Origin of the sequence: Nocardioides sp. GCM10027114, assembly GCF_042659625.1 — a bacterium.
In the GTDB taxonomy this organism is placed as follows: Bacteria; Actinomycetota; Actinomycetes; order Propionibacteriales; family Nocardioidaceae; genus Nocardioides.
In genome coordinates this window covers 112,481-162,125 of the sequence record NZ_JBHSSS010000026.1, presented here as the reverse complement: position 1 = coordinate 162,125, position 49,645 = coordinate 112,481, and the positions used below count along the sequence as shown (strand labels likewise).

At 72.8% G+C, this 49,645-nt stretch carries 48 protein-coding genes (1 of these 48 only partly in view); 37 read left to right on the top strand and 11 right to left on the bottom strand.

Annotated elements, in window-relative coordinates:
• Nucleotides 1-664: DUF222 domain-containing protein (locus tag ACFP2E_RS15155; protein ID WP_378522986.1), on the top strand; the 664-nt coding region annotated here is incomplete at its 5' end.
• Here the strand turns inward: ACFP2E_RS15155 and ACFP2E_RS15150 are convergent.
• Nucleotides 610-1,143, bottom strand: coding sequence for a hypothetical protein (locus ACFP2E_RS15150; RefSeq protein WP_378522987.1), 534 nt, complete (start codon nt 1,141-1,143; stop codon nt 610-612). The two genes, ACFP2E_RS15155 and ACFP2E_RS15150, sit on opposite strands and share 55 nt — an antisense overlap.
• On the opposite strand from ACFP2E_RS15150, the gene ACFP2E_RS15145 reads away from it, so the two are divergent.
• The 8 genes from ACFP2E_RS15145 to ACFP2E_RS15110 all read left to right on the top strand — a co-directional run bounded on the left by ACFP2E_RS15145 (nt 1,142) and on the right by ACFP2E_RS15110 (nt 9,725).
• Nucleotides 1,142-1,738 carry a hypothetical protein gene (locus tag ACFP2E_RS15145; RefSeq protein ID WP_378522988.1) on the top strand — a complete coding sequence of 199 codons (597 nt, stop codon included), beginning with the start codon at nt 1,142-1,144 and terminating at the stop codon, nt 1,736-1,738. The genes ACFP2E_RS15150 and ACFP2E_RS15145 overlap by 2 nt on opposite strands.
• A gap of 244 nt (nt 1,739-1,982) precedes the next feature.
• On the top strand, nt 1,983-5,366 hold the full coding sequence (ileS, locus tag ACFP2E_RS15140; protein ID WP_378522989.1) for an isoleucine--tRNA ligase: 3,384 nt from the start codon (nt 1,983-1,985) through the stop codon (nt 5,364-5,366).
• Entirely contained in the window at nt 5,359-6,069 is a 711-nt protein-coding gene (locus ACFP2E_RS15135) for a VOC family protein (RefSeq protein WP_378522990.1), read from the top strand. Before ileS ends, ACFP2E_RS15135 begins: the two co-directional genes overlap by 8 nt.
• A gap of 69 nt (nt 6,070-6,138) precedes the next feature.
• Nucleotides 6,139-7,215, top strand: a complete 1,077-nt coding sequence (gene dapE, locus ACFP2E_RS15130) for a succinyl-diaminopimelate desuccinylase (protein ID WP_378522991.1) — start codon at nt 6,139-6,141, stop codon at nt 7,213-7,215.
• Nucleotides 7,215-8,009 carry a TIGR00730 family Rossman fold protein gene (locus ACFP2E_RS15125; protein ID WP_378522992.1) on the top strand — a complete coding sequence of 265 codons (795 nt, stop codon included), beginning with the start codon at nt 7,215-7,217 and terminating at the stop codon, nt 8,007-8,009. The genes dapE and ACFP2E_RS15125 overlap by 1 nt, the downstream gene beginning before the upstream one ends.
• 49 nt (nt 8,010-8,058) lie before the next feature.
• Complete coding sequence (locus ACFP2E_RS15120; RefSeq protein WP_378522993.1) at nt 8,059-8,439, top strand: DivIVA domain-containing protein; 381 nt, start codon at nt 8,059-8,061, stop codon at nt 8,437-8,439.
• 15 nt (nt 8,440-8,454) lie between these two features.
• Nucleotides 8,455-8,880, top strand: coding sequence for a hypothetical protein (locus ACFP2E_RS15115; RefSeq protein WP_378522994.1), 426 nt, complete (start codon nt 8,455-8,457; stop codon nt 8,878-8,880).
• Nucleotides 8,881-8,900: 20 nt separating this feature from the next.
• Entirely contained in the window at nt 8,901-9,725 is an 825-nt protein-coding gene (locus ACFP2E_RS15110) for a M14 family zinc carboxypeptidase (RefSeq protein WP_378522995.1), read from the top strand.
• A gap of 36 nt (nt 9,726-9,761) precedes the next feature.
• On the opposite strand, the gene ACFP2E_RS15105 is transcribed toward ACFP2E_RS15110, so the two are convergent.
• Both ACFP2E_RS15105 and ACFP2E_RS15100 read right to left on the bottom strand, forming a co-directional pair.
• Complete coding sequence (locus tag ACFP2E_RS15105) at nt 9,762-10,580, bottom strand: enoyl-CoA hydratase/isomerase family protein (RefSeq protein WP_378522996.1); 819 nt, start codon at nt 10,578-10,580, stop codon at nt 9,762-9,764.
• Nucleotides 10,577-11,380 (bottom strand): PaaX family transcriptional regulator C-terminal domain-containing protein, encoded by an 804-nt coding sequence (locus ACFP2E_RS15100; RefSeq protein WP_378522997.1) that lies wholly within the window; start codon nt 11,378-11,380, stop codon nt 10,577-10,579. Before ACFP2E_RS15100 ends, ACFP2E_RS15105 begins: the two co-directional genes overlap by 4 nt.
• 237 nt (nt 11,381-11,617) lie before the next feature.
• Here ACFP2E_RS15100 and ACFP2E_RS15095 point away from each other — a divergent pair, with 237 nt between their 5' ends.
• The 3 genes from ACFP2E_RS15095 to ACFP2E_RS15085 are packed head-to-tail and all read left to right on the top strand — an operon-like array spanning nt 11,618 to nt 13,741.
• Nucleotides 11,618-11,785, top strand: a complete 168-nt coding sequence (locus ACFP2E_RS15095) for a DUF3117 domain-containing protein (protein WP_280610490.1) — start codon at nt 11,618-11,620, stop codon at nt 11,783-11,785.
• Nucleotide 11,786: 1 nt separating this feature from the next.
• Nucleotides 11,787-13,403 carry a leucyl aminopeptidase family protein gene (locus ACFP2E_RS15090; protein ID WP_378522999.1) on the top strand — a complete coding sequence of 539 codons (1,617 nt, stop codon included), beginning with the start codon at nt 11,787-11,789 and terminating at the stop codon, nt 13,401-13,403.
• Entirely contained in the window at nt 13,403-13,741 is a 339-nt protein-coding gene (locus tag ACFP2E_RS15085; protein ID WP_378523000.1) for a hypothetical protein, read from the top strand. Before ACFP2E_RS15090 ends, ACFP2E_RS15085 begins: the two co-directional genes overlap by 1 nt.
• Nucleotides 13,742-13,781: 40 nt before the next feature.
• On the opposite strand, the gene ACFP2E_RS15080 is transcribed toward ACFP2E_RS15085, so the two are convergent.
• On the bottom strand, nt 13,782-14,426 hold the full coding sequence (locus ACFP2E_RS15080) for an O-methyltransferase (RefSeq protein WP_378523001.1): 645 nt from the start codon (nt 14,424-14,426) through the stop codon (nt 13,782-13,784).
• 388 nt (nt 14,427-14,814) lie between these two features.
• Between ACFP2E_RS15080 and sigE the strand changes: the two genes are divergently transcribed.
• The 3 genes from sigE to ACFP2E_RS15065 all read left to right on the top strand — a co-directional run bounded on the left by sigE (nt 14,815) and on the right by ACFP2E_RS15065 (nt 17,819).
• On the top strand, nt 14,815-15,486 hold the full coding sequence (gene sigE, locus ACFP2E_RS15075) for an RNA polymerase sigma factor SigE (protein ID WP_378523002.1): 672 nt from the start codon (nt 14,815-14,817) through the stop codon (nt 15,484-15,486).
• Complete coding sequence (locus ACFP2E_RS15070) at nt 15,483-15,983, top strand: zf-HC2 domain-containing protein (protein WP_378523003.1); 501 nt, start codon at nt 15,483-15,485, stop codon at nt 15,981-15,983. The genes sigE and ACFP2E_RS15070 overlap by 4 nt, the downstream gene beginning before the upstream one ends.
• A gap of 111 nt (nt 15,984-16,094) precedes the next feature.
• Nucleotides 16,095-17,819, top strand: a complete 1,725-nt coding sequence (locus ACFP2E_RS15065) for a trypsin-like peptidase domain-containing protein (RefSeq protein WP_378523004.1) — start codon at nt 16,095-16,097, stop codon at nt 17,817-17,819.
• 7 nt (nt 17,820-17,826) lie between these two features.
• Here ACFP2E_RS15065 and ACFP2E_RS15060 read toward each other — a convergent pair whose 3' ends face one another.
• Nucleotides 17,827-18,078 carry a helix-turn-helix domain-containing protein gene (locus tag ACFP2E_RS15060; protein WP_378523005.1) on the bottom strand — a complete coding sequence of 84 codons (252 nt, stop codon included), beginning with the start codon at nt 18,076-18,078 and terminating at the stop codon, nt 17,827-17,829.
• A gap of 267 nt (nt 18,079-18,345) precedes the next feature.
• On the opposite strand from ACFP2E_RS15060, the gene ACFP2E_RS15055 reads away from it, so the two are divergent.
• Together ACFP2E_RS15055 and ACFP2E_RS15050 are read left to right on the top strand one after the other, a co-directional pair.
• The gene (locus tag ACFP2E_RS15055) at nt 18,346-18,918 is read left to right on the top strand and encodes a hypothetical protein (RefSeq protein ID WP_378523006.1); all 573 of its coding nucleotides are present in this window, start codon (nt 18,346-18,348) and stop codon (nt 18,916-18,918) included.
• 2 nt (nt 18,919-18,920) lie between these two features.
• Nucleotides 18,921-20,285, top strand: coding sequence for a CpaE family protein (locus tag ACFP2E_RS15050; RefSeq protein ID WP_378523007.1), 1,365 nt, complete (start codon nt 18,921-18,923; stop codon nt 20,283-20,285).
• Here the strand turns inward: ACFP2E_RS15050 and ACFP2E_RS15045 are convergent.
• Both ACFP2E_RS15045 and ACFP2E_RS15040 read right to left on the bottom strand, forming a co-directional pair.
• Nucleotides 20,248-21,573 (bottom strand): hypothetical protein, encoded by a 1,326-nt coding sequence (locus ACFP2E_RS15045; RefSeq protein WP_378523008.1) that lies wholly within the window; start codon nt 21,571-21,573, stop codon nt 20,248-20,250. The genes ACFP2E_RS15050 and ACFP2E_RS15045 overlap by 38 nt on opposite strands.
• A gap of 8 nt (nt 21,574-21,581) precedes the next feature.
• A complete protein-coding gene (locus tag ACFP2E_RS15040; protein WP_378523010.1) occupies nt 21,582-22,025 on the bottom strand; it encodes a hypothetical protein in 444 nt (147 codons plus the stop codon).
• 218 nt (nt 22,026-22,243) lie between these two features.
• Here ACFP2E_RS15040 and ACFP2E_RS15035 point away from each other — a divergent pair, with 218 nt between their 5' ends.
• From ACFP2E_RS15035 to pruA, 3 genes are all read left to right on the top strand, one after another.
• Nucleotides 22,244-23,815 (top strand): wax ester/triacylglycerol synthase family O-acyltransferase, encoded by a 1,572-nt coding sequence (locus ACFP2E_RS15035; RefSeq protein ID WP_378523011.1) that lies wholly within the window; start codon nt 22,244-22,246, stop codon nt 23,813-23,815.
• Entirely contained in the window at nt 23,812-24,153 is a 342-nt protein-coding gene (locus tag ACFP2E_RS15030; protein WP_378523012.1) for a DUF6912 family protein, read from the top strand. The genes ACFP2E_RS15035 and ACFP2E_RS15030 overlap by 4 nt, the downstream gene beginning before the upstream one ends.
• 108 nt (nt 24,154-24,261) lie before the next feature.
• On the top strand, nt 24,262-25,890 hold the full coding sequence (gene pruA, locus ACFP2E_RS15025) for an L-glutamate gamma-semialdehyde dehydrogenase (RefSeq protein WP_378523013.1): 1,629 nt from the start codon (nt 24,262-24,264) through the stop codon (nt 25,888-25,890).
• 361 nt (nt 25,891-26,251) lie between these two features.
• Here the strand turns inward: pruA and ACFP2E_RS15020 are convergent, their stop codons facing one another.
• Nucleotides 26,252-26,398 (bottom strand): hypothetical protein, encoded by a 147-nt coding sequence (locus tag ACFP2E_RS15020; RefSeq protein WP_378523014.1) that lies wholly within the window; start codon nt 26,396-26,398, stop codon nt 26,252-26,254.
• Between the two features lie 131 nt (nt 26,399-26,529).
• Here ACFP2E_RS15020 and ACFP2E_RS15015 point away from each other — a divergent pair, with 131 nt between their 5' ends.
• Nucleotides 26,530-26,811 (top strand): hypothetical protein, encoded by a 282-nt coding sequence (locus ACFP2E_RS15015; protein ID WP_378523015.1) that lies wholly within the window; start codon nt 26,530-26,532, stop codon nt 26,809-26,811.
• Here the strand turns inward: ACFP2E_RS15015 and ACFP2E_RS15010 are convergent.
• Entirely contained in the window at nt 26,796-27,278 is a 483-nt protein-coding gene (locus ACFP2E_RS15010) for a DUF2505 domain-containing protein (RefSeq protein WP_378523016.1), read from the bottom strand. The two genes, ACFP2E_RS15015 and ACFP2E_RS15010, sit on opposite strands and share 16 nt — an antisense overlap.
• Before the next feature lie 150 nt (nt 27,279-27,428).
• Between ACFP2E_RS15010 and ACFP2E_RS15005 the strand changes: the two genes are divergently transcribed.
• The 7 genes from ACFP2E_RS15005 (at nt 27,429) to ACFP2E_RS14975 (ending at nt 39,587) form a co-directional block, all read left to right on the top strand.
• A complete protein-coding gene (locus ACFP2E_RS15005; RefSeq protein ID WP_378523017.1) occupies nt 27,429-32,291 on the top strand; it encodes an NAD-glutamate dehydrogenase in 4,863 nt (1,620 codons plus the stop codon).
• Nucleotides 32,292-32,457: 166 nt separating this feature from the next.
• Nucleotides 32,458-33,855, top strand: coding sequence for an amidase (locus tag ACFP2E_RS15000; RefSeq protein WP_378523019.1), 1,398 nt, complete (start codon nt 32,458-32,460; stop codon nt 33,853-33,855).
• A 35-nt stretch (nt 33,856-33,890) separates the two neighbouring features.
• Nucleotides 33,891-34,790 (top strand): ABC transporter ATP-binding protein, encoded by a 900-nt coding sequence (locus tag ACFP2E_RS14995; protein ID WP_378523020.1) that lies wholly within the window; start codon nt 33,891-33,893, stop codon nt 34,788-34,790.
• Nucleotides 34,787-35,851, top strand: coding sequence for an ABC transporter permease (locus tag ACFP2E_RS14990; RefSeq protein WP_378523021.1), 1,065 nt, complete (start codon nt 34,787-34,789; stop codon nt 35,849-35,851). Before ACFP2E_RS14995 ends, ACFP2E_RS14990 begins: the two co-directional genes overlap by 4 nt.
• 2 nt (nt 35,852-35,853) lie before the next feature.
• Entirely contained in the window at nt 35,854-36,753 is a 900-nt protein-coding gene (locus ACFP2E_RS14985) for an SDR family NAD(P)-dependent oxidoreductase (protein ID WP_378539348.1), read from the top strand.
• Nucleotides 36,754-36,830: 77 nt separating this feature from the next.
• On the top strand, nt 36,831-38,228 hold the full coding sequence (locus ACFP2E_RS14980; RefSeq protein WP_378523023.1) for an MFS transporter: 1,398 nt from the start codon (nt 36,831-36,833) through the stop codon (nt 38,226-38,228).
• A 183-nt stretch (nt 38,229-38,411) separates the two neighbouring features.
• Nucleotides 38,412-39,587: a CaiB/BaiF CoA transferase family protein gene (locus ACFP2E_RS14975; protein WP_378523024.1), complete on the top strand. Its 1,176-nt coding sequence runs from the start codon at nt 38,412-38,414 to the stop codon at nt 39,585-39,587.
• 132 nt (nt 39,588-39,719) lie between these two features.
• Here ACFP2E_RS14975 and ACFP2E_RS14970 read toward each other — a convergent pair whose 3' ends face one another.
• On the bottom strand, nt 39,720-40,499 hold the full coding sequence (locus tag ACFP2E_RS14970) for a VOC family protein (protein WP_378523025.1): 780 nt from the start codon (nt 40,497-40,499) through the stop codon (nt 39,720-39,722).
• Nucleotides 40,500-40,598: 99 nt separating this feature from the next.
• Nucleotides 40,599-41,540, bottom strand: coding sequence for a Ku protein (locus ACFP2E_RS14965; RefSeq protein ID WP_378523026.1), 942 nt, complete (start codon nt 41,538-41,540; stop codon nt 40,599-40,601).
• A gap of 17 nt (nt 41,541-41,557) precedes the next feature.
• Here ACFP2E_RS14965 and ligD (ACFP2E_RS14960) point away from each other — a divergent pair, with 17 nt between their 5' ends.
• The 9 genes from ligD (ACFP2E_RS14960) to ACFP2E_RS14920 form a co-directional block, all read left to right on the top strand.
• A complete protein-coding gene (ligD, locus tag ACFP2E_RS14960) occupies nt 41,558-42,508 on the top strand; it encodes a non-homologous end-joining DNA ligase (RefSeq protein WP_378523027.1) in 951 nt (316 codons plus the stop codon).
• On the top strand, nt 42,505-43,233 hold the full coding sequence (locus ACFP2E_RS14955) for a L,D-transpeptidase family protein (protein ID WP_378523029.1): 729 nt from the start codon (nt 42,505-42,507) through the stop codon (nt 43,231-43,233). The genes ligD (ACFP2E_RS14960) and ACFP2E_RS14955 overlap by 4 nt, the downstream gene beginning before the upstream one ends.
• Nucleotides 43,234-43,240: 7 nt before the next feature.
• Complete coding sequence (ligD, locus tag ACFP2E_RS14950) at nt 43,241-44,146, top strand: non-homologous end-joining DNA ligase (RefSeq protein ID WP_378523030.1); 906 nt, start codon at nt 43,241-43,243, stop codon at nt 44,144-44,146.
• Complete coding sequence (locus ACFP2E_RS14945; protein ID WP_378523031.1) at nt 44,127-44,867, top strand: calcium-binding protein; 741 nt, start codon at nt 44,127-44,129, stop codon at nt 44,865-44,867. Before ligD (ACFP2E_RS14950) ends, ACFP2E_RS14945 begins: the two co-directional genes overlap by 20 nt.
• Before the next feature lie 174 nt (nt 44,868-45,041).
• A complete protein-coding gene (locus ACFP2E_RS14940; protein WP_378523032.1) occupies nt 45,042-45,584 on the top strand; it encodes a hypothetical protein in 543 nt (180 codons plus the stop codon).
• Between the two features lie 106 nt (nt 45,585-45,690).
• Nucleotides 45,691-46,287 carry a signal peptidase I gene (locus ACFP2E_RS14935; RefSeq protein ID WP_378523033.1) on the top strand — a complete coding sequence of 199 codons (597 nt, stop codon included), beginning with the start codon at nt 45,691-45,693 and terminating at the stop codon, nt 46,285-46,287.
• 4 nt (nt 46,288-46,291) lie between these two features.
• On the top strand, nt 46,292-48,688 hold the full coding sequence (locus tag ACFP2E_RS14930; RefSeq protein WP_378523034.1) for an Ig-like domain-containing protein: 2,397 nt from the start codon (nt 46,292-46,294) through the stop codon (nt 48,686-48,688).
• A 46-nt stretch (nt 48,689-48,734) separates the two neighbouring features.
• Nucleotides 48,735-49,433, top strand: a complete 699-nt coding sequence (locus ACFP2E_RS14925; protein ID WP_378523035.1) for a response regulator transcription factor — start codon at nt 48,735-48,737, stop codon at nt 49,431-49,433.
• Nucleotides 49,426-49,645 carry the 5' portion of a sensor histidine kinase gene (locus ACFP2E_RS14920; protein ID WP_378523036.1) on the top strand. The gene runs 1,046 nt beyond the window's last position, so only the first 220 of its 1,266 coding nucleotides appear in the window; the start codon lies at nt 49,426-49,428; the stop codon falls past the right edge of the window. Before ACFP2E_RS14925 ends, ACFP2E_RS14920 begins: the two co-directional genes overlap by 8 nt.

The window sequence follows — 49,645 nt, the reverse complement described above, 5'->3', positions numbered from 1 at the left end:
GACCGAGATCCATGCCCGCGTCAGCGACGCCGTGGCCAGCCGCCTGAAGACGTACCTGGACGCGTACTCCAGCCCACGCCAAGCAAGCGGAGCGGAGAGGGTTCCGCGGGACCGGCTGCTCGGGGAAGCGTTCGGGGCGCTGCTCGAGCACCTCGACCCCGCCCGGCTGCTCGGGGAAGCGTTCGGGGCGCTGCTCGAGCACCTCGACCCCGCCCGGCTGCCGCGGCACGGCGGCCGCGCCACCACGGTGGTGGTGACGATCGACCTCGACCAGCTCCGCACCCGGCTCGGTGCGGCCGGGCTCGGGACCGGCGACCTCGTGTCCGCGGCCGAGGCGATGCGGCTGGCCTGCACCGCGGACCTGGTGCCGATGGTGCTCGGCGGCAGGGGCGAGGTCCTCCACCAGGGCCGCGCGAAGCGGCTGTTCACCGACGCCCAGCGGCTCGCGATGGCGGTGCGGGACAAGACCTGTCGCGCGGCCGGCTGCACCATCCCCGCGACCTGGTCAGAGGCGCATCACAAGCATCCGTGGGCCGAGGGCGGCCGGACCGACCTCGAGGACGGCGTCAGTCTCTGCTCGTGGCACCACCACCGCGCCCACGACCCGGCCTACACGACCGAGTTCCACGCCTCCGGCGACGTGAGGTTCCACCGACGCAGATAGGAGTCATTGGCTCCGAGGTCGCTGGCCCGCCGCCGCCAACCCCGGTGTCTGCGGGCGAAGTGTCCAGGGGTCTCGACGGGCTCGACCGGCGGGTGGTGGCTGCCCTGCGTGAGTGCGGGGGTCTCGACGGGCTCGACCGGCGGGTGGTGGCTGCCCTGCGTGAGTGCGGGGGTCTCGACGGGCTCGACCGGCGGGTGGTGGCTGCCCTGCGCGGGTGCGGGGGTCTCGACGGGCTCGACCGGCGGGTGGTGGCTGCCCTGCGTGAGTGCGGGGGTCTCGACGGGCTCGACCGGCGGGTGGTGGCTGCCCTGCGCGGGTGCGGGGGTCTCGACGGGCTCGACCGGCGGGTGGTGGCTGCCCTGCGCGGGTGCGGGGGTCTCGACGGGCTCGACCGGCGGGTGGTTGCGGCGACGTGCGGTTACATCGACGCAGATAAGCCTTGGCAGCCGGCGCGCGCCGCCGCGTACGGTCAGCCGCATGTCGCAGCAGGGGGAGCTCGTCGTCGTCATCGGGCCGCCCGCGGTCGGGAAGTTGACCGTGGGTCGGGCGATCTGCGCGGCCTCGGACTTCCGGCTGTTCCACAACCACCACACCATCGAGCCGCTGGCCGACGTGTTCGGGTTCGGCACGCCGCCCTTCGACGCGCTCAAGGACGACCTGCGGATCCGGGTCATCAACGCCGCGGCCGAGCACGGCGTACGCCTCGTCTTCACCTTCGTGTGGCCCGTCGACGAGGTGGGGAGCGGCGAGGTGGTGCGCGAGTACGTCGCGCCGTACGTCGACCGGGGGCTGCCGGTCTCCTTCGTGGAGCTCTACACCGACCTCGAGACCCGACTGGTCCGCAACAAGCAGCCCGACCGGGTCGCGGCCAAGCCGTCGAAGTCCGACCTGGTGTGGTCGGACGCGCACGTGCGGGAGTCCGACGAGCGGTACCGCCTCAACACGGACCCGGACCGCCCCAGCCTCGCCGAGGAGGTCATCGCTCCCCACCGCCACCTGCGCCTCGACAACAGCCGGCTCACCCCCGACGAGGCGGCGGGCAGGATCCTCGCCTGGCTGGACCCGTGCAACTGATTCGCGGGGGACGGGCCGGCGGTCGTACCCTGTGCCCACAGGCGTCCGAGCCGTCATCAGCGGCGAGCCTCCGGAAGAACGGGAACCGCACGCCGGCGGTCTCCTCACTAGACCCGGACGGGTAGGCCCGTCACAGCCGTGAACGAAGTGGCCGGTACGCCGGCAAGCAGGGTGGTACCGCGGTCCCGACGATCGTCCCTGTGGTTTCGACAGGCTCAACCGACGAAGCTGCAGGAGAAGTGCCGTGACGTACCCGAAGGTCTCCACCGGAGCGCACCGCTCCGTGTCGTCGACGCCCAACTTCCCGGAGATCGAGGAGCGCGTCCTCGCGTACTGGAAGGACGACGACACCTTCCGCGCCTCGGTCGAGCAGCGCGACGCGGGCGAGAACGGCGAGAATGAGTACGTCTTCTACGACGGCCCGCCGTTCGCCAACGGCCTGCCGCACTACGGTCACCTGCTCACCGGCTACGTCAAGGACATCGTCCCGCGCTACCAGACCATGCGCGGCCGGCGCGTCGAGCGCCGCTTCGGCTGGGACACCCACGGCCTGCCCGCCGAGCTCGAGGCGATGAGCCAGCTCGGCCTCAAGACGACCGAGGAGATCCACGAGCTCGGCATCGAGAAGTTCAACGAGGCCTGCCGCGCCTCGGTGCTGAAGTACACCGACGAGTGGCGCGACTACGTCACCCGCCAGGCCCGCTGGGTCGACTTCGACCACGACTACAAGACGCTCAACCCGGAGTACATGGAGAGCGTCATCTGGGCCTTCAAGTCCCTCTACGACAAGGGCCTCGTCTACGAGGGCTTCCGCGTCCTGCCCTACTGCTGGAACGACGAGACGCCGCTCTCCAACCACGAGCTGCGGATGGACGACGACGTCTACCAGAACCGGCAGGACCCCGCGGTCACCGTCGGCTACGAGCTCGAGACCCGCGGCGACGACCCCGTCCTCGACGGTGCCCACGTCCTCGTCTGGACGACCACGCCGTGGACCCTGCCGTCGAACCTCGCGGTCATGGTCGGCACGGAGATCGAGTACGTCGTCGTCGAGGCGCCCGTGCCCGGCCGGCAGGGTCCGGACGGTGAGGGCGCCACCGCCCGCTACCTGCTCGCCGAGCCGCGCCTCGCGGCGTACTCCCGCGAGCTGGCCGGCCCCGACGGCGAGCCGGTCGTCCTCGGCCGCTACCGCGGCGCCGACCTGGTCGGCCGCCGCTACACGCCGCCCTTCTCCTACTTCGAGGGCCACGAGAACGCCTTCCGCCTCGTGCCCGCCGACGACGTCGTCACCACCACCGACGGCACCGGGCTGGTGCACACCGCCGGCGCCTTCGGTGAGGAGGACAAGGCCGTCACCGACCGCGAGAAGATCGAGGCGGTCATGCCGGTCGGCAAGGACGGCCGCTTCCACACCCCGGTCGACGACTACGCCGGGATGCTGGTCTTCGACGCCAACCAGCCGATCATCGAGCACCTCAAGGCCGCCACCCGTGGTGGAGAAGCAGCGGGGAGCGGCGAGACCGGCTCGGTCACGGCCGGCACGATCCTGCTGCGCCGCGAGAGCTACGACCACTCCTACCCACACTGCTGGCGCTGCCGCGAGCCCCTGATCTACAAGGGTGTCTCGTCGTGGTTCGTCGAGGTGACGGCGTTCAAGCAGCGGATGCTGGAGCTCAACGACCAGATCCGCTGGGTGCCGGAGCACATCAAGCACGGCCAGTTCGGCAAGTGGCTGGAGAACGCCCGCGACTGGTCGATCACCCGCAACCGGTTCTGGGGCAGCCCGGTCCCGGTCTGGAAGAGCGACGACCCGGCGTACCCCCGGATCGATGTCTACGGCTCCTTCGAGGAGATCGAGCGCGACTTCGGCCGGCTGCCGCGGGACAAGGACGGCAACCCCGACCTGCACCGGCCGTTCGTCGACGACCTGGTCCGCCCGAACCCGGACGACCCGCGGTCGCTCGAGGAGGGGAAGTCGATGATGCGCCGCGTCACCGACGTGCTCGACGTGTGGTTCGACTCCGGATCGATGAGCTTCGCCCAGGTGCACTACCCGTTCGAGAACGCCGAGTGGTTCGCCGGCGCGGAGGGCGCCCAGGGATCGACCGGACACTTCCCGGCCGACTTCATCGTCGAGTACATCGGCCAGACCCGCGGCTGGTTCTACACGCTGCACATCCTCGCGACCGCGCTGTTCGACAAGCCGGCGTTCTCGACGTGCGTCAGCCACGGCATCGTGCTCGGCTCCGACGGCAACAAGATGTCGAAGTCGCTGCGCAACTACCCGAGCGTCTACGAGGTCTTCGACCGCGACGGCGCCGACGCGATGCGCTGGTTCCTGATGTCGAGCCCGATCCTGCGCGGTGGCAACCTCATCGTCACCGAGCAGGGCATCCGCGACTCGGTGCGGCAGGTGCTGATCCCGCTGTGGAACAGCTGGTACTTCTTCTCGCTCTACGCCAACGCCGTCACCACCGGCAGCGACCTGAAGGGCCGCACCGGCCACGGCGAGGGGTACGAGGCGACCTGGCGCACCGACTCCACCGACCCGCTCGACCGCTACCTGCTGGCGAAGCTGCGCCAGTACGTCGCGGCGATGACCGACCAGCTCGACAACTACGAGGTCGCCAACGCCTGCGACTCGACGCGGACGTTCCTCGACGTGCTCACCAACTGGTACATCCGGCGCTCCCGCGAGCGGTTCTGGGCCACCGGCGGCGAGGCCGACACCGACGCGTTCGACACGCTCTACACGGCGCTGGAGACGGTCTGCCGGGTCGCGGCGCCGCTGCTGCCGCTGACCACGGAGGAGATCTGGCGCGGCCTCACCGGCGAGCGCTCGGTCCACCTGACCGACTGGCCGTCGGTCGACTCGCTGCCCGAGGACGACGCGCTGGTCGCCGCGATGGACCAGGTCCGCGACGTCTGCTCGGCGACCTCGGCGCTGCGCAAGGCCGCGAGCCTGCGAAACCGGCTGCCGCTGGCCTCGCTCACCGTGGTCGTCGACGATGCGGCCGCGCTGGCCGGCTTCGAGTCGATCGTGGCCGACGAGGTCAACGTCAAGCAGGTCCGCCTGCTCGACGCAGCGGCGCCGGAGGCGGCGTCGTACGGCGTGTCCCAGAAGCTGACGGTCAACGCCCGCGCCGCCGGGCCGCGGCTCGGCAAGGACGTGCAGGCCGCGATCAAGGGCTCGAAGTCGGGCGACTGGTCGGTGGCCGAGGACGGCACCGTCACCGCCGGCGGCCTGCAGCTGCAGGAGGGCGAGTACACCCTCGAGACCGTGGCCGGCTCCGACGACGACGGTGCCGCGATCGGGATGCTGCCGCGCGGCGGCTTCGTCGTGCTCGACACGGTGGTCACCGCGGAGCTGGCGGCCGAGGGCCTCGCCCGCGACCTGGTGCGCGCGGTCCAGCAGGCCCGTCGCGACGCGGGCCTCGAGGTCTCCGACCGGATCACGCTGACCATCGGCGGCTCCGAGGCGGTGGCCGAGGCTGCCCGCACGCACGAGGCGCTGATCACCGGCGAGACGCTGGCGACCTCGTTCACCGTCACCACCGAGGGCGCCGCCGGCGCCGGGGTCGTGGTCGGCGACGGCGAGACCGCCACGGTGAAGGTGGTCCGTGTCTGACGCCTCCGGGCCGCTGGCCCGCTGGCAGGACCTGGTGCTCGACGCCGAGGACCCGCAGGTCCTCGCGCCCTTCTGGGCGGCCGTGGTCGGGCTGCAGGCGGAGTCCACGGAGCACGGCGCCTGCCTGACCGGGCACGCGACCTACCAGCGGATCTGGGTCAACGGGGTGGACCGACCGAAGACGGTCAAGAACCGGCTCCACCTCGACGTGTACGCCGGGTCCATCGCGGAGCTCGAGGTGCTCGGTGCGACGGTGCTGGCGCGGGCGGAGGACACCGGCTTCGGCTGGACCCTCATGGCGGACCCGGAGGGCGGAGAGTTCTGCGCCTTCCTGCGCGACCCCGAGCGTCCTGTCGACGACGGCGGGCTGCCGGCGTACCGGCTGCACGGCATCGGGGTCGACTGTGTCGACCCGGCGGCACAGGCGGCCTGGTGGGGCGGTCTGCTCGGGGTGACCCCGACGACCTATGAGGGCCACGACGGCCTGTACACGCTGGAGCACGCCACCCCTGACCCGGTGCTGACGATCGACTTCGCCGCCGTGCCCGAGCCGAGGGTGGGACCCAACCGGGTCCACTGGGACGTCACCGGCGACGCGGAGGCGATCATCGCAGCCGGCGCCACCCCCCTGTGGGACATGCCGAGGTGGACCGTGCTCGCCGACCCGGAGGGCAACGAGTTCTGCGTGTTCCCGGAGCGCTGAGCGGGACCGGGTCTTTACGGGCTCGACCCGCCGTGGGTCACCGCGTCGGCCCCGCGCGCGGCTGGTTGGATGGGGCCCATGACTGCCCCGCTCGACCTCACCGCCGACGCCGTCACGCTCACCGCCCAGCTCGTCGACATCGAGTCGGTGAGCCGCAACGAGCAGGCCATCGCCGACGCCGTCGAGGCGGCGCTGCGGCCGTTGCCGCACCTCACGGTCGTCCGCCACGGCAACACGGTCGTGGCGCGCACCGAGCTCGGCCGCCCCGAGCGGGTGGTGATCGCCGGCCACCTCGACACCGTGCCGGTCAACGACAACCTGCCGTCGCGGCTCGAGGACGGCATCCTCCACGGCCTCGGCACCTGCGACATGAAGGGCGGCGACGCGGTCATCCTCCGGCTCGCGGCGACCGTGCCCGAGCCGAACCGCGACGCCACCTACGTGCTCTACGAGGCCGAGGAGATCGAGGCGGAGTTCAACGGCCTCAAGCTGCTCAGCGAGGCGCACCCCGAGCTGCTCGAGGCCGACTTCGCCATCCTCATGGAGCCCTCCAATGCCCATGTGGAGGCGGGCTGCCAGGGCACGATGCGGGTCGAGGTGCGCACCACCGGCGAGCGCGCCCACTCCGCCCGGTCCTGGCGCGGAGTCAACGCCATCCACGGCGCCGCCGAGGTGCTGGGCCGGCTCAACACCTACGAGGCGCGCCGACCGGTGATCGACGGGCTGGAGTACCACGAGGGCCTCAGTGCGGTCGCGATCAGCGGCGGCGTCGCGGGCAACGTCATCCCCGACGAGTGCGTCGTCGAGGTGAACTACCGGTTCGCGCCGGACCGCAGCGAGGCGGAGGCCGAGGCCTTCTGCCGCGAGTTCTTCGACGGGTACGACGTGCGCGTGACCGACACCGCCCCCGGCGCCCTGCCCGGGCTGGGCGTCCCCGCCGCGAAGGCGTTCGTCGAGGCGGTCGGCGGCGTGGTGAACCCCAAGTTCGGCTGGACCGACGTCGCCCGCTTCACCGGCCTCGGCGTGCCGGCGGTGAACTTCGGCCCCGGTGACCCGATGCTGGCCCACAAGCAGGACGAGCACGTGCCGGTGGAGCACATCGAGCGTTGCGAGACGCAGCTGCGCAGCTGGCTGGGAGGCGAGTGATGGCCGAGAACCAGCGGCCCCGTCACCTCGAGGGGGACCGGCAGAAGCACCGCGGCCCGGAGCTGATGCGCCGCAAGCAGATCGACACCACCACCACCGACCAGCGGCTCCTCGACTCGCGCGGTCCGAGCGACTGGGTCCACACCGACCCGTGGCGCGTGCTGCGCATCCAGTCCGAGTTCGTCGAGGGCTTCGGCTCCCTGGCCGAGCTCGGACCGGCCGTGGCTGTCTTCGGCTCCGCCCGCACCCCGCTCGACCACCCCCACTACGCCGAGGCCGAGGAGGTCGGCCGCAAGCTCGTCGAGGCCGGCTTCGCCGTCATCACGGGCGGCGGGCCGGGGACCATGGAGGCCGCCAACAAGGGTGCTTCCGAGGCGGGCGGCGTCAGCGTGGGCCTCGGCATCGAGCTGCCCTTCGAGACCGGCCTCAACGAGTGGGTCGACAAGGGCATCAACTTCCGCTACTTCTTCGTCCGCAAGACGATGTTCGTGAAGTACTCCCAGGGCTTCATCGCGCTGCCCGGCGGCATCGGCACCCTCGACGAGCTGTTCGAGGCGCTCACGCTCGTGCAGACCGGCAAGAAGACGTCGTTCCCGATCGTGCTGCTCGGTCGCGACTACTGGACGGGCCTGATCGACTGGCTGCGCGGCACCCTGCTCGAGCACGGCAAGATCTCGCCCGAGGACCTCGACCTGATCACCGTCACCGACGACATCGACGAGGCGATCTCGCTCATGGTGGCGGCCCGGGCCGGGCGCGGCCCCAGCGCCGAGCACCCGCACCAGCCGGAGTGAGCCCGAAGTGAGCCCGAAGTGAGCCCGAAGTGAGTGGAGCAGCGCAGTGATGACCTGGTTCCTCGCGATCCTCGTGGTGCTCGCCCTCGGCGGCATCGCCGTGGTCGCCGCCGGCCGCGGGACCCCCATGGCCGAGGTGTACGACGACCGCCCCGAGTCCGGGCTCCCGCCGGAGCGCCCGCTGCGACCCGACGACCTGCGGCGGGTGCGGTTCCCGCTGGCCTTCCGCGGCTACCGGATGGCCGAGGTCGACGCGCTGCTCGACCGGCTCGCCGTGCAGCTCGAGGGCGAGCTCGAGGGCCAGCAGGAGGCCATCGGCTGGCCGGAGCAGCCGCAGGCCGCCGCCGGCGCCGAACCGGTCGCCGAGGACGAGCACGACATTGAACAGCCCTCGACACCGGGGCGTCGTGGAAACGACGCGAGCGACTAGGGCAGACTTCCCAGCGTGTCGCTCGAGGTGATCGTCTACGTCCTGACCGCGCTGGCGGCCGTGGTCGTCGTGCTGACCCGGGTGCGGCTCGGTGGCGAGCACGGCGGCGGTGGTGCGCTGCAGGTCGGTCCGACCCTGATGAACGTGCACTCCGTGGCCGGCGTGCTGGCGCTCGTGCTGTGGCTGGTCTTCCTGGTCGCCGGCGACGACACGTTCCTCGGCGGCGAGGCGATGGGGATCGTCGCCCTCGCGTTCTGGTGGGTCACCGTCGTGGCCGGGCTGTTGATACTGGTCCGCTGGATGCCGAGCCGTGGCCGCCACGCGACGACGGTGAAGAGCGACACCTGGTCCGAGGGGCCGGGCCTCTCGGTCCTCGCCCACGTCGGCCTGCTGGTCGGCGTCGCGGTGTTCACCTTCGCCTACCTCACCTCGACGGTCTGAGGCCGCCGGTGCGCGGGGGCGTGCGGGGGAGGACTCGGGCCGCGCTTGTCGCGGCGCTGACGGGGCTGCTGGCAACGACCGCGACGGTCGCCGGCACGGCACCGACGACAGCAGCCACGACCGCCACGACGGCAGGGGTCGCCGCGGCGCACACCGCGGCCGAGGACCATGACAGTGCGGTCATCCGCAAGCGCGTCCTCGGTCGGTCCGTGCAGGGCCGCAAGATCATGGCCTACCGGCTCGGGGAGCCCGGGGAGACCAAGGTCGTGCTGATCTCGACGATGCACGGCAACGAGCCGCACACCCGCCAGATCCTCCGCGCCCTCGTCGACGGCAAGCCGGTGCACGGCATCGACCTGTGGGTGGTGCCGACGTACAACCCCGACGGGCTTGCCGCCGGGACCCGCAAGAACGCCCGCGGCGTCGACCTCAACCGCAACTACCCGCACAACTGGCGGGACCTCGACGGCAACTACGAGTCGGGGCCGCGGCCCGCGTCGGAGCCCGAGACGCGGGCGATGATGCGCTTCCTGCGCGACGTGAAGCCGCGCCGGATCCTGTCGTTCCACCAGCCGCTGCACGGCGTCGACACCGACACCAAGGACCGGAAGTTCGCGCAGAAGGTCGCCCGCAAGCTCGACCTGCCGCGCAAGACGTTCGACTGCGGCGGGGTCTGCCACGGCACGATGACCAGCTGGTACAACGCGACCTTCAAGGGCTCCGCCCTCACCGTCGAGTACGGCGCGTCCCCGCCGCGGCGGCGGATGCGGGTCACCGCACCGCGACAGGTGCTGTCGATCTGGGGCGCGTGGCGCGGCGACCCCCAGGCTGAGCCCGTCGACTGAGCGGAGCCGGTGGGCTGAGGCCCAGTCAGCAGCGGGTCAGCGACCCTCGAAGGTCGGCTTCTGCTTGGCCAGGAAGGCGTCGACCGCGGCCCGGTGGTCCTCCGTGGAGCCGGTGAGGGTCATCATCCGGCTCTCCAGCTCGAGGGACTCCTCGAGCCCGTGACCGGCGGCGAAGGCCACCGACCGGCGGATGGCGCCGAGGGCCACGGTCGGCCCGGCCGCCAGCCGGGCGGCCAGCTCCTGGACGGTCGCGGTCAGCTCCTCGGCCGGCACGACGCGGGTGGCCAGACCGAGCTCGAGCGCGTCGGCGGCCGAGACGGTGGAGGGGAAGTAGAGCAGCTCGATCGCCCTGGCCCGGCCGACGAGCCGCTGCAGGTGGTAGCTCGCACCGGTGTCGCAGGAGAGCGCGATATTGGCGAAGGCGAGGTTGTAGCCGGCCTGCTCGCTGAGGATCCGCAGGTCGCAGGCGAAGGCGAGGCTGGCCCCGGCACCCGCCGCGACGCCGTTGACGGCCGCGATGACCGGCTTGGGCATGGTGGCGATCGCCGTGACGATCGGGTTGTAGTGCTCGTCGACGGTGCGGAAGAGCTCGTCGCTCGACCCGCTGTTGAGGATCTCGACGTGCTCCTTGAGGTCCTGGCCGACGCAGAACGCCCGGCCGGTCCCGGTGAGCACCACGCAGCGGGCAGCGGGGTCCTCGGCGACGGCGTGCACCGTGTCGCGCAGCGCTTCCTTGGTGGCGACGTCGAGACTGTTCATCGCCTCGGGCCTGTCCAGCGTGATCGTGGCGACGCCGTCGGTGATGTCGAGGCGCACGGGTCCGGTGGTCCGGCCGGCAGTCGGGGAGCTCGTCATGAGGGGGAGTCTGCCGCAACGGGCCCGGCGTCCAGACAGCCGGCGACGAACCGGTCCGCGGCGGGCTTGAGCCGGGCCGCCTCCTCCGAGAAGCGGCGGGCGGCCTCGAAGCCCGGCCAGTCGGCGGGGAGCAGCCGGTCCGGCAGCCCGGGGTCGGCGAACAGGAACTTGCGCCACTCGTGCACGAGCTGGAAGCGCGCAGCGAACGCCGCCTCGTCCGGGTCGGCGTGGCCCACCGGGTCGAGGGCCACCAGCCGGTCGACGGTGTCGAGCCAGCGGCGGTAGGCCTCGCCCAGCGACCTCAGGTCCCACGCGCCCGTCGGCTCGGGGTCGATCCGGTCCGCCCGGGCGGTGCGCAGCGTCGTGCCGGGGTGGTCCAGCACCGCCTCGAGCTCGCTGCGGGGGTGGGGGCTGATCCACACGCCGTCGGCGATCTCGGCGTACCCGAGGAAGGCGAGATCGGCGCGGATCCGGGTCCGCAACGAGCGCTCGGACGGCAGCGTGACGAGGGCAAGGTGCCAGAAGCCGTCCCAGGTCCGCTCACTGCGGCGGTAGATGCGGTCGGCCGCCTCGTCGAGCCGGCGGATGGCCCGGCGGGTGGCGCGGTAGCCGCGCCCCTCGGGCAGGGCGACCGGCTCGAGCCAGTCCTGCATCACCATGCGCGAGATGGCGGTGCGCACGGCCGGCGCGGCGATCCCGACCGGGTCGAGGAGCCGCACCAGGGCGGCCACCGGGGCCTGGTTGTCGCGGCTGCGGAGGTGGTCACCGTACAGGTCGAACAGGGCGGACCTTGCGCGCATGTCCCGGAGTCTGCCAGCCGCGGGGGCGTGGTGCCCGCTATCCGCGGACGGTGGCGCGGCACCGTCCGGGGCAGGATCGGAGGCCACCGGTGGGGACCTGTGGTCCGGGTCACCGGGTCATGGGGGATAATGGACGTCGGCACGACGCGGGCGGGTCGCGGGGACCCGCCCGTACGAACGGGTGGACCATCGAGCGACGGCCGCCCTATGACACTGCAACAGGGAAGAGGTGCGCCGATGGCGGCGATGAAGCCCCGGACGGGTGACGGTCCTCTGGAGGTCACCAAGGAAGGTCGCGGCATCGTGATGCGCGTGCCCCTCGAGGGTGGCGGTCGGCTGGTCGTCGAGCTCAACGCCGAGGAGGCCGGAGCCCTCGGCGCCGCGCTGAAGGACGTCGTCGGCTGACGTGGCCGCCCCTGACCTGACTTCACTGCCCACCCAGGTCTCGCCGCCGGAGTTCGCGCTCAGCGCCCTGCGCCCCCACGCCCTGCGCGGCGTGGAGGTCGTCGCGGTGCCCGTGCTGCCGAACGACGGCGACCGGTCCGACGGGGACGACGCCGCCGGCGGCGGCGTGCTGCTCGGCCCGGGTGGTGCGGAGCTGGCCGAGGAGCTCGACGTCGACCTGCTGGCCGTCCTCGAGGACGTCAAGGCCAGTGGGAAGACCGGCGAGGTGACCAGCCTCCCGGTGCCCACGGGGAGTCCGACCAACCCCGACCTGCGGCTCGTGCTGCTCGTCGGCGTCGGCGGGCGCAGTACCACCGACCTGCGCCGGGCGGGTGCCGCCCTGGCGCGGGCCGTGCGTGGTCGCGCCAGCGTGGCGACCTCGGTCCCGGCGGTCGGGGGCGAGGACGTGCTGGGTGCCTTCGTCGTCGGCGCGATGCTCGCCGGGTTCACGTTCGAGCTGCGCTCCGCGCCGCCGGAGAACCCGCCCGTCGGGCGTGTGGTGCTCGCCGCCCAGCCCGACTCGCCGACCCTGGTCGACGCGCTCGAGCGGGCGGTCGCCGTGGGCGGCGCCGGCTGGCGCGCCCGCACCCTCGCGACGGTCCCCTCCAACATCAAGAACCCCGCGTGGCTGGCCGACCAGGCCGTCGCCGTCGCGGACGAGGTCGGCCTCGACGCCACTGTCTGGGACGCCGACCGCCTCCGTGCCGCGGGCTTCGGCGGCATCGTCGGCGTGGGGCAGGCCTCCGCCACCCCGCCCTGCCTGATCCGCCTCGACTACAAGCCCTCGCGCAGTGCCAAGGGGGCTGCCAAGGGGACCACCAAGGGCGGCCGCAAGGCACCGCGGGTGGTGCTGGTCGGCAAGGGGATCACCTTCGACACCGGCGGGCTGTCGATCAAGCCCGCCGAGGCGATGACCAACATGAAGCGCGACATGACCGGCGGTGCCGTGGTGATCGCGGTGATGGGCGCCTTGGCTGCCGTGGACTGTCCGGTCCGGGTGACCGGGCTGGTCGCCGCCGCGGAGAACGCCGTCAGCGGCAACGCGCTGCGACCCGGTGACGTGGTGCGCCACTACGGCGGCCGGACCAGCGAGGTCACCAACACCGACGCCGAGGGGCGCCTGGTGATGGCCGACGCGCTCGCCTATGCCACCGAGGAGCTCGACCCGGCGGTCATCGTCGACGTCGCGACCCTGACCGGGGCGATGAAGGTCGCGCTGGGCCAGCAGGTCGGCGGCTACTTCGCCAACGACGAGGAGCTCGCACGGGTGCTGCGCGAGGCGGGCGGGACCTCCGGCGAGCCGCTGTGGCGGTTCCCGCTGGCGGCCGACTACGAGGAGCTGCTCGAGTCGAAGGTCGCCGACGCCGACAACGCGCCGGGCGGCCCGGGCGCGATCACGGCGGCGCTGTTCCTCCAGCACTTCGTGGGGTCCACCCCGTGGGCCCACCTCGACATCGCATCCGTGGGCGACGCGCCCGCCGACCGCGACGAGTGGACGACCGGCCCGACCGGTTTCGGGGCGAGGCTGCTGCTCGAGTGGCTCGGCGGCGACGACCCGCTGGCCGGGATCGGTGCCTGATGAGGGGTCTGACCGTCCGCTGGTCGCTCGCCGACGCGCCCGAGAGCGTGGCGGACGAGCTGACGGCGTACGTCGCCGAGTCCTCGCACGACCGGTTCACCGGCATGGGGGGACTGTCCTACAAGACCTGGCGGATGCGTGCCGGTGACTGGTTCGAGGGCAGCTACGTCTTCGCCTCCGACGAGGCGCGGGCCGAGTTCCAGGAGCGGTTCACCGCGACCGCCGCGGAGTCGCCGGTCTCGCACATCGTCGGCAGCGGGCCGGTGCTCATCGAGCCGTGCGACGTCGTCGCGATCGCGGAGGGCGCCGGCGGCTTCCGGGCGTCGGCCCGCGGCTGATCCCGGTCGCCGCTCCTCGCGAGGGTGGTGCCCGCCCCGGCTACTCGCCGGCCTCGGGCGCCCACACCTTCTTGGCCACCAGCAGGCCGTCGCCCACCGGCAGCAGGACCGAGACGAGGCTCTCGCTCTCGGCGACGCGACGGTTGAGGTCGCGGATGGCGACCGTCTCCTCGTCGCGCTGGGCCGGGTCGGCGACCCGGTCGTGCCACAGGGCGTTGTCGAACGCGACGACCCCGCCGGGGCGCAGCAGCCGCAGCGCCTCCTCGAGGTAGGCGCTGTACTCGGCTTTGTCCCCGTCGCAGAAGACCAGGTCGTAGTGCCCGTCGGTCAGCCGCGGCAGCACGTCGAGCGCCGCCCCGGAGATGGTGCGTGCCCGCTGCGAGGGGATCCCTGCGTCGGCGAAGGTCTGCCGGGCGAGCCGCTGGTGCTCGGCCTCGATGTCGACGGTCGTGAGGACGCCGTCGGAGCGCATGCCACGCAGCAGCCACAGCCCCGAGACGCCGGTGCCGGTGCCGATCTCCACGACCGCCCGGGCCTCGAGCACGGAGGCGAGGAACCGAAGCGCGGCGCCGCCGCCCGGGCCGATCGGCACCACGCCGACCTCGTCGCCGCGGGCCCGCGCCGCCGAGAGGACGTCGTCCTCGGGCACGTGCTCCTCGGCGTAGGACCAGCTGGCCGGCTTCATCGGCCCGGGGATGGAACCCGTTGCTGAGGGAGTGATGGCGGCCTCCTGGGTGGGCGCCGGCGGAGCCGGTCGGAGTGTCGGGCGGCTCGACCATATCGCGGCCGTCGTGCCGATCGTGGCGGGCAACGCCGTGAGGCGTGGGGAGGGGAGCCGTGAGGCGTGGGGAGGGGAGCCGTGAGGCGTGGGGAGGGAGGCCGGGTGGCGCGACACCGCCGGGAACACCGGCCCGCGGCCGGTCGTTGAGGCTGTCGAGAGGGAATGGTCCCGGGCCGGCCGGAACGGTCAGGTCACAGGGGCGTCACAGGAATCTCTCAGCCGTTGTTCCTAGCGTGTGGAGGGCCGGACACTGATCGCAACGGGGGCGCGCAGGCGCCACGAGGAGGTCCAGGTGGACCAGACCGCACCCAGCGGCCCGGGAACGGGCCCGGGGGAGACCGCGGGCGTCCCCACGTGGGACGAGGTCGTCGAGCGTCACTCCGACCGCGTCTACCGGCTCGCCTACCGGCTCACGGGCAACCCGCACGACGCCGAGGACCTCACGCACGACGTCTTCGTGCGCGTCTTCCGCAGCCTGGACAGCTACACCCCCGGCACGTTCGAGGGCTGGCTGCACCGGATCACCACCAACCTGTTCCTCGACCAGGCCCGCCGCAAGCAGCGGATCCGCTTCGACGCGCTCTCCGACGAGCGGGCGGCGCAGCTGACCAGCAGCTCGCCGGCGCCGGAGACGGCGTACGCCGACCAGCGCTTCGACGACGACGTCGAGGCGGCGCTCGCCACCCTGCCCCCCGACTTCCGGGCCGCCGTGGTCCTCTGCGACGTCGAGGGGCTCAGCTACGAGGAGATCGCCGAGATCCTCGACGCCAAGCTCGGCACGGTCCGCTCACGCATCCACCGCGGCCGCGCCATGCTCCGCAAGGCCCTGGCGCACCGCGCGCCGCAGGCCGGCCGGGTGCGCTACTCCGGCCCCCGCGCGACCAGCAGGCCGACCGTTCCCGGCCACACCATTCCCGGCCAAACCATTCCGGGCCACACCATTCCCGGGGGGACCGGCTCGTGATCGGACACCTCGGGTCGCGGGTCAGTGCCCTGCTCGACGGCCAGCTGCCGCCGGCGGAGGCGGAGCGGGCGTGGGAGCACGTCCACGCCTGCCACGCCTGCCGTGACCTCGTCGAGCGCGAGGGCTGGGTGAAGACCCGGCTCGCCGGGCTGGCCGGCGGTGCCGCACCCTCCCACCTCAAGGGCGCGCTGCTCGGCGCGGCCGACACCCACACGCCGGCGCCGGCCGAGCAGGGGAGCCTGCTGCGGCCGCCCCCCTTTCCGACGCACGGCTCCGGCGGACGACGCCCCGGGGTGGCGGGCGCGCTCGCGCTGGGGAGCGGGGCCCTCGGCGCCGCCGTGATGGGCGCCGTCGTGCTGACCTCGCTTCCCGCCGAGGCCCCCGACCGCCGGCCGCCGACGACCAGCCTGGTCCGGCAGACCGAACCGCCGGTGCTCCGGATCGGTGGTGTCACACCACTGCCCTCCGCGGAGCCCCGGCCCGGCGACCGCCGCTGACCGTGCCCCGCCTGAGAGAGGTTTGCGCCTGAGAGGTTGCGCCGGTGGGGTGGCCCGTCACCTGTCCGCCCGGCTGGTCGGGGCTTGGCCCGCTGGGCGAGGATGGGCCCCGTGAGCCACCACGACACCGACCCGGAGCACGCGGGCCGCGCCGACAGCCCGGGCCGCGCCGACAGCCCACGCCATGCTGGGCCGGGTGACGTCCCGTCCGAGAAGCCCGTTCCGTCGCAGGAGCCCGCCCCGGACGTCCCGCCGTCGGCGGAGGTGGCTGCTGCCCCGGGCGAGCAGGACGCGGGGCTGGACGTGGTGTCCGGTGACTCCGCTGCGGACGATGACGCTGCCGCGACCGGTGACCCCACAGCCCCGGGTTCGTGGCTGCCCCCGGTCGCCCAGCCGCACCCGGGCTGGTCCGCCGGCTGGGCCGACCGCCGCTGGGGCCGGCACGCCGCCGACGAGGCGGCCCAGGCCGGTCAGGCGGCGCCCGCGGCGCCGCTGGGCCCGGCCGTCGACAGTGTCGGCCAGCACACCCGGCACCGGCCCGGCAGGCCGGTCTACGGCCAGCCCCCCTACGGCCAGCCCCAGCACGGCCAGCCCCCGTACGGCCAATCCCGGTACGGCCAGCCCCCGTACGGCCAATCCCCGTACGGCCAGCCCCAGCACGGCCAGCCCCCGTACGGCCAGCCCGCCGGCCCGGCGGCATACGCCGGTTTCGGCATGCCGCGCCCGACCGAGCCGCGGGCCCGCGTCTCCGGCTGGATCTGGCCCCTGGTGGCCGGCCTCGCGCTGGTGCTCGGCCTCTTCGGCGGCGCCGTCGGCGCCCTGCTCGTCGACCGGGTGGGCACGACCGGTGGCGGACTCGTCGACGGTGGCCTGAGCGGTGTGGACACCGTGACCCGGCCCCCGCTGCCGGCCGACAACGGCTCGATCGCCGCGGTCGCCGAGGAGCTGCTGCCGAGCACGGTGCAGATCCTCGCCGAGGTGGAGGGCGAGGCCGGTGGCGCGACCGGGTCGGGCTTCGTCCTCGACCGGCAGGGCCACGTCATCACGAACAACCACGTCGTCGAGGCCGCCGCCGAGGACGACGGCCGGATCGAGATCGTCGACCAGGAGGGCAACCGCTACCGGGCCACCGTGGTCGGCCGCAGCCCCGTCTACGACCTCGCGGTGCTCTACTCGCGCGACGTCCGCGACCTGCGGCCCGCCGCACTGGGCGCCTCGCAGGTGCTGCGCGTGGGGGAGGGGGTCGTCGCGATCGGCTCCCCGCTCGGCCTCAGCTCGACGGTCACGGCGGGCATCGTCAGCGCCCTCGACCGGCCGGTCACGACGGGCGACTCCGGCAACACCTCGTCCTACATCAACGCCGTGCAGACCGACGCCGCGATCAACCCCGGCAACTCCGGCGGGCCGCTCGTCGACCTGCAGGGCCGGGTCGTCGGCGTCAACAGCGCCATCGCCACCACCGGCGGCTTCGGCGGCCGGGCCGGCAACATCGGGGTCGGATTCGCGATCCCGATCGAGCAGGTCCGGGTCACCGCCGACCAGATCCTGCGCACCGGCGAGGCGCGCTACCCCGTCATCGGCGCGACCGTCCGCACCGTCCAGGGCACCGGCGAGGGTGCCCGGGTCGAGGAGGTCATGGACGGCACGCCCGCTGACGAGGGCGGCCTGCGTGCCGACGACGTCATCGTCGCGATCGACGGGGAGCGGGTGACCGACGGCATCGCGCTCATCGTGGCGATCCGCACCCACCAGCCCGGCGAGACGATCGAGCTCACCGTGCAGCGGGGCGACAACGAGCGGACGATCAGCGTCCGCCTCGGCGCCGAGGTCGGCTGAGCGACCGTCAGCCGTCGACCCGCTGCTGCCGCTCGTCGCTCTCGACGAAGGGGTGCTGGTCGACGAAGGTGCGGGTCTCGGCGTACATCCGCTGGATGAACTCCTCGAGCTGGGTGGCCTCCACCCGCCACTGCCCGCGGCCGCCGATCTTGATCGCCGGCAGCTCGCCGCGCCGCACCAGCGCGTAGACCTGCGCGCTGGAGGTGTTGAGCACCTCGGCCACGTCGGCGAGGGTCAGGAAGCGCGGCGTGCCGGACATGGCCCCATGGTCGCACCCCCGCCCGGTCGGCGGCGGTGCGGCCCGCCGGGCTGTGGACGAACCCCTCCCGCTCGCGGCGCCGCGGCTGCATGATGGCCCCGTGAGTGTCAACGGGGGACTCTCGACCCAGCCAGTCCTGCATCCAGCCGTCCGGTCGACCGACCTGCCGAGCGGCTCACCGAGCCGCCGCCCGCGGTCCGGGCCAGCCGGCCGGGCTGGCGCGACCCGCGGCTGTGGGTCGGCGTCGCCATCGTCGCCGCGTCGGTCGTGGCCGGCGCCCGGGTCGTGGGCGCCGCTGACGACTCCGTCTCCGTCTGGGCGGTCGCCGACGACGTCGGTGCGGGTGAGCTGCTCACGGCCGAGGACCTCGTGGCCGAGCGGGTGCGGTTCGCCGACCCCGACCAGCTCGCGCTCTACCTGCCGGTCTCCGACGCCCTGCCGGCCGACACCCGGCTCAGCCGTGGTCTGGCAGAGGGGGAGCTGGTGCCGCGTTCGGCGCTGGCCTCCGCGGCCGACCTCGACGGCGTGCAGCTGCCCATCGCGGTCGAGCCGGGCCGGGTCCCACCCTCGGTGGCGCCCGGGTCCGTCGTCGACGTCTACCTGACTCCCGGCGACGCCGACCGCGGTACTGCCGGTCGCGGCGGGGCCGGCGGGCTCGACGCCGGCAGGCCGGTGCTGAGCGCCGCCACGGTGCTCGAGGTGCCGCCGCTCGACGACGGCTTCGCCGCCGCGGGCACCCGTCAGCTCGTGCTCGACGTGCCGGAGGAGGACGCCGCCCGCTACTTCCGCGCGGTCGGCGGCCTCACGGCGCCCGTGCTGACCGTCGTACGCCGGGGCTGAGCGTGGACGCCAGCGCTGTCGTCGTGCTCGTGGCCGCCGCCGGCGCGGGCTGGGAGTCCCGCGCCCTGGCGCTGCTCGGCGAGCGTCCCGGAGTGGTCGTGCTGAAGCGGTGCGTCGACGTGGAGGACCTGATGGCCGCCGCCACCGCAGGCCAGGCTGACGTCGCGGTGGTGGCCGTCGACGCGCCCGGCCTCGACGCTGCCGCGGTCGACCACCTCCGCGCCCACGGCGTGCGGCCGGTCGCGGTCGTTCCGGGTGGGCCGGGCCTCGACGCGGGAGCGCTGCGGGCCACCCGGGTCGGCGTCCGCGCCGTCGTCGAGGAGGACCGGCTCGACGACCTGCCCGCCGTCGTCGCCGCGGGCGGGGAGCCGGATGCGACGGCGGTGCGCGGACCCGTCCCTCGCGACGGCGAGCCCGGCGGCGGCCCGACCCACCTGACGGACGACGGCGCCGCCGCCGACGATCGGCCGCCGGCGCGGGTGGTGGCCGTCTGGGGCCCGGGCGGCGCTCCCGGCCGGACCACGGTCGCCGTCGGCATCGCCGCCGAGCTGGCGCGCCGCGGCCTGCGGACCCTGCTCGTCGACGCCGACCCCTACGGCGGTGCGGTCGCCCCGCAGCTCGGCATCCTCGACGAGGTCTCGGGGGTGCTCAGCGCCGCCCGGCGCGCAGCGGCCGGCGAGCTCGCCGACCGGTTCGGCGGCGTGCCGCGGTCGCTGGGCCAGCACCTCGCGGTCGTCACCGGCCTGCCTCGCGCAGACCGGTGGCCCGAGGTCCGGCCGGGCGTCCTGGAGCACCTGCTCGACGTGGGTCGCAGCCACCCGCGGCTGGGCGGTCAGGTCGTCGTCGACACGGGCTTCAACCTCGAGCACGACCCGGCCGCCGACCTCGGCGCCCGCCCCGGGCGCAACCACATGACCCGCGCGGCGATCGAGGCCGCCGACGAGGTGGTGGTCGTGGGCAGCGCCGACCCGGTCGGACTGTCGCGTCTCGCGCGCGGGCTGGTCGAGCTGCGCGAGCTGACGTCGGCGGCGCCGGTGCGGGTGGTGGTCAACCGGATGCGGCCGACCATCGGCTGGGCGGAGAAGGACATCGCCGGCATGGTCGAGGGCTTCACCCGGCTCACCGGGCTCCACTTCCTGCCCGACGACCGGGCCGCCGTCGACCGGGCGCTGGTGGCCGGGCGCACCGTGCTCGAGGTCGGGGACTCGGCGCTGGGCCGGGGGCTCGCGACCCTGGTCGACGCCCTCCAGCCAGCCGCCCCGCCGCCGGCACCGACAGGTGCGGCGGGTGCTGCAGGCGCTGCGGGTCCTGCGGGTGCCAGGGGTCGGCTCAGGCGGCGAACAGCAGGTACAGCCCGCCCACGGTGAACGCGATCATCGCGAGCAGCAGCGGCAGCTGGCCGACCAGCTGGTGACGCCGCGGCAGCACCTGGATCGCCCGCTCGTGCGCCGCGATGACGCCCAGCACGTGGCCGACCACGACGCCGAGCACCTTGGTGTTGGCGAGGAACGTCGGGTGGAACGACAGCCAGTAGTTCACCGTCATGTCGGCGGTGCCGAGGACGTCGGCCCCCGTGCCCAGCGGGTCGCTGGCCAGCACCAGCGTCTGCTGGCCGAACTCCACGAGGTAGGTCAGGTAGTGGGCGACGATGTAGCCCACGATGATCGGCACGATCGAGTGGGCGAACCGGTTCGGGAGGTCCCGCCGCCGGATCCCGGGGTCGACGCCCGTCGCGACCGTGCCGGCCACGAAGACCAGGCCCACGCCGACGCAGAACGCCAGCAGCGCCAGGTTGTCGAGCAGGAACGTCGAGACCGACGAGCCCTGGGTGTACTGCACCCAGAAGCTGGAGTCGCCGAACGAGTCGAACGCGGTGCTGCCGAACAGCACCGCCATCACGGCCACCAGGCCGGGCCCCGCCTCGACCGTGTCGAGGTTGGCGAGCGGGCTCCGGACCACGAGCCGGCCCTCGCTGCGGCCCCAGACCGACAGCTTCGAGACGAGCGTGGAGTAGACCTCGAACGGGTCGCCGTGCTCGTAGAAGCGGCTGCCGAACAGCGCGCCGCCGAGCAGCATCACGGCGAGGTACGCCGCGCACCACAGCCGGACCGGGCCGAGCTCGGTGGCGTGGGGGTAGACGAGCTCCAGCCAGACGAAGGCGAACAGCCCGACGGCGGCCGGCCAGTAGCCGAGCCGCTCGGGGTACTCCATCAGGCCGCGGTCGGGGTCGCTGCCGGTGAGCCGCGCGAAGACGGTGTTGATCGTGCGGACCGGGCTGATCGCCTTCCAGACCGGGCCGAGCAGCAGCGAGAGCGGGACGAGGCCGACCCACCACCAGACGTAGACCATCCCGAAGAACGGGTTGGTCAGCAGGTCCGGGCCGAAGATCGCCGCGACCGCGGCGTAGGCGAAGAGGACCATGCCCACGACGCGCAGCCCGACCCGCCAGGCCGTCGAGTCGACGACCGTGCCGACGGTGGGGGCCGGGCGGCCGCCGGTGGGGTCGTCGTACCGCGGGGTGCGCCAGGCGACGGCCAGCACGGTGAAGGAGACGGTGAGCGCCGCGACCGCGCCGGCGATCGCGAGCTCGGGCGAGATGGGCAGGTCCTTGGCGCCGCCGATCCCGTGGGCCAGCGACAGGCGATCGGTTCCCACGTCGGCGGTTACCGGACCTCGAGCTGGACGACGACCAGGCCGAGGTCGTGGTCCTCCACCTCGACGACACCGGGCTCGTCGATCGTGAGCCGGAGGTTGGTGGTGCCGTTGCCGTAGGCGAGAGTCTGCTCGGGGAAGGAGTGGACGTGGAGCTCGCCGGGCTGGTCCGCCTTGACCACGAACTCGATCTCCTCGCCCGCGGCGACCTCGACCCGCTCGCCGCTCGGGCTGATCGTGCCGTCCGAGACGGTGACGTCGATGGAGGTCATCTCGTCCTCCGGCTCGTCCGTCTCCTTCTTCGCGGGCTCCGACGACTCCTCGGTGGGGGAGTCCTCGACGGTCGCACTCGGAGTGCCGGTGGGGTCGTCTGCCCCCACGGTCTCGTCCCCGCCGCACGAGGCCGTGAGGCCCAGGGCGAGGAGGAGCGACAGGACGGTGGTGGCTCGGCGCATGGCGGCGCGACCCCTTTCGCTGCTTGCTGCTGGTACGGGCGTCCCTGCGGACGTCAGCCTCTGCCAGAATCCCACGCAGGGGCAAGGCGGGCGCCACCCGCCCCGCCCTCGGGGGCGCTACCCGTGACTGCGACCACGGTCCGCACGGCGACCCCGCGCACGACGGACGACTGACGACCGAGACTGACGGCGGCACGACGTGAGAGGTGGACGCGACGATGGGGAAGCGGCTCCGGCCACGGGACCTGTGGTTCCTGGGGGAGGAGAGTCCGTCCACCCCGATGCACAACGCGACCGTCGAGGTCTTCGAGCCCGGTGAGGGCGGCTTCGACCACCAGGACCTCGTCGCGCTGATCGAGGACCGCATCGCGTTCGTGCCGCGCTACCGCCAGCGGGTGCAGACCGTGCCCGGCCGGCTGGCCAACCCGGTGTGGGTCGACGACCCCCACTTCGACCTCGGCTTCCACGTCCGCCGCTCCGCGGTGCCGCGCCCGGGCAACCTCGAGCAGCTCCGCGAGCTGGTCGCCCGGATCATCTCCCGGCCGCTCGACCGCAGTCGCCCGCTCTGGGAGGTCTACTTCATCGAGGGCCTGGCCGACGGCCGGGTCGCGGTGCTGTCGAAGTCGCACCAGGCGCTCGTCGACGGCGTCGACACCGTCGACCTGGGACAGGTGCTCCTCGACATGGACGCCGACCGGTCGCCGCTCGGCGGCGACGAGTGGCATCCGCCGCGGGTGCCCACCGCGGCCGGGCTGCTGCTCGACGCGGTCCGCGACTCCGTCCGACGGCCCACCACAGTCGCGGACACCGCGCGCAGCAAGGTGGCCGCCGCGGTCCGGGCCGCCGACGCCACCGCGAGCCGGGCCGGCTCGCTCGCGAACGCTCTCGCCAACCGGCGTCCGCCGCGCGAGTCGCCGATCGCCGGCCAGCTGTCCCAGCAGCGGCGCTTCGTGGCCGTGAGCACCGACCTCGCCGACTACCGCCGCATCCGCGACGAGCACGGCGGCACCGTCAACGACGTCATCCTCGCCACCGTGGCCGGCGCCCTGCGCGGCTGGCTGCTCTCGCGTGGCGAGTCGCTCGGCGGGCTGCGCCAGATCAAGGCGGTCGTTCCGGTCTCGGTCATCGACGAGGAGCTCGAGGCGACCTCGCTCGGCACCCAGATCGCCGCCCACAACGTCCGGCTGCCCATCGGGGAGCCGAGCCCCGTCGTCCGGCTGCACCAGGTCTCCTACTCCTTCCAGGCACACAAGGAGACCGGCCGTGCCGTGGCCGCCAACCGGCTGGCCGGGATCGCCGGCTTCGCCCCGGCGACCTTCCACGCGATCGGCTCGCGGGTCGCGTCGGACGAGCTGCGCCGAGGCATGCAGCTCGCGGTCACCAACGTCCCCGGCCCGCAGTCGCCGCTCTACGCCGACGGCGCCCGGATGGTCGAGACCTACCCGGTCCACCCGCTCCACCCGGGGAACGCGCTGGCGATCGGCGTGACGTCGTACGACGGCCGGGTCTTCTACGGCATCACCGCCGACCGCGACCTCGTGCCGGACGCCGACGTGCTGGGGCAGTGCCTGACCGAGGCGCTCGACGAGCTCGTCGACTCCGCCAGCGCGACCCGTCCCCGCGCGCCCCGCGGTCGTCGGGGCGCGCCCGCGCGGAAGTCCCCGAGGAAGCCGGCGGGCAAGAAGTCCACCGGCGCGAAGAAGACGGGTGCGAAGACGACGGACGCCACGCGGCCTGCGAAGAAGACCGCGAAGAAGTCCGCTCCGAAGAAGCCGGGGGAGGAGACGTGAGCCTGCGGCTGTACCTCCCGACCACCCTCCCGGCGCTCGCCGGCCACCTGTCCGGCGGGCACGTGCCGGTGCCCGACGACGCGGTGCTCGCCCCCGACGACACCGAGGAGGGCGAGTACGCCGCCCTCATGCAGGCCGCCGAGGCGTCGCGGCAGCTGCTCGACGGTCCCGGCCGCCGGGTCGTCGTGGTGACCGAGGTCGCTGGCGAGTCCGCGGTCCCCGACACCGTGGCGCTGCGCGACGTGCTCGCGGTCCACGTCGACGACCGGGACGACGCCGACGAGGACGACGACCTGGGGTGGTACGCCACCCAGGAGCTCGGCGACCTGCTGCCCTGACCGCGAGCTGCCACCAGTTCCCCGCGCAGCACCGCCGAGCTGTCCTCAGCTGTCCCGGGAGCCTCACCGACTCGTGGGTAGCCCCCGCCGGTGGTTACCCTCGGCCGCATGGACGCGATCACCTTCCCGCCGGCTCCGGTCAACGAGCCGAACCTGACGTACGCGCCCGGGACCCCGGAGCGCGAGACCCTCACCGCCGAGCTCGACCGGCTCGCGGCTGAGCAGCACGACCTGCAGGCCTACATCGGTGGCGAGTGGCGCACCGGCGGCGGCCAGGAGATCAAGGTCGTCCAGCCCCACAAGCACTCCCACGTGCTGGGCACGATGAAGAACTCCAGCCAGACCGACGCCAAGCACGCGATCGAGGCGGCTCAGGAGGCGGCGCCGGCCTGGCGCGCGATGCCGTTCGACGAGCGGTGCGCCGTGATCCTCAAGGCCGCGGACCTGCTCGCCGGCCCGTGGCGGCAGAAGCTCAACGCCGCGACGATGCTGGGTCAGTCGAAGACGGCGTTCCAGGCCGAGATCGACTCCGCCTGCGAGCTCATCGACTTCTGGCGGTTCAACGTCCACTACGCCAAGCAGATCCTCACCGACCAGCCGATCGCGAACAGCCCGGGGATCTGGAACCGCACCGACCACCGCCCGCTCGAGGGCTTCGTCTACGCGATCACGCCGTTCAACTTCACCGCCATCGCCGGCAACCTGCCCACGGCGCCGGCGCTGATGGGCAACACCGTGATCTGGAAGCCGTCGCCGACGCAGCAGCTCGCCGCTCACCTCACGATGCAGCTGCTCGAGGAGGCCGGCATGCCGCCGGGCGTCATCAACATGCTGCCGGGTGACGGTCTCGAGGTGTCCGAGGTGGCGCTCGCGCACCCCGACCTCGCGGGCATCCACTTCACCGGCTCGACCCCGACCTTCCAGCACCTGTGGCGCGAGGTCGGCAACAACATCCAGAACTACCGCTCCTACCCGCGCATCGTGGGTGAGACCGGCGGCAAGGACTTCATCGTCGCCCACCCGTCGGCCGACGACGACGTTCTGGTCACCGCGATGATCCGCGGCGCCTTCGAGTTCCAGGGCCAGAAGTGCTCCGCCGCGTCGCGCGCCTACGTCGCCCGCTCGACCTGGAACCGCATCAAGGACCGGCTCGTCGCCGAGACCGAGGGCATCAAGATGGGCGAGGTCACCGACTTCTCCAACTTCATGGGTGCCGTCATCGACAACCGGGCGTTCGCCAAGCACCAGGCCGCGATCACCCGCGCCCACGAGCACTCCGGGATCGAGGTCATCGCCGGCGGCACGGTCGACGACTCCGAGGGCTACTTCGTGCGGCCCACCATCGTGGAGATCGCCGACCCCACCGACGAGATGTTCGCGACCGAGTACTTCGGCCCGATCCTCGCCGTCCACGTCTACGAGGACGGCGACTTCGAGAAGGTCGTCCACCAGATGGAGTCGTTCGCGCCCTACGCGCTGACCGGCGCGATCATCGCGCAGGACCGGGGCGTCATCGCCTGGGCCCGCAAGACGCTGCGGTTCGCGGCCGGCAACTTCTACATCAACGACAAGCCCACGGGCGCCGTGGTCGGCCAGCAGCCGTTCGGCGGCGGCCGCGCCTCCGGCACCAACGACAAGGCCGGCGCGCCGGTCAACCTGCTGCGCTGGACCTCGCCGCGGTCCATCAAGGAGACCTTCGTCCCGCCGAAGGACTACCGCTACCCGTACATGGGCTGACCCGCCCGAAACTGATCGCTGACCCGCCCGAAGGTTTCGGGCGGGTCAGCGTCGTCTCGTGCCCTGCCCCGAGGAGGGGACGGGGCTACGGTGGAGAGGTGCGTCGCGTGGTCGGATCCCTCGTGGGGGCCTACCTGCTCGCTGCCCTGGTGACGAAGGGCCTGGAGGTCGCGGGCGTCACCCGCTGCGGGTGCTCGGACGACTGCTGGTGCCGTCGGCCGGGACTGTCGGCGTTCAGGTGGGTCTTCCCGTTCCGGCACGGTGCAGCGTCCAGCCCGACTGTCGAAGGGCGCTGACCCGCCCCGAAACAGAGCGCTGACCCGCCCGAAAGTCTCGGGCGGGTCAGCGCCGGGTTCTCTGGTCAGGCGGGGAGGCACTGGCTCCCGGACTGGGCCTCGCCGTTGATGCTGACGTTCCAGGTCGCGCAGACGGTGGGGTTCGCCTGGGCCGGCGTGGCGAGCAGCGTGGCGGCCGCGGTGAGGGTGACGACGGTGAGCAGACGCTTCATGTGAAGGACCTTTCCGAGAGCGCGCGGGGGTCCTTGGTGCCCCCGCATCGCCTCCGCAACGAGGAGCCGTGGCGCTCGTCACGTCGTGCCCGGTGCAGGTCCAGACCACCACCCCCGGGGACAATGGAGGGGTGGTCCTCCTTCCCCAGCACATGGGTGCGCTGCACCCGGTCGAGCAGCTGCTGACCTGGCTCCTCGCGTTCGGCCCGTTCGTGGTGCTGGGGATCGTGGTCCTGGTTCGCAGGCGTCACGAGGCCCGCGACGAGGCCGCCCGCGACGAGGCCGCCCGCGACGAGGCCGCCCGCGACGAGGCCGCCCGCGACCAGGCCGCCCGCGACCAGGCCGCCCGCGACCAGGCCGCCCGCGACGAGGCCGCCCGCGACGAGGCGCGGGACGGTCAGCGCGACAGGTAGCGGCGGCCGACCTCGTTCTCCGCGCGCAGCGCCTTGAGGAGCAGGTCGGAGACCAGCCCTTCGATCTTGCCGCCGACGAGCGGGATGTTGACCTTGATGGTGAGGTCCACGGTCTCGGTGGTGACACCACCGGACTCCGCCAGCCGCGCGGTCCCGGACATGTCGCCCGGCTTGCCCGGGATGGTCACGGTGATGTCGGCCTCGGCGGCGGTGCTCCAGCTCTCCTGCTGGACGATGTTGATCTCGTCGCCGACGAACTTGCGGGCGAACGACGGGATGCCGTCGGCGGCCTGCACCTGGTCGATGGTGACCTCCATGCCGCTGTCGGTGGGGTCGATGCTCACCAGCGCCCGCAGCACGCCCTGGTACTCGCAGACCTCCTCGCGGAAGGCGGGGTCGGCCAGCATCTGCGCGACCTCCGTCATCGGGGCGTCGTAGGTGAGCTCGTGGACCAGTCGCTTCGCCATGTCGTGAGCCTCTCAGGTCGTCGGCCGCCAGGCCTTCGGGGGACGTCCCGGCGGGTGCCGGCGGGTCATCATCCCGAACGCTGCAGCCGCCCCGACGGCACGCCGCCACCCGTGTTGTGCCCGTCACAGGCCGGGTCCTAGGGTCGGGGTGTGTCGACGACGTTGGACAGGGAGAAGTCGGACCTGCTGGAGAAGGCCATCGACGTGGCCAAGGGCAGGAAGGGGACCGGCGGGCCTCCGCATGACAGCGTCGGCACCCTGCTGAAGGCCTACTACCGGCACGTCGCGCCGGAGGACGTCACCGACCGCAGCGACATCGACCTCTACGGGACGCTGGCCTCCCACTACAAGCTCGCCGGCAACCGCCCGCAGGGCACCGCCAACGTGCGGGTCCTCACGCCCAACATCAGCGAGCACGGCTGGTCGGCGTCGGGCCACTCGGTCGTCGAGGTCGTCACCGACGACATGCCGTTCCTGGTCGACTCGCTGACGATGGAGCTCACCCGGCAGCTCCGCGACGTGCACATCGTGGTGCACCCGCAGTTCGACGTACGCCGCGACATCACCGGCGAGCTGCAGGACGTGATGCCGGTCGCCGACGGCTCGGTCGAGCCGGCCGAGGACACGCTGCGCGAGTCCTGGATGCACATCGAGATCTCCCGCGTCGGCGACGACGAGGAGGCCGCGGAGATCGAGGAGTCGCTGCAGCGGGTGCTGCGCGACGTCCGCGAGTCCGTCGAGGACTGGGAGAAGATGCAGGCCCAGGCGCTGGCCATCGTCGACGAGCTGGAGTCGGCCGACCTCCCGGTCCCCGACTACGAGGTCGAGCAGGGCCGCGACCTGCTGCGCTGGCTGGCCACCGACCACTTCACCTTCCTCGGCTACCGCGAGTACCGCCTCGAGACCGAGGGCGACGACGAGCTGCTGCGGGCCATCCCCGGCACCGGCCTCGGCATCCTGCGGGCCGACCAGGACATGTCGCCGTCGTTCGGCAAGCTGCCGGCGGCGGTGAAGGCCAAGGCGCGCGAGAAGACGCTGCTGGTGCTGGCGAAGGCGAACTCGCGGGCGACCGTGCACCGCCCGGCGTACCTCGACTACGTCGGCGTCAAGACGTTCGACGAGAACGGCGAGGTCGTGGGGGAGCGGCGCTTCCTCGGGCTCTTCTCCAGCGCCGCCTACACCGAGTCGGTGGCCCGGATCCCGCTGCTGCGGGAGAAGTCCGCCGAGGTGCTCCGCCGCAGCGGGTTCGACCACCGCAGCCACGCCGGCAAGGCGCTGATGGACACCCTCGAGACCTACCCGCGCGACGAGCTGTTCCACACGCCGGTGGACGTGCTCGCGACCACCGCCGAGGCGGTCATGCACGCGCGGGAGCGCCGCCAGGTCCGGATGTTCCTGCGCCGCGACACCTACGAGCGCTACGTCTCCGTCCTGGTCTACCTGCCGCGCGACCGCTACAACACCACCGTCCGGGAGCGGTTCTCCGCGATCCTCAAGGAGCACCTCCACGGCGAGTCGGTGGAGTTCAGCGCCCGGGTCGGTGAGTCCGCGACCGCCAACGTCCACTTCGTGGTGCACCCGCCGAAGGGCGAGCCGCTCGCCGACGTCGACACCGCCGACCTCGAGCGCCGGCTGGCCGACGCGTCGCGGTCGTGGCGCGACGACTTCACCTCCGCGGTGATGAGCGAGTACGGCGAGGAGCAGGGTGCGCGGCTGGCCCGGCGCTACATCGACTCCTGGCCGGAGGCCTACAAGGAGGACTTCCAGCCGGCGACCGGCTCGTTCGACCTCGGCCGGCTCGAGTCGCTCGGCGACGGCGGCATCGACCTGTCGCTCTACGAGCAGATGGACGCCGGCCGCGGCGAGGCCCGGCTCAAGGTGTTCCGGATCGGCTCGCCGCTCTCGCTGTCCGAGATCCTGCCGATGCTGTCGTCGATGGGGGTCGAGGTCGTCGACGAGCGGCCCTACGAGCTCGAGGGGCTCGGCCGTCCGACGTTCATCTACGAGTTCGGGCTGCGCTACGCCCACGAGGTGCCGGCGCTCGGCCGCGACCTGTTCCAGGACGCGCTGCGTGCGGTCTGGGACGGCTTCAACGAGATCGACGGCTTCAACGCGCTCGTCCTCGCCGCCGGCCTGACCTGGCGGCAGGCGACCGTCCTGCGCGCCTACGCGAAGTACATGCGGCAGGGGAACTCGCCGTTCGCCCTCGACTACATCGAGGACGCGCTACGCAACAACGTCGAGATCACCCGGATGCTGGTGCAGCTCTTCGAGGCCCGCTTCGAGCCGGGCCGCAACGGGCTCGGCGCCCAGGAGGAGGCCCGCACCGCGCGGGTGGAGCAGGTCGAGCACCGGCTCGAGCAGGCGCTCGACGAGGTCGCCAGCCTCGACCAGGACCGCATCCTGCGCTCCTACCTCACCCACATCCGCGCCACGCTGCGCACCAACTACTTCCAGCCGGCCGGGGACGGGGGGCACCACCCCTACATCTCGTTCAAGCTCGAGCCGTCGGCGATCCCGGACCTGCCTGAGCCGCGGCCGCGCTTCGAGATCTTCGTCTACTCGCCGCGTGTCGAGGGCGTCCACCTGCGCTTCGGCCAGGTGGCCCGGGGCGGCCTGCGCTGGTCCGACCGCCGCGACGACTTCCGCACCGAGGTGCTCGGCCTGGTCAAGGCGCAGATGGTGAAGAACACCGTGATCGTGCCGGTCGGCGCCAAGGGCGGGTTCTTCTGCAAGCAGCTGCCCGACCCGAGCGACCGCGACGCGTGGATGGCCGAGGGCGTCGCCTGCTACAAGACGTTCATCTCCGGCCTGCTCGACATCACCGACAACCTCGTCGAGGGCAAGACCGTCCCGCCGGAGAAGGTGGTGCGCCACGACGGCGACGACGCCTACCTCGTGGTGGCCGCCGACAAGGGCACGGCGACGTTCTCCGACATCGCCAACGGCGTGGCCAAGGACTACGGCTTCTGGCTCGGCGACGCGTTCGCCAGCGGCGGCTCGGTCGGCTACGACCACAAGGCAATGGGCATCACCGCCCGCGGCGCCTGGGTCTCCGTCCAGCGCCACTTCCGCGAGCGGGGCATCGACTGCCAGACCGAGGACTTCACCGCGGTCGGCATCGGCGACATGTCGGGCGACGTGTTCGGCAACGGCATGCTCTGCTCCGAGCACATCCGGCTCGTGGCCGCCTTCGACCACCGCGACATCTTCCTCGACCCCGACCCCGACGCGGCGACGTCGTACGCCGAGCGCAAGCGGCTGTTCGAGATGGCGCGGTCGAGCTGGCAGGACTACGACACCTCGCTCATCTCGGAGGGCGGCGGCGTCTACTCACGCTCGCTGAAGTCGATCCCGCTCAACGACGCGGTCCGCCGGGCGCTGGGAATCGACGCCGAGGTCAAGGCGATGACGCCGGCGGAGCTGATGAAGGCGATCCTCCAGGCGCCCGTCGACCTGCTGTGGAACGGCGGCATCGGCACCTACGTCAAGGCGTCGAGCGAGTCCAACGCCGACGCCGGCGACAAGGCCAACGACCCGATCCGCATCGACGGCCGCGAGCTGCGCGCCAAGTGCGTCGGCGAGGGCGGCAACCTCGGCCTCACCCAGCTCGGCCGCATCGAGTACGCCGCCAACGGCGGCCGGATCAACACCGACTTCATCGACAACTCGGCCGGGGTCGACACGTCCGACCACGAGGTCAACATCAAGATCCTGCTCGACCGGGTGGTCGCCGACGGCGACCTCACCGAGAAGCAGCGCAACAAGCTCCTCGCCGACATGACCGATGAGGTGGCCGAGCTGGTGCTGCGCGACAACTACGAGCAGAACCTCGCGCTCGCCAACGCCAGCGCCTTCGCGCCGTCACTGCTCCACGTCCACGAGGACTGGATCAAGCAGCTCGAGAAGCGGGGCGTGGTCAATCGCGAGCTCGAGGCGCTGCCGTCGAGCAAGGAGGTGCGCGCCAGGCTCGACCGCGGCGAGGGGCTCACCACGCCGGAGCTGTCGGTGCTGATGTCGTGGACCAAGATCGTCCTCGCCGACGAGCTGCTCGACTCCGACCTGCCCGACGACCCGTACCTCCACCACGACCTGATGGTCTACTTCCCGACGCCGGTGAAGGAGGGCTTCGAAGGGCAGATCGCCGAGCACCCGCTGCGCCGCGAGATCATCGTGACCCAGGTGGTCAACGACCTGGTCAACGGCGCCGGCATCACCTTCTGGCCGCGGCTGTCCGGCGAGACCAGCTCCTCGGCCGCCGAGCTCACCCGCGCCAACTTCGTGGCCCGGGAGATCTTCGGGTCGCTGGAGCTGCGCGACGAGCTGAAGTCCTGGGACAACAAGCTCGACGCCGCCGTCCAGACCCGGATGCGCACCGAGATGCGCACCCTCGTCGAGCGCGCCTCGCGCTGGCTCGTGAACAACCGGCGGCCCCCGCTCGACTCGCAGGGCACCGTCGAGTTCTTCCGCGAGCCGGTGCAGGAGGTCATGGCGCAGCTGCCCGACCTGATGACCGGCCGCGAGCTGCAGGCCTTCCACGAGCGCCGCGACAAGTACGTCGACCAGGGCGTCCCCGAGGAGCTCGCGACCCGCGTGGCCGGCCTCGAGCCGGCGTACTCCCTGCTGGGGATCGTGGAGATCGCCGGCCGCGAGGAGGTCGACCCGGCCGAGGTCGCCCGGATCCACTTCGCGCTCGGCGAGCGGCTCGGACTGCCGCTGCTGGCGTCGCGGATCCAGGCGCTGCCGCGGGCCGACCGCTGGCAGACGATGGCCCGCGGCGCGGTGCGCGACGACCTCAACACCGTGCACGGCCAGCTGACCGCGCAGGTCATGGTCGCGACCTCGGCCGACGACTCGGTGCCCGCGCGGATCGCCGCCTGGGAGGACTCCGACAGCGTCCTCGTCAGCCGCGCCGCCGGCACCCTCGAGGAGATCTGCGCCGACGAGACCGCCGACCTCGCCCGGATGTCCGTCGGGCTCCGGGTGGTGCGCGGGCTGCTTTCCAGCGGCTGAGGCGCGGGGCCGTGGCGATCCCCGGATATCCGGGGATCGCCTCGCTCCTCGGCCAGTGGAGTGCCCGAGAAGTGACCACAGTGGCCGAGCGGTGGGGCCCGTGTGGCGGCTGTGGCGACCCAGACGCCGCACGGGGTCGCGTCGTACGCCGCTACGCTGCCGGGCCATGACCGACCTGCGCGCCGCCGGAGTGGCCGAGACCGCCCGACTGACCACCAGCGGGGAGGTCACGGCGCGCGCCGTGGTCGACGCCGCGCTCGACCGGATCGCGGCCACCGACCCGCCCCTCAACGCCTTCTCCAGGGTGCTCGCCGACCGCGCCCGCGCCGAGGCCGACGAGCGCGACCGGGCACTGGCGGCGGGGGAGCAGCCCGGCCCGCTGCACGGCGTACCGGTCGCCGTCAAGGAGGAGATCGACGTCGCCGGCACGGTGACGACCTTCGGCGGCGAGGCCAACGAGACACCGGTCGCCGCCGACGCCGAGGTCGTACGCCGCCTCCGCGACGCCGGCGCGGTCATCATCGGCAAGACGACGATGCCGGAGTTCGGCTCCTTCCCCTACACGGAGTCGGTCTCGCGCGGCGTCACCCGTAACCCGTGGGACCCGAGCCGCAGCCCCGGCGGCTCCAGCGGTGGCACTGCCGTCGCGGTTTCCGCCGGCATGGTGCCCGCCGGCATGGGCGGCGACGGCGGCGGCTCGATCCGCATCCCCAGCGCCTGCTGCGGGCTGTTCGGCCTCAAGCCGCAGCGCGGTCGCGTCACCACCGCGCCGCACCCGCACCTGTGGTGGGCGCTCGGCGTCGCAGGGCCGCTCACCCGCAGCGTGCTCGACAGCGCCCTCGTGTACGACGTCGTCCGCGGCCACACCGATGTCGACCGGTGGCGGGCCGGGGAGGCCGGCTCGTTCGTCGAGGCCGCCCGCCGCGAGCCCGGCCGGCTCCGTATCGGCTGGTCGGCCAAGCCGGTGACGCTCGGCGTCCGGCCCGACCCGATCAACGTCCAGGTCCTCCAGGACACCGTCCGGCTGCTGTCGGATCTCGGCCACGACGTCCGCGAGGTCGACCCACGCTACCCGGACCCGACCCTGGCGTTCGTGCCGCAGTTCTTCGCCGGCGTCCGCACCGAGGCCGACGCGGTGGAGCACTACGACCGGCTGGAGCGGCGAACCCGCCAGACCTACCGGATGGGCACCTGGGTGACGCCGAAGGTCGTCGACTGGGCGATGGCGCAGGGTGAGAAGGTCGCCGAGAAGGCCAACCGCGTCTTCGACGACGTCGACGTGCTGCTCACGCCGACCATGGCCAACCGGCCGCCGGCGGTGGGCGTCCTCGGCGGCCGCGGCACGGTCATGTCGTCGCTGGTGTCGATGCCGGCGATCAGCTACGTCGCGCTGTGGAACGTCGCGGGCAACCCCGCGGCGTCGGTCCCGTGCGGCACCGGCCCCGACGGCCTGCCGACGGCGGTCCAGCTGGTCGGGCGGCCCGACGCCGAGCCCACGCTGCTGAGCCTGTCGGCGCAGATCGAGCAGGCGCGGCCCTGGCCGCTGCTGGCTCCCGAGGGCTGAGCCGGCCCCCCGGCAAGGCCGATAGCCTGCCTGACATGGCGGCGATCGAGGTCGAGGGCCTCACCATGGTCTACGGAGACCTGCGCGCGGTGGACGCCGTGACCTTCAGCGTCGCGGAGGGTGAGTTCTTCGGCGTGCTCGGACCCAACGGCGCCGGGAAGACCACGCTGCTCGAGATGATCGAGGGGCTCCGCAAGCCGGTCGCGGGGACGGCGACCGTCCTGGGCCAGCGCGCCTGGCCCCGGAACCAGCGACTGCTGCCGCGCATCGGCGTCCAGCTGCAGGCCTCGTCGTTCTTCGAGCGGCTCACCGCCCGCGAGCAGATCCACACCTTCGCCGCCCTGTACGGCGTCCCGCTGGCGACGGCCGACGAGTGGCTGGAGCGGGTCGGTCTGGTCGACAAGGCCGGCACGCGAGTCGAGGACCTGTCCGGGGGCCAGAGCCAGCGCCTCTCGATCGCCTGCGCGCTGGTGCACGAGCCGGAGGTGGTGTTCCTCGACGAGCCGACCGCGTCGCTCGACCCGCAGGCGCGCCGCAACCTCTGGGACCTGCTCTCCGGGCTCAACGACTCCGGTCGCACCGTCGTCCTCACCACCCACTACATGGACGAGGCCGAGGCCCTCTGCGACCGGGTCGCGATCATGGACCACGGCCGGGTGCTCCGGCTCGACTCGCCCGCCGCGCTCGTGCGCGGGCTGGCCGCGCCGGCCCGCATCGTGGTCGCCCCCGGCCAGCTCGGTGCGGACGAGGGCCGGTCGCTGGCGGGCGTGAGCTCGGTGAGCGAGAGCGCCGACGGCCTCGTGCTCACCACCCACGAGCCCGCCGTGGTCGTCGCCCGGCTTGCCGAGCTCGACCACCTCGACGGCGTGCGGGTCCACACCGCCACCCTCGAGGACGTCTTCCTCGACCTGACCGGACGGGAGTACCGCGCATGAGCACGCCCTTCGGCGCGCTGTCGCTGGCGATCCTGCGCGGGTTCCTCCGCGACAAGAGCTCGGTCTTCTTCGCGGTGATCTTCCCGCTGATGTTCCTGGTGCTCTTCGGCGGCATCTTCGCGGACCGCACGCAGTCGCAGGTGGACCTGATCGCCGTCGGCGACGTCGCGCTGCTCGACGAGATGCCGCCCCAGGCGCGTGAGGCGTTCGACCAGACCTTCGCGGTGACCACGTCCGACGACCTCGACGACGCGCTGCGGCAGGTGCGCGACGGCGACGCCGACGTCGCGATCCGGATGGCCGGCGACACGCTGGTCGCCCATTACACCCAGACGGACCAGGTCCGGGCCGCCGTCACCCAGGGCGCCTTGCGCGCCTTCGTCGACGGCACCAACGTCGCGCTGAGCGGCGAGCCGCCGCGCTTCGAGCTCGTCACCGAGCGCGTCGAGGACGAGTCGCTGGAGACCATCCAGTTCGTCACCCCAGGGCTGCTCGGGTGGGCGGTCGCCATGAGCGCGGCCTTCGGCGCCGCGGCCACCCTGCAGGGCTGGCGGCAGAGCAAGCTGCTGCGCCGGCTGCAGCTCGCACCCGTGTCCACCCGCACCGTCGTGGGCGCGCGGGTGACGGTGACGATCGCCATCGCGCTCGTGCAGATGGCGATCTTCGTCGGCCTGGGCGCGGGCGCCTTCGGACTCACGCTCGCCGGGTCGTGGTGGATGGCGGTGCCGCTGCTGGTGGTCGGGACGCTCTGCTTCATGGCGCTCGGGCTGCTGGCGGGAGCGATCACCACCACCACCGAGGGGGCGGTCAACGCCGCCAACTTCATGGTGCTGCCGATGGCGTTCCTCAGCGGGTCGTTCTTCCCGCTCGACGGGGCGCCGGGGTGGCTGCAGACGGTCTCGCTGGCGCTGCCGCTGCGCCACCTCAACGACGGGATGCTCGACGTCATGGTGCGCGGCCAGGGCGCCGCGGCGGCGCTGTGGCCGATGGCGATCCTGGCCGCCTTCGCGGTCGCGGTGACGCTCGTGGCCGCCCGTCTCTTCCGGTGGGAGACGAGCTGACCGTGGGCCTGCTGCTCCAGACGCCCCGCGCTCGCCTGGCCAGGTTGCGCCGCCGTCTGAGCCGCGGCCGGCCCAGTCCGCTCGCCGGCCGGCGGGTGCTGGTCACCGGCGCCTCCTCCGGCATCGGCGAGGCCACCGCGTACGCCGTCGCCGGCGCGGGCGCGCACGTGCTGCTCGTCGCCCGGCGGGCCGACGAGCTCGACCGGGTGCGCCGCGCGGTCGCCGACGGCGGCGGCCGCGCCGCGGCGTACCCCTGCGACCTGGCCGACGGCGACGCCGTCGACACACTGGTCGCGCGACTGCTGGCCGAGCACGGCGGCGTCGACTACCTCGTCAACAACGCCGGCCGCTCGATCCGCCGGTCGCTGGCGCTGACGCACGACCGGTTCCACGACTTCGAGCGGACCATGGCGGTCAACTACTTCGCCCCCGTCCGGCTGACGATGGGGCTGCTGCCGGCGATGCGGGCGCAACGGTTCGGGCACGTCGTCAACGTCGTGACGTGGGGCGTGCAGATGAAGGCGCCCAAGTTCGCGGCGTACATCGCCTCCAAGACCGCCCTCGACACCTGGTCTCGGATCGCGGGCCGGGAGGCGTACGACGACAACGTCACCTTCACCAACATGCGCTTCGCGCTGGTGCGCACCGCCATGGTGGTGCCGACCGGCAACGTCGAGGACCGGCGACAGCTCACGCCCGAGCAGGCGGCGCAGAAGGTGCTCCGCGCCCTCGAGGACCGGCCGGTCACCGTCGACACCCTCGCCGGCCGGGCAGGGGAGGTGCTCAACCTGCTGGCGCCCCGGCTCAGCGACGCGCTGATGAACCGCTTGCACCGGGCCTCGCCGGACTCCGCCAGGGCCCGCAACGCAGGCGCCTCTGCGAGATCCTCGGACAGGACCTGACCGGAACCGCTCGACCGTGGGCTGACTCACGCGAAACTCGCACGACACCGCACGTCCGGGGCGGAAGAATCCGGCCGGTGCTCGCCCTCCTCCTGCGCCAGGTCCGGCCACCGTCGCCGCTGGCCGGCCGCCTCTCGGTCCAGTCCCTGCTGTTCGCCCTCGGCGACGGCACCTTCATGACCGGGTCGGCGGTGTTCTTCACCCAGATCGTCGGGCTCTCGGCGGCCGAGGTGGGCCTGGGCCTGACCGTCGCCGGCATCGCCGCCTTCCTCGTGGCCGTGCCGATGGGCAAGCTGGTCGACCGGTTCGGACCGAAGCGGATGTGGGCGGTCAGCGCGGTCGGGCAGGCCGCGATGTTCTCCGTCTGGCCCTTCATCGACGACTTCCGGGGCTACCTGCTGATGGCGGTGGCCATGGAGGTCGTGGGCGCGCTCGGCGGAGCGGCGCACGGCGCCTACACGATCGACGTGCTGCCCCCGGACGAGCGGGTGCAGTCCCGCGCCTACATGTACTCCGCGCTCAACGTGGGCTTCACCCTCGGCGCGCTGCTGGGCGGCATCGCGCTGGCGTTCGAGTCGAACGACGTGCTCCACGCGCTGCCCTGGTTCACCGCGCTGGTGTTCCTCGTCAACGCCGTGGCCATCGGCCGGCTGCCGCGCGCCCCGCACGACGACCGGACCGCCGAGGAGCGCAAGGTGAAGGTGCCGGGGCCGGGTCCGCTGCGCAACCCGGGCTGGCTGCTCACCTCGTTCCTCAGCGGCGTGCTGTGGACCAACCAGGTGCTGCTCCACCTCGTCATCCCGCTGTGGCTCGTCCAGGAGACCGACGCCCCCAGGGTGTTGGTCGCGATCCTGTTCGCGACCAACACGGTGATGTGCATCTTCCTGCCGATGGCCGCGGCCCGCGGCGTCCGGGACGTGACCACGGCGCTGCGGGCGCTGCGGGTGTCCTCGGTGTTCTTCGTGGTCTCCTGCCTGATCACCCTCGCCACCCACGACACCGTCGGCTGGCTGACGATCGCGCTGGTGTGGCTCGGCCATGTCACGGTGACCGGCGCCGAGCTGTACCTGTCGGCGGCGAGCTGGTCCTTCGAGGCGGAGCTGATGGACCCCCGCCAGCGCGGCGCCTACCAGGGTGCGGCCGAGCTGAGCGGAACGCTCGGCCGGGTCTGGGCGCCGGCCGTCTACACGTTCCTGGCGATGAGCTGGGGGGCCGGCGGCTGGCTCGTGATCGCGGGCATCATCGTGGTCGCCACGATCGCGGCGCACCCGTCCACGCGCATGGCGCAGCGGTTCCTCGACCGGCACGTGCCCGCGGACGTGCTGGCCGCGGCCCGCGCCGCCACCCCCGACCCCGAGGAGGGGCTGGCCGTCGGTCCGCCGTCGCTGATCGACGACGAGCAGCCGGTCGTCGGTGCGGCCCTGCCTCCCGGGGCGGTGCCGGAGCCGTCGGAGACGGCGGTCCGACCCGGCTGACAGGTCGGCCGGGGGCCGGACGTGGGGCCGGAGGAGGGGCCCGGCGACGTGGCCGTCGTCACGTCCGACAGGATGGCTCCGGGGGCCCGCCCGGACGCGCGGCGGGACTGACCGCAGAGGGAGGACCCAGGACGTGACGAGCCGGACCAGCCAGCAGCAGGACCGAGCCGCGGCGGTGGCGCGATGAGCGGGCCGCTCGAGGACGTCCTCGTCGTCGACCTGTCCCGCGCGCTCGCCGGGCCGCATGCCACCCAGATGCTGGGCGACCTCGGCGCCCGGGTGGTCAAGGTCGAGGCCCCGGGCACCGGCGACGACACCCGCGGCTGGGGGCCGCCGTTCGTCGGCGACGCCGACGAGCGGCAGTCGACGTACTTCCTGTCGACCAACCGCAACAAGGAGTCGATCGCGCTCGACCTCAAGGACGACGCGGACCGGAAGGTGCTGCTCGACCTGGTCGACCGCGCCGACGTGCTGGTCGAGAACTTCCGCACCGGCGTGCTGGAGCGGCTCGGCCTCGGCATCGCCGCGCTGCAGGAGCGCAACCCGCGGCTGGTCGTCCTCTCGATCACCGGCTTCGGCCACGACGGCCCCGAGGGCGGCCGCGCCGGCTACGACCAGATCGCGCAGGGCGAGGCCGGCCTGATGTCGCTCACCGGCTCGGGCCCCGAGGACCCGCAGCGGGTCGGCGTGCCGATCGCCGACCTGCTCTCCGGCATGTACGGCGCCTACGGCGTCCTCGCCGCGCTGCACGAGCGCAACCGCACCGGCCGCGGCACCGTCGTGCGGACCTCGCTGCTCGCCGCGGTCGTCGGCGTCCACGCCTTCCAGGGCACCCGGTGGACGGTCGCCGGCGAGGTCGGCCGGGCACAGGGCAACCACCACCCGTCGATCGCGCCGTACGGCCTCTTCCACTGCCGCGACGGCTCGGTGCAGATCGCGCTCGGCAGCGAAGGGCTGTGGCGCAAGTTCTGCGAGGGATTCGGGCTCGACCCCGGTGCCCCCGGCCTCGCCACGAACGCCGAGCGGGTCGCCGACCGGCCGCGGGTCATCGAGGTCGTCGAGGCGGCCTTCGCCGACTGGGACGCCGAGCCGCTGCTCGCCCGGCTCGCCGAGATCGGCATCCCCGCGGGCAAGGTGCGCACGCTCGACGAGGTCTACGGCTGGGACCAGACCGCCAGCCAGGGCCTGCTGCTCGACCTCGACCACGCCACGCTCGGCACGATCACGGTGCCCGGGCCGCCGCTGCGGTTCTTCGACGTCGACGGCACCGAGGTGACCCGCCGCGACCACGCCGCGCCGCCGCTGCTCGACCAGCACGCCGAGCAGATCCGGTCCTGGCTGGGGGAGGGCGAGGGCTGAGCCCTGGCGCGGGGCCGCCCCGCGTCGCGATCCCCGGCTATCCGGGGATTCGTGTGACCCGCGTGCGCAACCGCAGGTCGGAGCAGCCTCCGGACCCGCGGTTGCGCACAACTGCCCGGGACGGGCGGGCGCTCACCCGTCGCCGCGGGCCGGGCCCAGCAGGCTGAACCGGACCCCGGCCGGGTCGGCCACGACGGCGACCCGGCCGTACGGCGTGTCCTCGGCGGAGTGGACGGTCGCGCCACCGAGCTCCTCGACCCGGGACACGGCCGCGTCGGCGTCTTCGACCGCGACGTAGAAGCGCCACGACGAGCCCTCGGGGCCGGCGAACGCGGACGCGTCCATGATCCCGGCCCTGGCCTGCTCGCCCTGGCCGAGCGTGCTGTAGCGGAACTCGTCGCTGTCGCTCTCCACGTGCAGGTCCCAGCCGAACACGTCGCGGTAGAACGTCGTCGACGCGCGGTAGTCGGTGGACAGCGTCTCGAACCACGCCGGCGTGCCCGGCGCGCCCAAGGCGCCCATCCCGGTGTGCTGCCCGGCCTGCCACACGCCGATGCCGGCGCCGGCCGGGTCGACGAGGAAGGCCATGTGCCCCATCTCGCCGACCTGCATCGGCTCGACGACGACCTGGCCGCCGTGCTCGCGGGCCCGCTCTGCGGTTGCCGTCACGTCGTCGCTGGCGAGGTAGACCGACCAGGTCTCCGGTCCCATCGAGCCGTCGTTGTGCATGCAGCCGGCCACGGGCGCCCCGTCCCGCTCGAAGGTCACGTAGCCGCCGTACTCCTCGCCGGCGGCCTCGGAGGTCCAGCCGAACAGGTCGCCGTAGAACCGGCGCGCCCCCTCGACGTCGGTGGTGAACAGCTCGACCCAGGCGGGCTCACCCGGGGCGTACGTCGGGCGGGTGTCGGGCACGGTCGTCTCCTCAGTGGTGGGCGGGGTGGCGCTCTGGGCTGAAGGTGTGGTCGTCATGCCCGTACCGACTCGGCACCCGCCGAGAACTCATCGGCGGGGTCAGCTCGCCTTGCGCTTCGCTGCGGTCTTCTTGGCGGTGGTCTTCTTCGCCGCCGACTTCTTGGCGGTCTTCTTGGCGGCAGCCTTCTTGGCTGGGGCCTTCTTCGCGGTCTTGCGGGCTGCGGCCTTCTTCGCGGGCTTCTCCTCGTCCTCACCCGAGGGCGCCTCCCCGCGCGCCGTCTTCGCGGCGTCGACGGAGCGCTGCAGCGCGGCCAGCAGGTCGACGACCTCGCCCGAGGTCTTGGTCGAGGTCGGGGTCCGCTGGACCTCGCCGCCCTCGATCTTCGCCCTCACCACGGCCTGCACGGCCTCGGCGTAGTCGTCCTCGAACTCCGAGGCGTCGAAGTCGCCGGCGAGGGTCTCGACGAGCATCTGGGCCATCCTGACCTCGGCGTCCTTGACCTCGCCGGCCTCGACCTGGAAGTCGGGGGTGCGGATCTCGTCGGGCCACATCATCGTCTGCAGCACGATGACGTCGTCGCGCACGCGCAGCACGGCCACGGTGGTGCGCTGCCGCAGCGCGACGGTGACCACGGCCATCCGGTCGGCGTCGAGCAGCGCCTGCCGCAGCAGCGCGTAGGGCTTCGCGCCCGACTTCTCCGGCTCGAGGTAGTAGGACTTCTCGAAGAGCATCGGGTCGATCTGGTCGCTCGGCACGAACTTCTCGACGGCGATCTCGCGGCTCGACGTCACCGGCAGGTCGGCCAGGTCCTCGTCGGTGAGGACGACCATCTCGCCGTCCTCGGTCTCGTAGCCCTTGGCGATGTCGGCGTAGGCGACCTCCTCGCCGTCGATCGAGCAGACCCGCTGGTACTTGATCCGGCCGCCGTCCTTGGCGTGCACCTGCCGGAAGGAGACGTCGTGGGACTCGGTCGCGGAGTACAGCTTCACCGGCACGCTGACCAGCCCGAAGGAGACGGCGCCCTTCCAGATCGCTCGCATAGGGTAAGCATGGCCTCATGCGTCCCATGCTCGCCACCCGTGGCGACCACGTCCCCGCCGGCGGCGGCTGGGTCCACGAGGTGAAGTGGGACGGCATCCGGCTGCTGGCCGACGTGACGGAGGGCCCCGACGGCCGCGACCGGACCATCCGGCTGGAGACCCGCAACGAGAACGATGCGACCGTCGCCTGGCCCGAGCTCGTCGCCTCCACGCCGCAGCGCGACCTGCTCGTGGACGGCGAGGTCATCGCGCTCAACGACCGGGGCGTCCCCGACTTCGGCGTGCTGCAGGACCGGATGCACGTACGCCGTGCCGCCACCGCCGAGGCCAAGTCGCGGGCGGTGCCGGCGACGTTCATGGTCTTCGACCTGCTGCGGCTCGACGGGGAGGACCTCACCAGGCGACCGCTGCGCGAGCGCCGACGGCTGCTCGAGGAGCTCGTCGCCGACGGCACCCTCGCCGGCACCTGGCAGGTGCCCGGCACCTACGACGACGGCGCCATGCTCCTCGAGGCCACCCGCGAGCAGGGTCTCGAGGGGATCGTCAGCAAGCGCCTCGACAGCCGCTACGAGCCGGGCGCGCGCAGCCGGCACTGGCTGAAGTTCCCGCACCGACCCCGCCGGTCCTACGTCGTCGGCGGCTGGCGGCCCGAGACCGGCTCGACCGGGCGGGTGGGGGCGCTGCTGGTGGGGGAGCCGACCCCGGACGGGCTCGTCTACCGGGGCCGGGTCGGCAGCGGCATCGCGGGCAAGGTGGGGCCGCAGCTGCGCGAGGCGCTCGAGCCGCTGGCCCGCGGCTCCAGCCCGTTCACCGACGAGGTGCCCCGGGTGGACGCGACCGGGTCCCACTGGGTCGAGCCGGTGCTGGTCGTGGACGTCGAGGCCCTCGGCCTGTCGACGCAGCAGCGCCTCCGCCAGCCGTCGTACCGTGGCCTGCGCACCGATCTCGGACCCGAGGACCTGACATGAGGCTGCTGCTGCTGACACTCCTCCTCGTGGGGTCGCTGCTCGTCCCCGCCCACGCGCACACCGTCACCGCCGTCCCTGTCAGCGCGGCCGCGAAGGAGCGCAGCCGCTCCGTGACCCTCGACGGGGTCCGCGTGGAGCTGAAGAAGCGCACCCGGCAGGTCGTCACCGTCAACCACACCGGCGGCCACGCGGCGCGCGTCGCGTTCTGGGCGAAGCGGGACGGGCGGTGGGTCAAGCGGTTCCAGGCCACCAACGGCCGGATCGGGTACGGCGGCCTGGTCGCCCGCCGCGAGCGGGTGCAGGGGTCGGGCAAGACCCCGCTCGGCACGTTCCGGCTGCCGTTCGCCTTCGGCATGGGGCGCGAGCGCGAGGGGTTCGACCCGAGCTACCGCAAGGTCCGCAAGGGGGACTACTGGGTGCTCGACAACCAGTCGAAGCACTACAACCGCTACCGGCACCGCAGCGAGGGCGGCTTCCGCTGGCGGCTGGGGCCCGGCCACCCTGACGCGTCCGAGCGGCTGAAGGACTACCCCGTCCAGTACGAGTTCAGCGTCGTCACGAAGTTCAACTGGGGCCAGGTCCGGCACCGCGGCGGCGCGATCTTCCTGCACGTCAACGGCTCCGGCGCCACCGCCGGCTGCGTGAGCGCGCCGCGGTGGTTCCTGCTCAGGGCGCTGAACCGGCTCGACCAGCGGCAGGCGCCCGTGATCGCCATCGGCCGGTGAGCCGGCCATGAGTGAGGTCCACGTCGACGTCGAGGGCCGCACCCTGCGCATCAGCAACCTCGACAAGGTGCTCTACCCGCGCACCGGAACCACCAAGGGCGAGGTGCTCAACTACTACGCCCGGGTGGCGCCGGTGATGCTGCCGCACCTGCGCGACCGCTGCGTCACCCGGATCCGCTGGCCGCACGGCGTCGAGCAGGACAGCTTCTTCGAGAAGAACGTCCCCGCCGGCACCCCGTCGTGGGTGCGCACCGCCAAGGTGCCGACCAGCGGCAGCCGCGGCGGCTCCCGCAACGGCGACCACCTCGTGTTCCCGATCGTCGACGACCTCGCCACCCTCACCTGGCTGGCCAACCTCGCCGCGCTCGAGCTCCACGTCCACCAGTGGACGGTCGGCCGCAACGGGCAGCCCCGCAACCCCGACCGGCTGGTCATCGACCTCGACCCGGGGGAGCCCGCCGGACTTCCGGAGTGCGCCGCGGTGGCGCTGCTCGTGCACGAGAAGCTCGCCGAGCGCGACCTCGACTGCAGCCCGGTGCTGAGCGGCAGCAAGGGCCTGCACCTGTACGCCGGTCTGTCGGGGCTGCCGGGCCGGCTCAACCCCGAGGGCACCACCGCCCTGGCGAAAGAGGTTGCCGAGGAGCTGCAGCGCGAGCACCGTGACCTGGTGACCGCCTCGATGACGAAGGCGAAGCGACCCGGCAAGGTCTTCCTCGACTGGTCGCAGAACGCCGGCTCCAAGACCACCGTCTCGCCGTACTCCCTGCGCGGCCGCGAGGTGCCCACCGTCGCCGCGCCGGTGACCTGGCAGGAGGTGGCGGCGGCGGAGGAGGACCCGCTGGCGCTGGAGCAACTGCGCTTCGAGGCCGTACTCGAGCGGGTGGAGGAGCACGGTGACCTCTTCCAGCCGTGAGCGCGTGGCGTCACTGCTGCTCGCCTCGTTCCTGGCCGCGGCCCTGCTCGGCGGCACGCCGACGACGCCGGCCACCGCGGGCGGCGCGGCCACCTGCGAGGGCGAGCCGGCGACGATCACCGGGACCGACGGCGACGACCTGCTGGTCGGCACCCCGGGGCGCGACGTCGTCGCCGGCCTGGCCGGCGACGACACGATCCGCGGCCGCGGCGGCGACGACCTGCTGTGCGGCGGGGACGGGGCGGACGTGCTGCGCGGCGGCGCCGGCCGCGACTCCCTCCACGACGTCGTGGTCAACAGCGGCGCCCAACGGCTCGACGGCGGCCGAGGCCGCGACGGGGTCACCTTCGGGTGGGACGTGCGCGACGGGGAGGGCGAGGTGCTGCGCGTCGTCGTCCTGGTCGACCTCGCGGCCGGACGGGCCGTGCTCGGCGACACCGGCACGACGTTCCCGTTCCGGTCGTTCCGCGAGGTGACGGCGCTGGTCTCGCCGGGGCGGTGGCGGTTCGTCGGCACCGCCGCGCCGGAGGTCGTCCGCACCGACCGGTTCATGTCGGTCGACGCCCGCACCCGCGGCGGCCGCGACACGGTCCACGGCTCGTGGCACGACGACCGCATCCGTGGCGGGCGCGGTGTCGACACGGCGTACCCGAGCCGCGGCCGCGACGTCTGCCTCGGCGTCGAGCGGGGCCGTCTCGCGGACTGCGAGAACCTCGGCTGACCTGCTCCACGGGTCGTCCGGAGGGCGTCTGAGGACGCTCCGTTACCCGTTGTCGAGCCGCAACGCGGGTTGTTACCCACTTGTGGAACGGTCGTGGAGCCCGCGTCACTCCAGCGTGAATCCCCCGCTCATAACTTCGAGAGGACAAGCAACCAATCCTGTGGGGGGATTCCAATGACTCAGAACGCACGCAAAGCGCTGGTCCCGCTGACTGTCGCGCTGGTCGCCGGCGCCGTCGCCGTCGGCTCGGGCGCCACCTGGACTGCCAAGACCCAGAGCGACGTCTCCGTTACTGGTGGTCTGCTGTCCCACAGCAACGACCGGAACAACGCCACGCTGGGCATCTCGAACATCAAGCCCGGCGACAGCCTCGAGGGCACTGTCACCGTGGTCAACACCGGCGATATCGACTCCAAGCTGACCTTGGTGTCGGCCAACGCAATTTCGGGTTTCGCCCCGACCATGCTGACCCTCAAGGTGGAGGCCGACTACGACAACGACGGCACTTGGGTAACGCTGTTCAACGGCGATCTCTCTGCGGTCTCCCTCAACGTCGAAGACGCGACGTTCGACCAGGGCCAGACGAACAAGTACCGCTTCACGGTCGCGCTCGACCCGACGTCCACGAACGTGGACCAGGGCAAGACGGCCAGCGTCGAGTTCGACTTCGACCAGACCGAGGGTGCCGCGGACTCGCTCACCGACATCTGGTCCTGAGTCGCCACATCGGGCGGCGCTCAGGCACGAGACATGGGGCGGTCGTCCGCCCGGCCACGACTAGGCCGGGCGGACGACCAGTATCAGGGCACGACAGGGGAGAGCAATGGAGATCAGGACCGAGACGCGGCGGCGTCGCAACCTCTCTGGCTGGCTCGTCAACCTCCTCTGTGCCGTCACCGGCCTCTACGCCCTGGGCCTCGTCGTGCCGACCGCCCTAGGGCTGGAGCGCTACGTCATCACCGGCACCTCGATGGGCGGCTCGATGTCGGTGGGTTCCCTGGTCTTCTCCGAGGTCGTCCCCTTGGGCGACCTACGGGTCGGTGACGTAATCACGTACCTGCCGCCGGCCGAGTCTGGCCTCGACACGCTGGTAACGCACCGGATCATCCGGATGAAGGGCGATCTGCTCCAGACCAAGGGCGACACAGTGGGGCAGCCGGACCCGTGGGTCTTCCATCTGGAGGCGCCCATGCAGGCTAGGGTGCGGTTCGCCGTCCCGTACGCCGGCTACCCGCTGCTCGCTATGCAGGACCGCCGGCTGCGGATCCTGGTCGTCGGCGTTCCGGCCGGTCTTATCGCGCTGCTCAGCCTGGGCCAGGCCGCGGGGGCACTCCGCCGGCGGCCGGAGGCTCCGTCGCGGGCCGACGACGAGAACGGGACGACGCGGACGTCGCGAGCCACGGCCGCCGTCGAGGGGTAGTCCTGTGCAGCGGCTGTGGGTCGGGCTGACGGCGCTCCTGGTGTGCCTGGGCGCCGCTGCCGGCCTGCCCGTGTGGCAGGTCGAGACGTCGGGCGCGACCTGGACCGACAGCAGCAGCACCCGGCTGTACGTCGAGGCGGCGCCCGACTGGACGCCGCCCACCGTGACGCTCGACAACCCGGGCGCCGGCGTCGTCGGCGTCGTCACGCTCACCGCCAACGCCTCGGACACTCCGTCCGGGGTGTCCCACGTCCTCATCCAGTACGCCGTGCAGGCGTCGGGCACGTGGGTCACGCTCTGCACCGACTACACGGCGCCCTACTCGTGCGCCTGGGTCACCACGTCGGTGGCCGACGGCGCCTACGAGCTGCGGGCGATCGCCGTCGACCTGGAGGGCAACAGCGACACCTCGTCCGTGCGCACGACCGAGGTGATCAACGCGGCCGCCGCGGAGATCGACCCCATCGCGTCGCCGGAGTCCGGCGACATCCTGCTCTCGGGTCGGCTCACCGGGACCGGGTCGGTGCCGTCGACGGTCCGATTCCAGTACGCGCCCGCCGGGTCGGGCAGCTGGTCGACGGTCCCCGGGTGCGGCGACACCGTGGGCCCCGCCAAGACCTGCACCTTCGCGTCGACGGAGACCGGGCGATTCGACTTCCGGCTGCGCGGCGTCGTGGTCGCGAAGGTGCTCACCGCGCGGGTCGACGACATCCACGTGGACAACGCGCCGCCCGACCTCAGCCTCCAGCTCCCGCCGTCGCCGTGGTCCGGCACGGTGACGCTCGCGGCGACCGCGAGCGACCCGGTCCCGGGCACCGGGGTCACCGGGGTGCTGTTCGAGTACCGGGCCGCGGGGGCCGGGTCCTGGACCACCTGCGGCACCGACACCACCGCGCCCTACAGCTGCGCCCTGAACACGAGCGCCCTCCCCGAGGGCGACCACGACGTGCGGGCCACCGCCACCGACGGCGTCGGCAACTCCCGCTCCGTCGTCCAGATCGGCAACGTGCGCAACGCCACGCTCGACCTGCTGCCCATCGCCACGGTGGTGCGCGGGAACGTCACCCTGACCTCCGCGTGGAGCGGAGCCTCCGGGCCGACGGTCGCCTTCGAGCGGTCGCCCGACGGCTCGTCGGGCTGGACCACGATCTCGGGCTGCGGCAGCCGGCCCGCCGGCGCCGGCACCACGTGCACCTGGGACACCACCACGGTCGCCTCGGGCACGTCGTTCGTCCGCGCCACCGTGAATCACAACGGCAACGTCTACCGCGACACCGAGTCGACGCTCGTCGACAACACGGCCCCGACGGTCTCGCTCACCGTGCCCGCCGGCCCGCTCAGCGGCTCCGTCACGCTCACGGCCACGGCCGGCGACGCCCACTCGGGGCTGACGCACGTGAGGTTCGAGCACCGTCCGGCCAGCGGCGGCACGTGGATCACCTGTGGCGGTGCTCCCGACACCACCGCGCCGTACTCGTGCCCCCTCGCGACCGGCGGCCTCGCCGACGGGGACCACCAGTTCCGGGCCACCGCGACCGACGTCGCGGGCAACACCACGACCACGGCCAGCGTCACCAGGACGGTCGACAACAGCGGCTCCTGGGTGACGGTCACGTCGCCGACGGGAGGGGCCGTCATCCAGCACGGCGAGGTCGTCACCGTCACCGCCGGCGCGTACTCCCCGACGGCCATCAGCTCCGTGGAGCTCCAGTACGACCCGCCGGGTGCCCAGAGCTGGACGAGCATCTGCGTCGACACCACGGCCCCCTGGTCGTGCAGCTGGAACACCGCCTCGCTGCCGACCGGCGCCACGGACCTCCGGGCGGTCATGACGCGGTCCAGCGGCGGCATCCTCACCTACCTCTCGCCGACGGTCACGGTGACGGTGGAGCGGTTGCGCGGCACCGACGTGCAGGCCACCAACGGCGGGACGGCCGGTGAGGCGGGAGCCGGGGACGAGATCGTCCTCACCTGGTCCCGTGTGGTGAACCTGTCCACGATCAAGACCGGCTGGACCGACGGCACCGTGCCGCAGACGGTGCCGGTGGAGCTGCGCGACTCGTCCGTCACCGGCAGCCCCGGCACGGACTGGATGGTCTTCCCGGGCACCAACCTCGGCAGCGTCGGTTTCACCCAGGACTACATCAAGAACAACCGCACCGCGGTGTTCGGAAACTCGACGATGACCGCCCGGACCGTCCTGGTGAACGGCGTCCAGGTCACGCAGGTGACCGTCCGGCTCAGCGCACGGACCGACGGCGGCCACTGGAACTGGATCAACACCGACACCAGCGCCGGGACCATGACCTGGTTCCCGTCCTCCTCGGTGCTCAGCGCGCTCGGCAGCTCCTGCGAGACCACCGCCGTCACCGAGAAGGGAACCAACGATGCCGACCTCTGACCTCAAAGCCCCGACTGAGCGGCCCGATCCCCCTATGCTCGCTGCCATGGCGCGTGTGCTGGTGGTGGAGGACGAGGACGACATCGCCTTCCCGCTCGTGCGGACCCTCGAGCGCGAGGGCTACGACGTGACGTGGGTGCAGGACGGGGAGACGGCGCTCGGGAGCATGAAGAACGACGCCCCCGAGGTGGTCATCCTCGACCTGGGCCTGCCCGACATGGACGGCCTCGAGGTGTGCCGGCGGGCCCGGGACACCGGCTTCGGGGGAGCGATCATGATCGTCACCGCAAGGGCCGGCGAGCTCGACCGGGTGGTCGGCCTCGACTACGGCGCCGACGACTACCTCTCCAAGCCGTTCGGGCTGGCCGAGCTGCAGGCACGGGTGCGCGCGCTGCTCCGTCGTACCAACGGCAACGGCAGCGGCGGCGACGACGACGGCGGACCGGCGGAGAGCGGGCTGCACGTCGACCAGGCCGCGCGCCGGGCGTTCCTCGGCGACGAGGAGGTCCAGCTCACGGGCAAGGAGTTCGACGTGCTGAGCATCCTGGTCCAGCAGCGCGGCAAGGTGGTCTCCCGCGACCGGCTCATGGCCGAGGTCTGGGACGAGAACTGGTACGGCTCCACGAAGACGCTCGACGTCACCATCGGCCGGCTCCGCCAGAAGCTGGAGAGCGTCGGTGTCCCCGACCGCGTCGTCGCCGTGAGAGGAGTGGGCTTCCGGCTCGAGGGCGCCGACGATGCGTGAGCGGATCACCGCGGCGTTCGTCCTCCTGGCGGTCGTGGTCCTGGTCTCCGCCGGGGTGGTGCGTGGTTTCACGCTCCAGGACCTGATGCGCGAGCAGGAGGACCGGCACCTCCGGGAGCACGCCGCCCTCGTCGCGGAGCTCGTCGAGCAGCGTGTGGACGCCGGCAAGCCGGTGGGCCGGGCCTTCCTGGGTCCGCTCGTGCCGCAGGAGG

What these genes read in the sequence shown, in the direction of transcription:
- ACFP2E_RS15145 (WP_378522988.1), top strand. Translation starts at nt 1,142, where the DNA reads ATGTCGCAGCAGGGGGAGCTCGTCGTCGTCATCGGGCCGCCCGCGGTC.
- ACFP2E_RS15150 (WP_378522987.1), bottom strand. Translation starts at nt 1,143, where the DNA reads ATGCGGCTGACCGTACGCGGCGGCGCGCGCCGGCTGCCAAGGCTTATC.
- dapE (WP_378522991.1), top strand. Translation starts at nt 6,139, where the DNA reads ATGGGGCCCATGACTGCCCCGCTCGACCTCACCGCCGACGCCGTCACG.
- ACFP2E_RS15125 (WP_378522992.1), top strand. Translation starts at nt 7,215, where the DNA reads ATGGCCGAGAACCAGCGGCCCCGTCACCTCGAGGGGGACCGGCAGAAG.
- ACFP2E_RS15120 (WP_378522993.1), top strand. Translation starts at nt 8,059, where the DNA reads ATGACCTGGTTCCTCGCGATCCTCGTGGTGCTCGCCCTCGGCGGCATC.
- ACFP2E_RS15105 (WP_378522996.1), bottom strand. Translation starts at nt 10,580, where the DNA reads ATGACGAGCTCCCCGACTGCCGGCCGGACCACCGGACCCGTGCGCCTC.
- ACFP2E_RS15100 (WP_378522997.1), bottom strand. Translation starts at nt 11,380, where the DNA reads ATGCGCGCAAGGTCCGCCCTGTTCGACCTGTACGGTGACCACCTCCGC.
- ACFP2E_RS15095 (WP_280610490.1), top strand. Translation starts at nt 11,618, where the DNA reads ATGGCGGCGATGAAGCCCCGGACGGGTGACGGTCCTCTGGAGGTCACC.
- ACFP2E_RS15085 (WP_378523000.1), top strand. Translation starts at nt 13,403, where the DNA reads ATGAGGGGTCTGACCGTCCGCTGGTCGCTCGCCGACGCGCCCGAGAGC.
- ACFP2E_RS15080 (WP_378523001.1), bottom strand. Translation starts at nt 14,426, where the DNA reads ATGAAGCCGGCCAGCTGGTCCTACGCCGAGGAGCACGTGCCCGAGGAC.
- ACFP2E_RS15060 (WP_378523005.1), bottom strand. Translation starts at nt 18,078, where the DNA reads ATGTCCGGCACGCCGCGCTTCCTGACCCTCGCCGACGTGGCCGAGGTG.
- ACFP2E_RS15040 (WP_378523010.1), bottom strand. Translation starts at nt 22,025, where the DNA reads ATGCGCCGAGCCACCACCGTCCTGTCGCTCCTCCTCGCCCTGGGCCTC.
- ACFP2E_RS15035 (WP_378523011.1), top strand. Translation starts at nt 22,244, where the DNA reads ATGGGGAAGCGGCTCCGGCCACGGGACCTGTGGTTCCTGGGGGAGGAG.
- pruA (WP_378523013.1), top strand. Translation starts at nt 24,262, where the DNA reads ATGGACGCGATCACCTTCCCGCCGGCTCCGGTCAACGAGCCGAACCTG.
- ACFP2E_RS15020 (WP_378523014.1), bottom strand. Translation starts at nt 26,398, where the DNA reads ATGAAGCGTCTGCTCACCGTCGTCACCCTCACCGCGGCCGCCACGCTG.
- ACFP2E_RS15010 (WP_378523016.1), bottom strand. Translation starts at nt 27,278, where the DNA reads ATGGCGAAGCGACTGGTCCACGAGCTCACCTACGACGCCCCGATGACG.
- ACFP2E_RS15000 (WP_378523019.1), top strand. Translation starts at nt 32,458, where the DNA reads ATGACCGACCTGCGCGCCGCCGGAGTGGCCGAGACCGCCCGACTGACC.
- ACFP2E_RS14995 (WP_378523020.1), top strand. Translation starts at nt 33,891, where the DNA reads ATGGCGGCGATCGAGGTCGAGGGCCTCACCATGGTCTACGGAGACCTG.
- ACFP2E_RS14990 (WP_378523021.1), top strand. Translation starts at nt 34,787, where the DNA reads ATGAGCACGCCCTTCGGCGCGCTGTCGCTGGCGATCCTGCGCGGGTTC.
- ACFP2E_RS14975 (WP_378523024.1), top strand. Translation starts at nt 38,412, where the DNA reads ATGAGCGGGCCGCTCGAGGACGTCCTCGTCGTCGACCTGTCCCGCGCG.
- ACFP2E_RS14965 (WP_378523026.1), bottom strand. Translation starts at nt 41,540, where the DNA reads ATGCGAGCGATCTGGAAGGGCGCCGTCTCCTTCGGGCTGGTCAGCGTG.
- ligD (WP_378523027.1), top strand. Translation starts at nt 41,558, where the DNA reads ATGCGTCCCATGCTCGCCACCCGTGGCGACCACGTCCCCGCCGGCGGC.
- ACFP2E_RS14955 (WP_378523029.1), top strand. Translation starts at nt 42,505, where the DNA reads ATGAGGCTGCTGCTGCTGACACTCCTCCTCGTGGGGTCGCTGCTCGTC.
- ligD (WP_378523030.1), top strand. Translation starts at nt 43,241, where the DNA reads ATGAGTGAGGTCCACGTCGACGTCGAGGGCCGCACCCTGCGCATCAGC.
- ACFP2E_RS14940 (WP_378523032.1), top strand. Translation starts at nt 45,042, where the DNA reads ATGACTCAGAACGCACGCAAAGCGCTGGTCCCGCTGACTGTCGCGCTG.
- ACFP2E_RS14935 (WP_378523033.1), top strand. Translation starts at nt 45,691, where the DNA reads ATGGAGATCAGGACCGAGACGCGGCGGCGTCGCAACCTCTCTGGCTGG.
- ACFP2E_RS14925 (WP_378523035.1), top strand. Translation starts at nt 48,735, where the DNA reads ATGGCGCGTGTGCTGGTGGTGGAGGACGAGGACGACATCGCCTTCCCG.